Below are 43,977 nucleotides of genomic sequence, written 5' to 3'. Positions count from 1 at the left end.
ATATTTTTGAGCAACCTCAAGTATCAGACCCTACTCGACTCTATTCAAGGTCGTAGTCCAAACGTGGTGCTACTGCCGCTAGTGTCTATCCCTGAGCTTGAGACGTGGATTGAGACATGGTCGTTCTCTGAGACCATTCACTCACGCAGCTATACGCATATCATTCGTAATATCGTCAATGATCCAAATATTATCTTTGATGACATTATGCAAAACGAGCACATCTTGGGCCGTGCCTCTGATATCGCCCAGTATTATGATGAGCTGTATCGCAACTCACAGCTATATAGCCTGTATGGTCCAGGTACGCACAACATCAATGGCGAGCAAGTGACCGTTGATTTACGATCGCTGAAAAAGCAAATGTACTTGTGCATTATGGCGGTCAACGTTCTAGAAGCGATTCGTTTCTATGTGTCGTTTGCTTGCTCGTTTGCCTTTGCTGAGCGTAAATTGATGGAAGGCAATGCCAAAATCATCAAGCTAATCGCTCGTGATGAAGCGCTGCATCTGACGGGTACGCAGCATATGCTAAACCTCATGCGCAATGGTCGTGACGACCCTGAAATGGTCGAGATTGCCGCAGAGTGTTATGAAGAAAGCATCGAAATCTTCCGTAAGGCTGCCGAGCAAGAAAAAGAATGGGCAGGCTACCTGTTCAAAGATGGCTCGATGATTGGTTTAAACAAAGATATCCTTTGCCAATATATCGAATACATCACCAACTTACGTATGGAAACTGTCGGCTTGCCAGCGGCGTTCCCGAACTCAAAATCAAACCCAATCCCGTGGATTAACACGTGGCTATCGTCTGACAATGTGCAAGTAGCACCGCAAGAGACTGAGATTAGCTCGTACTTGGTTGGTCAGATTGACTCTGACTTATCGGATAGTGATTTTGATGATTTTGAATTATAAGAGCTGAGTTGTAAGAGCTTTGAGCTAGAAAGACTTTATATGATAAAGGCTTAAGCGGTAGAAATTTGAAGTTATAAAATTTCTATCGCGGTAATCGTCTTATGGGTTAATAGTAGGGATAGCAATAGCACAGACATATCCCAATAGGATTCACGATGACTTGGGTAATGACCAGTAAAAAGCAGTTCTATCTGCATGATGACGAGAGTCTGCTAGATGGACTGCTACGCACCGGACACGAGGTAAACTATCAATGCCGCGAAGGCTACTGTGGTAGTTGCCGAGTCAAACGTATTGCCAGCTCGCATACGGTCGATTATCCGTTTGACCCACTGGCAATGATTGAAGAAGATGAAATCCTGCCCTGCTGTTGCCGTGTGCAAGGTGTTATTTATATCAATCATGACCCAATTGAGAAGTTATAGCAGGGTTATATATAGATAAAGCTAGCGTTCTAGCTTCAAAAAATCAGCTCCAACAAAAAGCGCGCTCCTTTAGATAAGAAGCGCGCTTTCTTATGTTATCAGCCAAATAAAAATGCTGACTCATAATGTATATATGAGTCAGCACATAGTGGTAACAGTAACTACGACTTACTGCGATGCAGCATCTTGTTCAAACAGTTTCATCAGCTCTTCGCGCATACGATCACGCTCTGCCTTTGACATCATTGGCGTTTCTTCATCACCTTGAATGTTTGGCTGCTCCATTCCACCCATGCTCTCATTTTGCAGTACGACAGGACGCTCAAGCGGCTCTTGTGCTGGACGCTCTTCTAACGTGATTTTTACTTGGGCGTTTTTACCTTGACGCAATATTTGCGCATCCAGTTCAGTATTTGGTGGCTTACGAGCAACATACTGAATCAAGGTATTGGCATCTGTCATCTCGACATCGTCGATGGTTAGGACGATATCACCGACACGTAGGCCACTTTTTGCCGCCGGACTGTTATCAATGACGTTTAGTACTTCTACGCCTGTTGATGTCTCTAACTGTGTTGGGTCACGTAGCTGTGACTGAATCTCGATACCTAACCAGCCACGACTGACGCGCCCATCTTTGATCAAGGCATTCATCACTTGCTCAACCAATGCCGTCGGAATCGCAAAGCCAATACCCATCGAGCCACCAGAGCGCGAGAATATGACGGTGTTAATACCAACTAGCTCGCCATGAGCATCGACCAGTGCGCCGCCTGAGTTACCCGGATTAATCGCCGCATCCGTCTGGATAAAGTCTTCAAACTTATTGACGCCCAATCCAGTACGACCAGTCGCTGAGATAATCCCCTGCGTCACTGTCTGACCCACACCGAATGGATTACCGATCGCTAGTGCTAAATCACCCACACGAATCGGATCTTCGCGGAAGCCAAGTGGTGTCAGCCCTGTCATATCGACCTTGATCACAGCTAGGTCACTATCAGGATCTGTACCAATGATTCTGGCACGACTTTTACGACCATCATTGAATGCGACTGTGATCTCATCTGCTTTTTCGATCACATGGGCATTAGTCACGATATAGCCATCTTCTGATACGATCACACCAGAGCCTAAATTGGTATTGCCCTGCTCTTGTGATGGGCCACCATGATATTCAAAAAACCGGCGCAGTACGGGATCATCCATATAAGGATGCTCGGTCATCGTTTGCGTCGTATAGATGTTGACTACAGACTGCGACGCACGTGCCACCGCATTATGATAAGAAGAGATAGGCGCTGGCGTGTCTGACACTGGTTCTGCTGCTTGCTGCTCGGCAGGCGGGGTTCTCGGCGGCTCCCATGTAGCCTCCGACGTCGACTTCATACTCGTGAACAACCAGATAAACGCTGCTAACACTAGCAGCAATAAGACCCAAGGTAACCATTTTAATAAAGACGCCTTGTTATTGGTGTTCCGAGATGACGACATATAAAACCTCTATAAATTTATTGCAAACAAACGGTGAAAAACGATGTGAGATAATAGCGACCGCTTAGCTAATCTTGACTCATCAATTGAATGGTCAAATGCTATACAGCTAGGCAGACTCACGTGTATAAATTATAACCGCAATACCAGTAAATAGTAACGTATCGTGTACCATTTCAGTTATCCAGATTGTCTGCTTGCTTACAACGGCATGTTAAAATAACTTTTGCGATGCTCGACACTTCAGCATTTCGAGAATTGAACATAAAGCTAGAAGTCCAAAACCAAACACTCTCAAACATGACAGATAATACATAATTTTTGCTTAGTGAATCCATAGCACCTTACGACATACACTTTATTGATGACAGGAAAACATAATGACTGCAAATCATACGACAGCTGAATCCAATACTCAAAGCATCAGCGTTCAGGAATTGACACAGTTCTGTGACGACTACTTATCTACCAGCGCGTTTAAAGACTATGCGCCTAATGGTCTGCAGGTCGACGGTGGACGCCCGATTCAACGTATCGTTACTGGTGTCACGGCTTGTGAAGCCTTGATAGATGCTGCGATTGCTAACAATGCCGATGCGATTATGGTGCATCATGGATACTTCTGGAAAGGCGAACCTGCTACGCTCACTGGGATGAAGGGTCGACGCGTGCGCAAGCTGATGCAACACGGTATCTCTATGCTTGGCTATCATCTACCGCTTGATGCACACCCAATCTCTGGCAACAACGCAAAACTTGCTGATATGCTTGGCCTGACGATTATTGGTGCGCTTTATCCCTCCGAGTCACATCCTGTGGGCAATATCGCTACTTGCACACCGCAAACTGCTGACGATCTCATTGCCACCATTACTCAAGCTTTAGGTCGCGCGCCATTACATATCTCAGCTGAGTATCATACAGACGCTTCTGCTCAGACAAATGGTAGGCTGATCGAACGTGTAGGTATATGTACAGGCGGTGCGCAGGATATGATTGAGCAAGCAGCTACTATGGGCTGTGATGCGTTTATCTCTGGTGAGATATCTGAGCGTACCACGCATAGCGCGCGTGAGCTTGGGATTGACTATTTTGCTTGTGGTCATCATGCAACGGAGCGTGGCGGTATTCAGGCGTTAGGAGAGATAGTCGCTCAAAAATTTGGTCTGCCAGTTACTTTTATCGATATCGAAAATCCAGCATAAGGTAGCCACTTAAATTATCAGTTTAAACGGTGGTCATTTATAGAGAAAAGCTTGTAGAGAAAATGATAGTTCAAAAGCCAAACTAGACTTGCTAATGCTATAGTCAAACTATAAGCACAAAGTCTAGTTTTACTACTATTTGAACTTTGTTATTCTATTTTTGATTATTATGTACCAAATATCTGGGAAATTAACCGTTTATATCTTAATTGTTAAGTTTTATCGCTTTTTTCTTAACTCCACTTGAATAATGCAATTAGTAACCGCATATTACTACCCGTAAGAAAGAACGTTTTGTCATGAAACTTCCCATTATTACAGCTTCCGGTTATGGCACTAAAATAATGCTGGTAGTTGTTTAAGACTTTATCATGCTATATCAGCGATAAGATTTTAAGCCGCTACCCATTGAAATACTATGTTTGCACTATATATGTTAGCAGCATGGTATTTTTTTATTTTTGGTGTCGCGATGACGGTATGACATAGTCAGTTTGATAGACCGCTATAAACTATCAATCTTGGTTATTTTGCTTACCCTCATTGCTGGACAAACAACTTTAGTAGCCAGCTATTCTATTACTAGTAACTTAATATTAGTGATTCAAAGTATAGCCAGCCATCAAAGTTAGCATAGTTAAAACAGATGAATGTATTTGCCTCATTGGCAAAACCTTACATCAATGTTTCAAGCTATGTCTTTGTCTCAATAACTTAATCATGACCTTACCTATGTTTGACATATAGTTGTTTGGCCACTAGCCATATTTAGTTATCGATGAAGGAATCATCTGATTTATATCCTTCGCGTTGTTGTGCGTTCAGTATTTTACACCAGTACTTATAAACACTGCTTTAGAACGCTTTTATGACATATCGATAGCTGGCTGACGACAAACTATCCCACTAACTCTTAGAGAGAGTACGCTAGTGGCGCTATAGTCAAACAAGATAGAGCGGCATTTATCCTATTAAAAATGCCACTCTATTTAAGATACGATATCGATATATGTCAATATTATGCACATATATTTATACGTGTTTTTGCGGTAAGAAGGATGGCTAAAATCAGGAGACATCCATGCAGCGTATTACTTATCGTGTAAAAGTATCTGCGCAAGGGGCCAAACGCCGTATTTCATATTTACTGCGTCCATCTAAACGCCTACTGAACACCAAAAGTAACATCGTTTCATCCGTTACCCCTATTGCGTCTAATCGTTTTGCCAGAACCAAAAAGCTGGCACAAATCTCTAGTATCGCTTTACTCTCGTTGCCCGCTGAGAGTTTGACGACCATGAACACATCGGTACCAGCCTATGACAATGTCATGCTGGAAAACACCTTGACCATTGCTGCGGTACCAGGCGATAGCACTTACTTTGCTACCGATGGCTTCCAACATGGTTTTGGGTTTGATCTGGTGCGCACTTATGCCGACGAGCTCGGTGTCGATATCAATCTAAAAGCCTATGCCAGTGAAGAAGCAGCACTAAAAGCATTAAGAACCGGCAACGCTGACATGGCATTGACTACGGCTAGCACTAAGCTAAAAAGCCAGCTGAATCTATCGTCTATCAATGTCAGCTGTGGTTATGACTCTAGTCTGACTAAGAACGGACTACACCCTAAGGTAAGTTGGACGTTTAGCTCATCCAATGATCCACTATCAAGAAAGGCCAGTTACTTTTTGTGCGATAGCATCAAGCTACAAAACACACAAAAACTTGCCGCGTTCTACAATCAAAACTTGCTTAAAGATGCCTATAGTCAGGATCATTTCCAGAGAACGTTGACGGAAAAATTACCGGACTATCAGTCTTCGTTTGAAGAGCAAGCACGCAATTACAATCACGACTGGGAACTACTGGTCGCGATGGGTTATCAAGAGTCACATCTTGATGCCAATGCTGTGTCGCCGACTGGCGTACGCGGATTAATGATGCTGACCAATAATACTGCTAAAGCGATGGGCGTCTCAGACCGTGTCGATCCTTATCAAAGCATTGGTGGCGGTGCACGCTATCTAGAGCAAGTGAAAGCAGACTTCTCTGATGTGCCAAAAACTGACCGTATCTGGTTTGCCCTTGCAGGTTATAACATGGGTCCCAATGCGGTAAAAAGAATCCAACGCGAACTGCGAGCTCAAGGTATCGATGATAAGAGCTGGGCGAACGTCTATGCTTATTTAGCAGATAATAGAGCGTCGAATAGCCGTTATGGTCAAGCTATGCACTATGTCAGCAATATCAGAAGCTATCTTGAGACTATTAAAACTCAGACGGTCTAATTCGTAGCTATTACTAGACGGTTCGCAAGCTAACTTCTAACAGTAAGTCATTTTTATTAAATAAAAAAAGCTGCTCTTATAAAGAGCAGCTTTTTTGTGCGATACGATTAATGATTAATATTAATGACGCCTTATATAAAAGGCATCCATTAATATCTTACTCATTAGCGATTAGGTACAGTCAAACGCTGACCACGCTGCAACATAGTATCAGCGGCGATATTGTTCATATCAGCCAGCTCTTGTGTTGAGACACCATATTTGCGTGCTAGACCAATCAAACTATCGCCCGAGCCAACCGTGTAGCTTACTGTCGCTTTTGGTACTTTAAGCGTTTGGCCGCGTTGTAGCTGAGCATTGGTCGCTAGATCATTGGTCGCCGCCAAATCCTCTACTGAGATGCCAAACTGACGTGCTAGAGCAATTAGGCCATCGCCAGATTTTACTTTATAGCTTTCAGTGTTACCTAATTTCGTACCACTGCTTGCTGAGCTACTACTGTTACTACTAGCAGAGCTGCTGCTTTGACTGCTACTAGATGCGCTTGCCACACTGCCGCTAGCAGGGATGGTAATAGTACGGCCCAGTATCAGATTCGAGTTGGTATTTAAGTTATTTGCTGATGCCAAATCACTTAAGCCAATATTGTAACGTTTAGCGACACCCGTTAAGGTATCACCTGATTTTACTTTGTAGCTGACCGCTTTGTCATTTAACTGACGATCGACCAACTCTTTAGTAGCAGGAACTTTAATCGTTTGACCACGTTGCAAGCGAGCTTTTGCATCAAAATTGCTGTTTACTGCAGCAAGTTCCGTTGCACTCACTCCGATGCTATTCGCAATACCAATCAGCGTATCACCTGATTTTACTTTGTAATTGGTAGTCGCTACCGAGCTTGAGCTGTTACTACTGCTAGCACTTGTCGTACTTGCAGCATCGAAATCAACACTAGCTGGCACTTTAAGCGTCTGACCAACATACAGCGAACTTGTACTATTGATACCATTGAGACTGGCTAAAGTATCTGTCGACACATTGAATTGACGTGCCAATGCAATTAAGCCGTCCCCTGCTTTTACTTTATAGTTCTTGGTCGCAGTGCTTGATTTACTTGGCTTAGTAGAAGGCGCTGCAGGCGTCGTTGCAGGGGCAGTCACTTTACCCGGTATGAGCCATAATTTTTGACCTCTGAGCAGATCAGCACGGCTGCTCAAGTTGTTATAGCTGGCTAGCTGAGTGACCGATAAGCCAAAACGATTGGCCGTACCGATAAGCGTATCACCACCTTGTACAACATAACTGTCAGGCTGACTAGCGGCGGCGTTATTAGCAGTACTCAATGGCTCGATAGTCTTGGCATCATATAGATATAACGTACTGCCAGAGAGTAGATTGGCACTGGCATCTATCTGGTTCCATTCTGCAATATCACGCCAGCTGACCCCTGCTCGACTCGCAATGTTCGAAAGCGTATCGCCACGTTTTACCGTATAAGTGGTACGAGTGCCTTGTGGTTTTGGTTTACTTACCGAAGTTTTGGCAAAGCTAAGTTTCTTCTCTGCACCGCTCGCTTCTAAGATAGACTGCTGTGTTTGTACGGCTGATAGATTAATGTTGCCATCAGCATTGATAACATTGGTCTCAGAGGTATTTCTCCGGATTTGATTGGCGATGAAATCACGCTCTTCTTTGCTAAGAGGTGGCTCTTGGACAATCGTATTGTTCTGAGTAATCTGAGCTGAGGTAGTCGGTAGACTGTTACTGCTCTTAAGCTCAGCATTGATCTTGTTGGTCTCTGCTGTGGTCAATGGTGGCTCAGTGCGAGCTGAGAAATTGCCACTGTATACCGAGCTGCTAGTTGGTGTCGCAGACGGTGAGATATAGCTCGTGGTCTGCTGAGGTACACTTGCGCTAGCGGCATAATCAGCCAATGCACTACCAGTAGACGGTAGTGATGAGGCGGTATATGGTTTGTTATTATAGCTTGGCGTAGTCGCTGTCGTGCTCGAGCTACCTGCGTTGTTTGAGGCAAGCACATTACCTGTACCGTTACCTCTGAGCCCACTTAGTTTGGCATCAGCATTGAGACTGACGTCGTTAGGAATGATGACACGCTGCGGACCTGAAGAGTCAACGCGGCCTGATGTCAATGCAGTATTTAGACGCTCTAGCTCATCGTAGCTAACGCCAGTCAACTGCGATACTTCTGCCAAGCTCACACCATAGTTAACTGGTACACTACGGAAATGCTGGCGGTTAGCGATAGCTGGTAGATACACACCATACTGCTCAGGCTTAGCGACGATTTCGGCTACAGCTAAGAAGCGCGGCACATAGTTCATCGTTTCAGTCGGCAGTTGAAGTGACCAATAGTCTGTTGGCAGTCCGCGCGCTGCATTGGCATCGATTGCTTTTTGTACACGGCCAGGGCCAGCGTTATAAGCAGCCAATGCTAGCTCCCAACTACCAAACTGGTTGTGCAATGCTGTTAAAAAGTCATAGGCAGCACGTGTTGATTCGATAACATCGCGGCGACCATCATAAGTGCTGCTTTGGTTCAAGCCATAGATACGGCCTGTACTTGGGATAAACTGCCATAAGCCCGCAGCTGCTGCACTACTCGTACCACTTGGATCGTAAGAGCTCTCGATAACTGGTAACAAGGCAAGCTCTGTTGGAATATTGCGACGCTCTGCCTCTCGTACCGTATGATAGATATAACGACTGGCACGTGCAGTTAGGCGATTTAGATAATCCTGTCTACTGGTAAACCAGCTTTTTTGACCTTCAATGCGCTGATTATAGATTGGCTTACCACCATTCATGCGGTAGCCTGCGCGTAGACGATTCCACAAATCACCATATTGCTGAATAGCAAGTTGGTTACCTTCTACCATGGTCATGTCAGTGGCTTCTAACAAGTCAGCCAACTCATCCAAGCTCTCTGCATCCAAAAACGCAGTCGAGTAGTCTGCACTACCTGTATTAGCCCCTTGATTAGTAGGACTTTTGGTGATGACAGATGAGCTATTGGCCGCACCTTTGTTTTTTACCGCTGATGTATTGCTACACGCACTAATCAGTAAAGTGGATACCGCAAGCGTCAATGGCAACGCAATAAATGAGCGAGAGTGTGATAGCACAGTAGACATGATATTGGAGGTTTCCTAACGACAGAAATTAATAAGATAAAGTTGATGGATAGTATAGTATGCAATGTAAAGCAAAGACTAGCCTAATATAAAAGATAATCATAGACGCTCAAGTAGCCTATAAAACTAAGTAATGACTACTATTATCCAGCTAAGACTTTTTATAGGTCAAAATCGCAGCTAGCTCAATCTGCTATTGTTTATGTTACCTATTATATTTTAAGTCTTGCTTGGTCAATGGCGACTTAATTAATAGCTACCTGTGATACTGCGCGCAAGAGCACTGCATTGCCAGTGGATAAGGTCAAGGTCACACGAGATGTGGTAACAAATGATACTTGCTGACCATTTTTTACCCAGCTTTCATTGGTCGTCACATTGGCTTTGGCTTGTGAACCAGTAATTACCACATTGTCTACCGAAATATCATAGCGATAATTAGACGTATCATTCCAACTGTTTTGAAGCAGCTTTAAGTACGCGTCTTTGTCTAAACTGGTAGATTTACCTTTTCTAGATAAAGAAATAAGCGCGTCATCTGACACAAGGCGTGATACCTGATTGATACTTTGGCTATTCGCTGATGCTTTCATTGCGGCGGCATAGTTCTGTACCAAATCTTCGGTCATAGTTGCCGCTTGTGCATTGATACTGATGGTGCTGGCTACTGCTACGATTGCAGTAATGCTGGCGCTTTTCACCAATAGAGCTAATAGCCTATTTCCCAATAATTTTTTCATGATAATCCTTAGCGATATTTTTTTCGTTAGTGTCATATAGTGACGATTAACGCTCTTTTATCATTTATTTCGGCAGTGTATCTGTATAGATATATCTATATAAGTATACTCATATCATATGCCGAGCCTATCATCGAATTCTCACAGCCATGTGACACCCTGTGTAATTATTGCGAATAAAAACCCAAGCTATCAGATCAAATGTTCTTAACATTTTATGCTGTAAATCCTAGCCCAAACAGTTAGATGCTTTGTAGGTCTAGTTTGATAGTCAGCCCATAATGAGCTGACCATTTTTAAACCATCAATCTTTAGAACCGTCAACACTTATGGTTAAGCTATCAACGTTAGAGTTTGGCTTCATGAAGGCATAGTTAAGGCTTCATTGAGGCTTAGGTTCGCTGCTACTGTCTTCATATTGCTCATCATCGCTGAGCTTCATACCCAAACGCTCTACCCGTCTGTCCATCATCTGACGAGCCAAGGCTTGCATGTCTTCGACGCGGTCTATCTCATCAACAATCTCAAGACCTAACAATGTCTCAAACACATCTTCTAACGTGACAAGCCCTTTAACTTCACCATATTCACCGACTGTAATCGCAATATGAATACGGTTTTTTAGCATCAATTCTAACAAGTCAAACAGCTTCATTTTAGAGAAGACAAAAGTGATGTCGCGCTGAAATTGCGTCAACGGCTTATGCATAGCATGATTAACTTTAGCCAACAGCATGTCCGTTTTTAGGACAAACCCTGTAATGTTATCTAGGTCACCATCATAGATTGGCAGGCGAGAAAATGTCAGCTTTGGACGATCAACCAATAGCTCAGCGACGGTTTTATTCTCTTCAAATGCAAGCATCACCGAGCGTGGTGTCATGATATCTTCGACTTTAATCGCGCCAAACGCGAGCAAGTTACGAATGATACGCGACTCTAGTGGGTCGATTTGACCTGACTCTTCACCGATACTAGCAAGAGCAGCAAACTCACGGCGACTAAATGTTTGCGGCTCTTTACCGCGTACCAATAGTTTCGTCAGACGCTCTGAGAACCAGATTAACGGGTATAGCAGCATGATGATGCCACGAACGAAATAAGCAACCAAACCACTTAGCTGACGCCAGTAAACTGTACCCAGTGTTTTTGGAATAATCTCAGATAAGAATAAGATAGCAAGCGTCATGAGGGCCGAAAACAGACCAAACCACGCACTACCAAATACGATCGTGGCCTGTGCACCCGCACCGATAGAGCCAAGTGTATGAGCAACCGTATTTAACGTCAAAATAGCGGCTAGCGACTGATCAATATTGTCCACTTTAAGGCTTTTAAGCATTTCTGCTTTTTTAGGACTGGTCTCTTGTACATCCGCAATAAACGATGGCGTCATGCTCAGCAAAACAGACTCTGCTAATGAACAGACAAAGGAGACACCAATAGCGAGTAAGACAAAAAATATCAATAAAGAAACGCTAAGCGCGGTTGGTGCTGCCGCCTCGCTAGATGTTGATACAGCACCAGCTGCCCACACTGCATGCGGTAGCATAAGAATTGCTAATGCAGATAGTGCCGAAAAAGAAGTATAACCAAATCGAGAATTAGTAGTCATTCTCGGGGGAGGTTCTGCAGATGCGTCTTTACGATGAGCGCGCGGACGACATAAACGAGGTACAAACATAAAAGTGGTGAACAAGTTAGGTAACCTAAAAAGAGTAAAAGGAAGATAATGTCATGAGCAATTTATATTGATTTTCAGATTATCTTTAACAAAGTAATAAAAGATATCTGTCTATTGTATAAATAGTTACTCAAAGCTGATTTAATCGCTATTTCAAAGCCATACTATGCTTTAAAAATCCGTAATATGGTTCAATATATAGCATACTAAATACAGGCAATCATTGCCATTTGATAGTAGCATTGATGATACCATTTCACAATAAGTCACCATTTTTAAGTTTTTGTTTTTTGATGACTTTTATTGCCCTACTATTAACGGTTGTATGACGACATCTTTACTAGCCAATTCATGACAGCTATTTAGCCTGACGCTTTATATAGATTATCTAAATATAGTAAAAACATTGTTGTCCTATCCGTTGGCTGATAGTATGCCTTGCGCTAAGAAAAACACGCTCAGCCTATGATTAACAGTTACCAAGTCTGGGATTTTTTGTTACTATGCGTCTAATTTTATTATTGTCTATGACTTACTGAGAGATATTATGAGCTTATTTATTCAAGCTGCCCATGCTGCACCAGAGACTGCAGGTGCTGCAGGTCTATTTGGTCAGATTTTACTGCCTGTTGCGTTTTTTGCGATTTTTTACTTCTTGGTCATTCGCCCGCAGTCTAAGCGTACCAAAGAACACCGTGCCATGGTTAACGCATTGACCGTGGGTAGTGAAATCATTTTCGCTGGTGGTCTAATGGGTCGTATTAAAGCAATCGAAGGCGATTATGCCGTTGTGAGCCTAAACAACAATACTGATGTAAAAGTACAACGTGCTTCTGTTATTTCAGTATTGCCTGCTGGCACGATCGAAAGCGTCTAATTAGAATGTTCACTGGTTTTTATTAGTGAATACTCAATAGTCGTCACATTAATGAATGTAATGACTAAAAAATGACCGTATATGATTTACGGTCATTTTTCGCTATTAGCGCAGTAAGGTAAAATTGCTATATAAATTAGGCTTATTGTTTAGATGTCCTATCTTTATCCAAGTCAGCCATATGATTTTTGGTGACCGGATAAATAGACATCTGTATTATTTGCTTTACTGTTTTATGCGTTACTATCATCGCGGATGATCGCAATGGTGTATGATGACGGCTGCTGAACATAGCACTCGACCGTTGCTATCGCTAACTTCCCATCTGCTAACTTGTGGCCTACGTCGCCAGTCGTTTATCAACTTAAAGAAGTGATTATGCAATATCCCGCTTGGAAATACTTACTAATTGCCGTCGTGCTACTCGTTGCCGGTCTATATGCTGCCCCCAACCTTTACCCTGACGAACCTGCTGTGCAGATTACGAGCGCAGCCGCAGGAACTCAGCTATCTGAAGGCATCTTGACCGAGTCTCAAAGCTTACTTGAAGAGGCAGGTCTAGATAACCACGATGGTACGTTCGAGGGCAACAGCGCGCTGGTACGCCTCAACAACCCAGTCGATCAGCTAAAAGCGCAAGAAGTGCTACGTCAAAACTTGGGCGAAGACTATGTCGTTGCCCTTAACCTAGCACAGACTACCCCGCAGTGGCTACGTGATATCGGTGCAAGACCGATGAAGCTTGGTCTCGATTTGCGTGGTGGTGTACGCTTTGTACTCGAAGTCGATATGGACAAGGCGCTTGAACAGCGTTTGACCAGTGCCAGTCGTGATATGCGACGTGAGCTACGTGCTGAGCGAGTAGCAATCAAAGGTATCAAAACCGAAGATCGCGGCGTGGTATTGCATTTTGCTGATACTGATACCCGTAACCGTGCCCAGAATGTATTGCAAGGCTCAATGAGCAATACGTTTAACTTGCAGTCTTCTATTGATGATCAAGGTCCTGCATTGGTCCTATCGTATAACGATGCGACACTTGACGAAATCAATAGCTACGCGGTCAATCAGAACTTGACGACTCTACGTAATCGTATTGCTGAGCTGGGTGTTACCGAAGCTTTGGTACAGTCGCAAGGTGCTAGCCGTATCGTCGTTGAGCTACCTGGTGTACAAGATACTGCTGAAGCAAAACGTGTACTTGGTCGTACTGCAAACCTTGAGTTCCGTATGGTGGCAGAAGACGCCGATACCTATACTGGTGGCATACCTCCAGCGGGTACAGAAGCATTCCCATTCGAGACACTGGATGGTCCGCCTGTATTGTTAGATCGTCAAGCGATCGTCACTGGGGACAAAGTAACTAACGCACAAACTGGCTTGGATGAAAGTGGTCTACCTGAAGTAAGTATTACCTTGGATAGTGCTGGCGGCAAGCTCATGCAGAACGCCACACGTACAGCGGTTGGTCAACAGATGGCTGTATTGTTCATTGAAAACAAACAAAGAATCACTTACGAAGAAGATTCAGCGACCGGTGAGACAACTGAAGTACGCACACCTTACGCTGAAACCAAAGTCATTAACCGCGCCAACATTCAAGCAGTACTGGGTTCATCATTCCGTATTACTGGTCTAGATAGTAGTGCTGAAGCAGCTGAGCTTGCACTATTGCTACGTTCAGGCGCACTTGCTGCACCGATGTACTTCGTAGAAGAGCGCACTATTGGTCCATCACTCGGTCAAGAAAACATTGATAAAGGATTGTTCTCTACGCAAGTCGGCTATCTATTAGTCTTCGCGTTTATGATTATCTTCTATCGTCTGTTTGGGGTGATTGCCAATGTTGCGCTAGCCGTTAACGTTATTATTATCATTGCGATTATGTCAATTTTGGGTTCATCACTTACCCTTCCTGGTATCGCAGGTATCGTTTTGACCATCGGTATGGCAGTTGATGCCAACGTACTGATTTTTGAGCGAATAAGAGAAGAGATTGCCAATGGTGTCCGGCCAAAATCAGCCATCGTGGCAGGTTTCGATCGCGCATTTAGTAGTATTTTTGATGCCAACATTACAACCTTATTGGTCGCGTTTATCCTATTTGCGATTGGTACTGGTCCGATTAAAGGCTTTGCGATTACGCTAGCTATTGGTATTGTCAGCTCGCTATTCACCGCAATTTTGGTGACACGTGCACTGGTACAAATTGCTTATGGTAAGCGTAAATCCATCAAAAGTCTGAGCATCGGTTAGGAGAATATTATGGCGATCGATAATAACAACCCTTTAGAACAGCAGAATAATCCTGATCGAAATGGCTCAAACGGTGACACGACCAATGCAAGTACGCGTCGCCGTAACAAACCGCGTCGTGATGGCAAAGGTAGTAACACTAAAACCAATAACCCTACTACCGCAAAGTCAGGCAAAAGCTCTAGTCGTCGCGGTGGTAAAGGTCAAAATGCCAAAAACAGTCAAGTACTGTCTACCGCTGTTGATTCTGACGTAATATCAGGTGACGCCGCTGATGATGCCGCAGCTGTCGCTGAAGGTGGCATCAAAGCAGTGGGTAACCAGCGTATCATTCCATTTATGAAGATAGAAAAGCCAATGGCACTACTATCTTTATTTATGGTAATCGGTAGTATCATTGCTATCGCGGTAAATGGTCTGAACTTAGGATTAGACTTTACTGGTGGTGTCTCTGCTGATGTACGCTATGAGCAGCCTGTTGAGCAAGTTGCTGTTGTACAAGCACTAGCAGACAATGGCTTCGATGATGCGGTTGTACAGTATCTAGGTACTCGTGAAGAGCTATTGGTACGTCTACCCCCTCAGTCTGATAACGTCGATGGGCTAAGCGCAAATCTGACGCAAGCATTGGCACTACCTAGCAACACCGCTACGATTAGCAACGTCAATATCATTGGTAGCCAAGTTGGTAATGAGGTTTATCTAAACTCAGTCATGGCATTGGTATTGGCACTGGTATGTATGCTTGGCTATGTTGCCCTACGCTTTCAGTTCAAATTGTCTCTAGGTGCAGTACTGTCACTATTCCATGATGCTGTCGTAACCATCGGTGTATTTGCACTATTTGGCTTTCCGTTTGATTTGACAGTATTGGCTGCGGTATTGGCATTGATTGGTTATTCATTGAACGATACCATCGTTGTGTATGACCGTATTCGTGAAAACTTCCGCCGTGTTCGCGGAATTACGCCAGAACAGACGATTGATTTATCATTGACCGAAACGCTACGCCGTACGATTATGACCATTTCAACTGTTTTGTTGGTCGTACTAGCCATGCTCTTCTTGGGCGGTGATGGACTATACTGGTTCTCAGTAGCTCTGTTTATTGGTTTGCTTGCGGGTACTTACTCATCGACATATATCGCCAGCTCGATTCCGCTGCGCATGGGTCTGTCGCGTGATGACTTTATCGTAAAAGTAAAACCAGAGTTTGAAGAAGAAATCGTTACTTTCAACGATCCAAAAATGTTTGAGCAAGACAACGTCTAGTAAGGTATATTAGATGGATTAATACGCTGAAATAGCGTGTCATTAGTCTTTATAGACCTACTGATTGTACAGCTACAACGTTTAAATAAGAGCACCTGACTCATGAACAATGAGTCTAGGTGCTTTTGTCTTTATAGCTATTTTGTCTCTTATATTAAATGTACTACTTTACGAATTTATTATCATTTAACGAACACACCTCTTTATCGTTCACGTATAAACGAGTCACCCATGTCAGCTAATTCCGCAACTTCTCACGTGATGCCACCTATTGACACAAGCTATAAGCGTATTGTCGCGATTGCATTGCCTGTGCTACTGGCTAATTTGGCTATGCCATTGCAGAGCGTTATTGATACGGCCATTGTAGGCAATATGAATGACACGGCGAAACTTGCTGGCATGGGTTTGGCCATACAACTGCTGTCGCTATTGCTTGTTAGCTTTAATTTTTTGCAGTATGCATCATCTGGACTTGCTGCGCAGGCATTGGGACAGTTAGCCAATAATAGCAATACATCAACCGTATCAGCGCCTACGCCTTTGCTGTCCATCTTACAGCGTGCTTTATTATTGGCGTTTGTTATTGGAGCAATATTGCTACTGGCAAAGCCATGGCTGATTGATTTTGGCTTACAAGTACTATCAGCCAATCCTGAGAGTGGACGCGCGGCAAAAACCTACTTAGACGTACGTTTTTGGGGCGTGATCGCGGAGCTGATGAACTTTGCATTCATTGGTTGGTTTGCAGGACAAGGTAAGACCCGTTATATGCTGTATCAACAGGGCTTTATTGCTGTACTTAATATCGTACTGACTCTGTTTTTTGTATTTGCAATGCAGATGGGATTGGCTGGTGTCGCACTGGGAACGACTATTGCATTTTGGTTTGGAATACTGATGGCCCTGTGGTTGAGCCGCCAACATTTAAAAATATCGTGGTCTGTATTATTTAAAGCGGATCGACAGTATTTTACGAAAGAAAAAATGCTTAGGCTATTTTCTTTAAATAAAGATATCTTTGTACGTACTCTTATTTTAACGCTAAGCTTTGCTTGGATTACTCGACTTTCTGCTCAAAGCGGTGATGTCATACTGGCTGCTAACGCTATTTTATTGCAAGTATTAAGTATATCTGCCTTCGCTTTAGATGGCGTCGCTATCTCTGCTGAAACGCTAAGTGGACAAGCTGCAGGAAGGCGCGATTGGCCACGTTTTCGTATTATCATAAAGCGTACAGGCATAGTTAGTTATGGTCTTGCTGTTATGTTGAGCACCATTTGGTGGCTTGCAATGCCTACGTATTTGGGATTGATGACCAATATTGATTCGGTATTTGCCCTCGCCTATGACTACCATTTATATGCCGTATTATTGCCTCTTGTCGGTGTTGGTGCCTATTGGCTGGATGGAATATTTTTCGGTTTGACGGCTGGTAGCGTGATCCGCAATGCAGCGCTGATACTGGCTGCTATTTTCTTCCCATTGAGCTGGGTGCTCTATCAGCAATGGGATATGACTGGTATTTGGCTTAGCGTGTGGTGTCTATTACTATTAAGACTAGTCATTCTAGGTGGGTTTTTGTACCGTGCCAATCAGACTGGCAGTTATGAAAAACTACAACCTGAAGCTTAGTTAATTTTATATTATATTTTTTCTATCAATTTTTATTTTTTAATTTTGCAGCAATACCGTTTGAATCAATAATTTTTATATCAATAGATTTATAAAAATATCATAAGAAAAATTTAGGATATCGTGTGAATACTCATTCAAATGAACTAAGTCATCAACCTGAAAGTCACTATCAATGGACTGAGGGCTTCAAAAAAAGCTTGCCAGTTGCTATGGGCTATCTGCCTGCCGGTATTGCCTTTGGTGTACTCGCACAGGTAGCAGGTATCCCGATATGGGCAACGATTATGCTCAGTATCGTTCTCTATGCTGGTGCAGCTCAGTATGCTTGTCTGCCAATGCTGAGCGCAGGCCTGCCGATTGGCAATATCGCCACCAATATTGCCGCGATTAATCTACGTCATGTATTCTATGGTATGCCATTATTACAATATCTACCAAAAAACAAGCTGGCTAAAACGTATTGTCTGTTTGCTTTGACCGACGAGACTTTTTCGATCATGACCAGCTTGCCAAATGAGTCACGACGAGCGCTGATACTTCCTATCAGCCTATTTAACCAAAGCTGGTGGGTACTCGCGAGTACGGTTGGCGTAATGATTGGTAGTACGCTCAGTGACTTGGTACCAAATTTAGATTTTGCTTTGGTTTGTCTGTTTGCAATTCTCGCTTATGAGCAATTTCAAAGTATCAAACGCTATTTCCCGATTGGTATTGCCGTGCTTAGCTTAATTATTGCTTCGCTGTTTACCAGTGACTGGTTGCTACTAGTAGCCATCACTATCTGTATGTTTATGATTTTGGTACGTGGGTTTTGGATAGAGCGTCAAAAGACGGGAGACTCTTATGACCAGTAGTTATCTTATTTTTGCTACGCTTGCCATGGCAGCAGTGACCTTTATCACTCGTGCATTGCCAGCACTGATACCTAGAAAGCTACTCGATACACCTTGGCTACATCGATTAAATGAGAGCTTACCGTTGTCCGTGATGGTGCTGCTAATTTTGACTAGCCTTTCCTATCAAGACCTATCGACGACTGTTACTTTATATGACACCGAGTTGCATCTATTAATGGCACAAGTCGGTGCACTTATTTTGGTATTGTTTATTTATCATATCAGCCGTCAGCTTTTGGTCAGTATGGTTGTCGGTATCGCAGCAATCAATGGTCTGTTTTGGTTATTTAACAGTTTTTTAGGCTAAAACTGTTTCGGCCATTTATATAAACGTCAGTACCCTTAGCGATACTTTAAACATAAAAAAGCTAGATTCTATTTAGAATCTAGCTTTTTGTTATCTGAAAACAATGGCTTTAGTTTAGCTTAAAGCTCTTCTACGCCCATCATATCAACTGGGGTATCAGCCACTATTTGTACGCCTTTTTTACCGGTTTTAGCCGTATCATTACGCTGCTCTTGCAGATGATCAAGATACGCTTCATTGATCTGGCCAGTGATGTAGCAGCCGTTAAATACCGCACAATCAAAGCCTTCAACTCGGCTATGCTTGGTATCTTTTACTGCGTCGATCAAATCATCCAAATCTTGGAAGATCAAACGATCTGCGCCGATAATATCACGTACTTCTTCAACGCTATTACCCGAAGCAATAAGCTCGCTACGTACTGGCATATCAATGCCGTATACGTTTGGAAATTTCACTGGTGGCGCAGCACTGGCAAAAAACACCTTGTTAGCACCAGCATCTCGTGCCATTTGAATGATTTCATGACAGGTCGTACCACGAACGATAGAATCATCAACCAATAGGACGTTCTTGCCTTTGAACTCTAGCGGTACAGCGCTGAGTTTCTGGCGAACTGATTTTTTGCGCTGCTGCTGACCTGGCATAATAAATGTACGACCGATGTAGCGGTTTTTCATAAACCCTTCACGGTACTTGACGTTCATTTTTAGCGCCAGCTCCATCGCTGAAGTACGCGACGTGTCTGGAATTGGAATGACCACATCGATATCATGATCGTCACCCCATTCAGCAAGGATTTTATCTGCCAGTTTCTCACCCATACGTAGGCGAGATTTATAAACTGAGATATTGTCCATAATCGAATCTGGACGAGCAAAGTACACATATTCAAAGATACAAGGCGTGTATTCTTTTTGCTCGACGCACTGATGCGTATGCAGTTTATGGTTCAAATCAATAAAAATTGCTTCGCCTGGTTTTACATCACGAACGATAGTAAAGCCAGAACCTGTCAATGCAACTGATTCAGAGGCAACCATATACTCAGTGCCGCCATTCGGTGCCATACGCTTACCAAAGATAAGTGGACGGATACCGTTTGGATCGCGGAATGCAAGTAAACCATGACCCGTGATCAAAGCGACAACGCCATAAGCGCCTTCACAGCGTTTATAGACAGCTTTTACTGCTTCAAAGATATCATCAGCCGTTGGATGGGTTTTGCCTAGATTCTGCATCTCATGTGCCAGTACGTTTAACAGCACTTCAGAATCTGAGTCAGTATTAAGATGGCGACGATCTTCGATATACAAAGATTTGGCCAAACTCTCAGCATTGGTCAAGTTACCATTATGCGCAAGGGTAATACCATAAGGCGAGTTGACATAAAATGGCTGCGCTTCAGCGCTGCTAGAAGTACCCGCTGTCGGGTAACGAACGTGACCGATACCGAACTTACCAACCAGTTTCATCATATGACGATTCATAAATACGTCACGTACCATGCCATTTTCTTTACGTAGATAGAGTCGCCCATCTTGCAAAGTGACAATACCTGCTGCATCTTGCCCGCGATGCTGTAGCATCGTCAAACCGTCATAAAGAATCTGATTGACTGGTTCGTGAGCTGCAACTCCAATGACTCCACACATAATAGCTATATCCTATTTTGACTCATACATTAGTACGACAATAACGGCAAACTTAGCGACAGTATATTGCTAAAATCACTCACTGTCGCACGCCGCTAACCTGATGATATTGTAAGAAACTTAACGAGATTTTTCGATAATCTATGTTTGATTATCAGTGAAACGTGCAAAAACTTAGAAGTATAGAAAGAAGTAAAATAATGGACAGTTAGATAAAATAATAGGCAATTAAACAATTACGACTGATTGACCTGATCCCAAGCCATGCCCAATACGTCCGATACTAGAGCCTTGCCCATCGGTGCATATGGCATTAGCTCAGGCGCTAGTACTGAGGTTTGCCACTGCGGCATCTGCACTAGCAATGGCGCACTGACGCTCAATACAACCAAGACCATTAGTACGTTTTTGGCAGCACCCAGTACGCCGCCTGCCATTTTGTCCAAAACGCCCAAACGTAAGGTTTTAAGCACGCCTGAGAATACAAACGCCATCAGATGCATGACTGCCAATATGGCAATCACTACCAATAAAAAAGCCATGGCCATCTGTAATACAGGATTTTGTACGATACCCGTTAATTGGGGCGACACTACTCCTGCCAACCTAGTAGCAGCGATAAGAGCGATAAACCAACCTACCAAACCTATTGCTGTTTTAATCAGTCCTACTTGAAAGCCGCGCCATAAGCCAATCAAGACAACGATAGCAATCACAATATCTAAACCACTCATGCTTTACGCCTTATTACCTTATTTATTGGGTTAGCTTTCCATGGCATCGTAATAGCCACCGATTGCCTGAATGCAAGACTGCACCAGCCCAGGCCCACGGTAAATAAGCCCTGTGTAGAGCTGTACCATGTCTGCGCCTGCTTCGATTTTTTTGACGGCTTTGGCACCACTATCGATACCGCCTACGCCTATCAAAGCGACTTTACCATCTAACTGATCAGAGAACTGTTGCAAAATCTGAGTACTAATATGACTCACAGGACGACCGGATAGACCACCCATTTGATCACCATCACGCAAGTCTTCGACGCCTACGCGGCTTAGTGTTGTATTAGTCGCTATCAAACCATCAATCTCAAAGTCTATTAATTGCTGCGAGATATAATCAACTTGTAATGGCTCTAAATCTGGAGCAACTTTAAGCACTAATGGGACATAAAAACCATATTCAGTAGCCAACTGACTGTGACGGTTTTTAATCGTATCCATTAACTGAGTCAGCGCTTCACCACTTTGCAAATCACGTAAGTTTTTGGTGTTTGGCGATGAGATGTTGACCGTAATATATGAGGCATGCGGATACACACGCTCTAAGCAATACACATAATCATCGGCGGCTTGCTCTACCGGCGTGTCGGCATTTTTGCCAATATTGATACCGATATTGCCTTTGTATTTACAGCGTTTGACATTCTCGATCAGATAATCAACGCCTTCATTATTAAAACCCATGCGATTGATAATCGCGTCTGCTTGCTTGATTCTAAACAGTCTTGGCTTGTCGTTGCCTACTTGCGGTCTTGGCGTGACGGTTCCTACTTCTATAAAACCAAATCCCAACTCAGCCAACGCGTCAATATAATCGCCGTTTTTGTCCAAGCCTGCTGCCAGACCAACTGGGTTAGAGAACTGCAAACCCATACAGTCTGTTGGTTGCATTGACTGACCATACGCCAAGCCTAAAACACGCGCTTTATGCGCTTTATCCAATAAAGATAGCGTCATCTCATGGGCGTGTTCGGGATCCATATTAAACAAAAAAGGACGAAGTAAGGCATAAGACATAGTGATGGCAGACCCTGCTTGGAAAAAATAGTGAATAAAAAATGCGAATGAAATCGGGCGCAGCGATTATATCAGCTTAACAGAAATAAGAGCAAAGTTTCAGTCGCTAAATTTCTACATTTAAGCAGTAACCAATGCTGATGAGTCTCTGCTACATAACAATGAATTGTCGTTTTCTAAGCTAAAGACATAGCACAAAGGTACTCTTAAACATCTACGGTACTGGACGCCCATCAGTCAACGCAATCCAACCACGTATAATGCGATATAAATGCCAGATGAAGGTAAAGGTCATAATCAGTAAACCAAGCCCAGCCAGTAATATAGAGCCAATAGCGATATTGCCACTATCCGCCAATACGCTAACGCCAAAGCCGCCTAGCGCAAAGGTAATCAAAATGATGCCAATGACGAACCAAACGATACTGTACCAAAAGGTCTTGATTTGCCAATCGAAATGCGTGGCTAACCATGAACCATTAGCATCATGGCGCTTGGCATAATTCATGACAATCGGCACAATCCACAGTAAACCCGCAGTAAAGTAGCTGATCACATATAAGAAATAAGTGATGTGATTATAAGTAATTAACGAACGGCGCTTATCGTTGCTCATACTGTCCCGCATTATGTGAGGTTTTCCTTACTAGTAATATTTTTGTTCGATAGTCATATGATTAACTATTTAATGGAGCCGGATAAATGGCTTTTCAATGATACCAACGATAAAGCTGTATTCTGCTGTCTAATATCGAGTGTCGAGTACTAAGCATACAGTGATATAAGTATCTAAAATTTCTGACATAAGCATCTAAAATATTTATCACAAAATGATGCATTTTAAGAAGTGACCGTTGCTTGTACCTGAATAGATTTATTGGTCAGGTCTTGCTGCATAGATAACTGTGTAAATTGCCAGCCTTGCTGTTCAAGCTTACCCAGTGCAGTGCTGACGACCGCTTGACTAGGATGCGTAAAGCTCAATTGCACTGCATCGCCAGTCGAAACCACCTGAGCATCTGCTATACCTGAGTTATTGAGCAGCGCATTGATACGACTAGCAGGCGGCATATCAACCTCTCCAGTAGCGTTGTTACCAGAATTCAATGCACTACTATCAATATTACCTGCTTGAGCACGCAACCAAAAATAATCCGCCACTTGCTCCTGATAGTCGTTTTTACTATCACTCGCTGCTTGATGAACGCTATAGCCACCATAGCCGCCTATAAACAACAGTAAGAATATAGACAATATAGCTAATGCGAGTTGATCACGGGGAGGTAATGCTTGCCAGCGCGTCGTTAGTACATTCTGATAATTATTCATACGCTCTGACAATACATGAGCCTTAGTACTGGTTGCAGAAACAGCTGCATTACGTTTGGTACGGCGTTGTAATCGTTTCATGTTTTGACCTTTATTACCAATACCTTGATGAGTTACGACGCTGCCGCATTGCTTGCCATGTCGCTGTTTTCTGCAATATTATTTTCTATCACATTAACAGTGACTTGACCACTAAACTGACCTTGCTCATTACTATTCACTTGCGCAAGTTTGGCATTCAAGCCTTGCGCCACCAGTGTGCTTGTGAATTTATCAAGACTACTACGATCTGGGGCAATCAAGGTAAAGCTGAGCGCTGATGGCTGCATTACTAGCGACTGTGCATGCAATGAGGACTGTTTAATTAATGGTGATATGCGTGACAGTGCGGCCATATGCGATGCAGGCGCTTGGCTATCGCTACGCAGTTTTGGTTGCAGCTGTACTTGCAGTTTGGTGCGCGTACTCAGTGGCTCATCAGCAAACCAAGACTGATATTGTGCCGCAATTGCAGTCTTGGTTGCTGCGGTTGCTTCATTATACTTATACCACTGCACACCATCAGTTGCCATTTGCAGCACTAACGCTGATAGCGCAACCATCATTGCCACCCGTAGGTATGGTGATAGTTGTGAGTCAGTAGATTTAATAAAGAAATTAAGCGCGTGACGTTCGGGACTGTCAATTGGCTTAGGTACTGTAGGCAGGGTCGTCAGTAGCAGCTGATGATCAGCGATCAACGCTTTAGTTTGCGCCACTAAATCCATGGGCGATGAGGAATCTAGTGAGTCAAGCGATGCGTCAATAGATGCCTCAATAGAAGGCAGCACCATTACCTCACTCAAATGCGGGAAACGCTCAAACATTAGCGGTAAATAGCTGACGGCCATACCCTGACGCAATGATTGGCGCAGCAGCATGGTCTGCGAATCTTGATAAAGGATTACTTGTTGACCTGCGCCCTCTTCTGGCGGTGGTAACAATAAAAAATCTGGCAGTAACGCTACTATATTCATACCGGCTAGCTGCGCGCTTTGTTGCCATGACTCAATGTCGTTTTGTGCCAGTGCATACAATTGCGTCGTATCAGCATGGCTCAATTGACGGATGTTTAATTGCTCAATAGGCGTTAATGAGGTTTCTTCAAATAAGTATTGCTTGCCGCTATTACCAAGCTGTTTAAGCTGAGCAGCATTGAGCGCCGTGTCCACTTGCAATGCGTGACTCGAGGGAAAATATAGACAAAGCGCCTTTTGGCTACTGGACTTATAGTTACCATAAATTGTTTGCAGCTGTTGCCAACCGTCAACCATTTGCCATTGCTGTACATCTTCGTGCCAGACAGCTAGCGGGCTATGCTGCGCTCGTAACCAAACATGTAACACTGAACGTGTCCTCAATTATTGCTGCGGTTATCAAAATATCGTTAATAACTGATACGGTTTTTGAAATAGCTGGACGATTTTATATGATTGATAAAGGGCTGAACTTTGTACCAGTACCATTTCAAATCCGTCATATCTAATCAATTCTGCTCTAGTAAAGCGTTCCTAATCAAAATATTAGAATATCTAGTCTAATAAGGCTGGTCAGGAACAAAACGATCAACTTCCGTTGCCATGCCAGTCATCACAAATTCCATATCAAACACTCTGGCTTCCGCTAGAGAGAACGACTCTGGATAATCGCCTGTCAGCAATCCCGCGATATAGGCGACGATAGACATATGACAAACAACGACCAAACACTCGGCTTCAATATTGGCAATATCTATCAGAGCTTGGCGCGCATCATCCGAGGGCGTGATATTGTCCTGCACAGATGAGGCGACTTGCGGCGCTCGTGACTGGAACGCAGATAAAGTTTGCTGCGCTCTAATATAAGGGCTAACCACAAAACGATCTGGACGATAGTGAGTAGTCACATACTCTGCCGTTTGCGCTGCTTGCTGCTGACCAAAGTCCGTCAGCTGACGTGCACTATCTGGACGTGTCTCGTCTTCTGCTTGACCATGACGTACTAATATAATTTTCATAACCTTCCTTGGAGCGCTGAGTTCGACTTTCTTAATACTGATTGTCAACGGTGTGTCTTACTTATCAGCATCACTGTCTTTGCTTTTAGTATTGCTACCAGAGGTTTTCATATGAGCGGTAAGTGCTGCATTGCTATGATCATGCGCCATGACAAACTCAACATCGCTACGGAACCCAGCTTCCATTAGATGTAGCGCAACGCCTAGAGCGGCCTTGTCCTCATAAATAACTGCATAGAGCGCATGAGTAATTGGCATATAGATACCCGCTTTGGTCGCCTTTTCATGTACTTGCTGAATGGTATTTACCCCTTCAGCGGTCTGGCCAAGCTTTTTGACCGCGGCATCAATACTCATACCGCGACCGAGCATATTACCGATACGATAGTTACGACTCAGCTCTGAGCTACAAGTGGCGTACAAATCACCTACCCCTGATAAGCCCAAGAAAGTGAGCGGATTGGCGCCTTCCTCAACGCCAAAACGACTCATTTCTGCCAAAGCACGAGTAAGAATCATCGCTTTAGTATTCTCACCTACTTCATAAGCTGCCGCCATCCCCATAGCAATTGCATAGATGTTTTTTAGCGCGCCGCCAAGCTCGACGCCGCGTATATCATCACTAGCAAATACTCTAAAGAAGGCACTATGTAATGCTGCTTGTACGGCATGACGTAATGGCTCTGACTCACTTGCGATAACCGTGGCAGACGGCATATTTTTCATGATTTCGATAGCAAGGTTCGGCCCTGACATGACACCAAAGTTCACTTCTGGCAGCACTTCTTTGATGATATCGCTCATCATCGCAAAGGTGTCTTTTTCCATACCTTTGGTCAACGATACAATGGACTGACCACTGATAAAAGGTGCGATGTTTTTTAGCGTCTCGCGAAAGGCCAAACCTGGCACAGCGATAAAAATAATGTCTTTATCTTTGACGCTTGCCGCCAAATCATGGCTGTATTTCAGTCGATCATCAAGCTTATAGCCTGGTAGATACTTTTTATTGGTTTGTGTTTTTGCCATCGCTTTTACGGTACGCTTATTACGTACCCACAGCGTAGTATCACAGCCATTACGTGCGGCTAAATTTGCCATTGCCGTACCAAAGCTACCACCACCTAAAAACGCCAAACGCAGCTTGGTTGGATTGCTATGAATGTCGGCCATATCCTTTGCCACAGCCGATTCAACAGGGCTAGGATTTGACTTTTTACGGCCGAGACCTGACTTGGTTGCTCGCTCAAAAATACCTGCAAGCATACCGTTCTGTTTTTCAGACGACTCTTTGTCCGTTTCATTATTAGCACTGGTGTTGTTTTTATTACTATTGTTAGGGCTTGTCATGTTCTTTTATCCGTGTTGACTGACGTATTATCAATAGAATCTATCGTGCTCAGCTACTGGCCTCATTATCTTTAAATTACAACTTTGTGAAATTATAATCTTATTAATAGACAGTACTGAGCTACATTACGACTCGAAGCGAACTAACGATTCGATATCAATAGGTTTGCGTTTGGACTCATCCTTGGGACTTGTGCCAGTATAAACAAAAGCGGTCACATAATCATCTGCGCCTACGCCGAAATACGCTTTTACTGCAGGCTCATTGCATAGCAGCCCAGTGCGCCAAACCGTACTAAACCCTTGAGCTTTTAATGCCAAGATTAGATTTTGCACAGCAGCGCCCGCACTGAGCATCTGCTCAAAAGGTGGTACTTTTTTGTGTTCTTGCATTTGAGTCACAGCCGTTATGATCAGCGGCGCTCGCAATGGCATATTTTGAGTTTTAGTGATGGTTTTTTCAGACAACTCTTCGCCATCTTGTAGCGCTTTTGCTTGGGCAGCTTCGAGCAAGGCACGGCCTAATTCATGGCGCGCCTCACCTTGCGTCACGATAAACCGCCACGGACGCAATTTTTTATGATCTGGCGCAGTTGCCGCACATTCAATGGCAGATTCAATCTGCGCACGCGTCGGTGCTGGCTCATCTAGATTGCCCATACTGCGTCTTGAATTAATCCAACCTATCAGCTCGTCACTGGTAGATGAGATATCATTCGCTGCTACGTTCTTCACAGACAGTTTTTTGTCTTCTATTTTTTGGCTTTCATTATCAACATTGTCAGTTGTAGTCATTGTTTTGTCCTTAATTTATTATTATCTATCACTACTTATTATTTATAATATCATTTTCTTATTTTTTAACAGCTATAGAGCAGTTGAGAGCTACACATAGGCAGTCTCAACTCAGCGATAAACTACGCAACATCTTCGACTCGGTGGTCCATGCGTAGGTAGTCCTCTGACTGCATCTCAAGCAGACGTGAGCGAGTACGCTCAATCTCAAACGCCAACTTCTCTCCTTGATACAGTTCTAGAATCGGCTGCTCTGCCCGTACCAATAATTTTACACGGCGATCATAAAACTCATCGACAAGATAAATAAAGCGGCGCGTTGGATCACGCAAGTCGTCATCTAGTGCTGGCACAGAGTCGACTAAAACGGTGCTAAAGCGTTTGGCAAGCTCAATAAAATCAGCGGCTGATCGCGGCGCCATACAAAGATGACGGAAGTCACAGAATAAGATATCTTCGGTACAAGCGTTGATTTTTACTTCTCGTCCATTGATAATAATGGGCTCTTTACTGATTTTCTGATTATTTGACAAGCTCGCAAAACGGTTGGCTAACCAATGGTAGTTCGCCTTAGTAAGCGGCGCTTCGTATAATTCAGCTTGCTGCAATACGCGCAGACGATAATCAATTCCCGAGTCAATATTCATGACCGTCGTATGACGCTCAACTTCCGCAATGGCAGGCATAAAACGGTCACGATGTAAGCCATCTTTATACAATCCAGCTGGTTCAATGTTTGAAGTAGCAACCAAAGTAATACCGCGATTGAACAGCATAGTGAACAAATCGCCCAATATCATGGCATCAGAGACGTTAGAAACAAAAAACTCATCAAAACAGATGATAACCGCTTCTTTATAAATAATATCAGCGACTTTTTCGAGTGGATCGCTCTCACCTTGCAGTTTGTTAAGCTCTCTATGGACACGCTGCATAAAATGATGGAAATGCAGACGCATCTTGCGCTCGATGGTCAACGAGTCATAAAACATGTCCATCATCCACGTTTTACCGCGGCCAACACCGCCCCACATATAAAGGCCCGTTGGCGCGACTGGCTTAGATTTTAAAAAGCCAAAAAAACCTTTCTTTTGCGGTGCGCTATTGATGAGCTGATGGTATATCTCATCAAGATAGCTCATGGCCTGAAATTGCTGCTCATCCCGAGTAAACTCATCTGTACTGACGGCTTTCTCGTAACGTTGCAATGGAGATAAACTCATAATACGACTCATCGTTGGATTAAATAAATATCAAAATAGTAGGATAATTTAGCACAGTGCTGGTGCTACCAAGCAAGCCATGCTAAACCATATCAAAACGGAAACCATCAAGCTGAGCTAGCTATGAATAAACTTAGCTGTCCTGCCCAAAGCTATGCTTGTCTAATAAACCCTTGAGCTCTGATAAGCGACCATGGAAGAAATGACCCGCGCCATCAACCACGCTGACTTCAATGCCTAATCGGTCTGCAAATGCCTGCATATTGTCAGGTTCAATCACCTCATCCGCATTACCATAAATCTCAAAAGTTCTATCCGCAGGCAAATTAATATCAGTACTGTCGTTTTTTTCGACTGATGGTGCGATAAGGGCAATTTTCGTTACTTCAAAGTCATCCAGTCCCCATATATGTGCGGCTTCAAGCACTTGCTCAGCCACGCGTGCAGTAACATAGCCACCAAAAGAAAAGCCACCCAGCCATAGCTTTCGAGCATTGGTTTGTTCAGCAATCCATTGTAGCACGGTCATTGCATCGACCACTTCACCTTCCGCATAATCATGCTCGCCTGTCGATTGGCCAACGCCGCGAAAGTTAAAGCGCACCACGTGCATACCATTATCACGGGCAAAGCGATACATGGTGGTGACCACTTTGTTATTCATCGTACCATCAAACAAAGGATTGGGATGGCACAGCAGCGCCACCGTGTCTGTACTTGGGTCATTGGGATTGTCATTTTGCCACAGTGCGTCAACCTCGAGCACGCCAGCAGGAGCAGGAATCAATTGCATAGTATTACTTATTAATAAAAAATGAATGGCTCAATTATCCTAGATACAATTTATATTTCAAGTGATTTGCTGTGTACGGATGCGACTTGTTTTATTTTTGGTCAATAACGGTTGTCTGCCGTTTTGGAATATTGCTGTTCTTGAAGTTTTAAATTGATTTATATCTAGGGCATGGTTCATCGGCAATATACCGGTAATACAGCACACAATAACTGTCTAGACAGGTAATATCTAGATAAGCTACATTCATAAAGCTTTGCCTATAGCTAAGACGTTCTGCTTATATAAATCAGGAATTATTTATGAATACTTTTAATAAAACTGCCAGTTTGACGGCTACGTTAGTGGTTGCACTTGCTTTGAGCGCCTGTCAGAGTACGCCTTCTTCACCCGTGATTCAGCGTGCCAACTCTATCTATGAGACAACCGGTATCGCTGATACCAAGGTCAAAGCACAACAAAATGCGATCGATAGTGCTCAAAAAACTTGTCGAAGCAAGCAAGTGATTATCGTTGATGACAACGTAAAATATAACGGTATCTTAAACGAACGCACTGGCCGTATGGTTGGCCAAGTAGGTGCTGTCGTTGGCTCGATATTTGGCACGGGTACACCAGATTTGTCACGTAGCGATGATTATGAATACACCATTAACTTCCGTTGCCAATAAATATCGTCCATATCATATAAATCAGATACAGTGTCAGGCTCACTCAGCCTACTATTTGTAGCACTTTCACTTGCCCTCCTTGTATCTAAATTATCTCGAACCGACTATATCTAGCTAAAAATATATATCTACTTTTCTCTACACGACAATCTCTTTTAGACGCAAACAGGTTTACGATCTAACCGCTAACATGAAGTGACATACAATCGTCCTCTGATTAAACAGCCAACAAACTGCGATATAGATAATATATCAATCAAAGCTTGTTGGCTTCGCTTTTTGTACTCTCTTTTTTAAGTTAAACTATCCGCTACGTATTCAGCACATCCTCGTCAGTCTTTATATTTTCATTATCTTTGGTCTAATATTATGCGCAAACCCAATCTTTCAAATATTAAACAGGCCAAAGTATTAGCACCTGCCAAAGATTTGGCTACCTTGGAAGCGGAACTCGCTGAGCAGGAAGACCATCTAGAGGATACGGTCCTACGCCTAAGTGATTACTTGTCAGCGGTTGAAATGGTCATCAAACAAACTTTTGACCACCGTGTATGGGTAAAAGCTGAAATTCGTAATCTGTCGAGTAAAGGTGGTCATTACTACTTTGAACTGGCAGAAAAAGATGACGATGGCAAAGTGGTCGCCAGCTGCCGTGGCAATCTCTGGCGTTTCAAAGCTGCTCGTGTATTAGCTAAGTTTGAACGTGCGACTGGTATGCCGCTTGAGCGTGATTTGACCGTACTTCTTAAAGTATCGGCAGGGTTCCATGCTCAGTACGGCTTTTCAATCACCATTGAAGATATTGATCCTAGCTATACGCTAGGCGACTTGGCACGGCAGTATGCAGAAATGGTTGACCGCTTAACAGGTGAAGGGCTATTACATCTTAATCAGCAGCTACCTGCTCCTTTTGATATCGAGCATGTGCTGGTCATCGCTCCTGAAAAGGCGGCTGGACTAGGAGATTTTCAAGCAGATGCCGATCGCTTAGCCAGTACAGGTGCGTGTCAGTTCCACTACCATAATGCAACCTTTCAGGGCAATCATGCACCCGCTGAAATCCGTCAAGCCATCGTTAGCGCCCAGCAGCAGTTTTACGATACTTATCAACGCCTACCAGACTTACTAGTCATCATTCGCGGCGGCGGTGCGGTTGGTGATTTGGCTTATCTCAATGATTATGAGTTGGCAGCTTTGGTTGCTGAGCAGCCTGTCCCTGTCTGGGTGGGTATCGGTCATGAACGTGACAAAGTCATCTTAGATGAAGTCGCTCATACTAGCTTTGATACACCCTCAAAGGTGATTGCTGCTATCTATAGCCACTTGGCCCAGCTCGTCACTCAGACGCTACAATATCAGGCACAAATCAAGCAAGCGGCTCAGCGTCAATTGAATACTGCTGAGCAACAAACTGCGCGACAGTTAAGTCAAATACAATCGCAAACGATTGGGCAGCTCACCGCTCTACGAAAAGACAGTGACTATGCATGGCGCAGTATTCAACAAAGTGCCCAGCGCCAAGTAAAGCAAGCCGTCAGACTGACGGCTGAGCGATACACACAAACGCAAACCTTGGCGCATCAACAACTTGTAAAAGCCGCTACCAATAGCAAAAGTTATCAAGAGTCAATCATGCAAAACGCGCAACAGCAAATTGTGCAAGCACAGCGTGATAGCGAACATCTACGTGATATTGTGCTATTACATCGACCGTCTCGCGTGCTTAAGCAAGGCTATACCATGCTCACGGATGCTCAAAACAAGCAGACGCTCACTAGTAGTACCCAACTGTATCCTGAGCAAACCGTTAATATCATTTTAAAAGATGGCAACGCAAAAGCGCAGATTATAGATGTCAATATGGATAAAGAAGCGACGGAAACTTCAGGCACTCCAACTTGACCACATAATAATATCTAACGATTACTCATCTACTTACCTTTAAAAACTAGGAAATTTTATGACTACCCCTACTCGCCGACGCAAAAAAGCCGCCCCAAAAACCTTTAAGGCGGCTTACGATATCTTAAAAACCAATGCGGCTGAACTACAGCAACAGGACGAGCCTGATATTGATAATCTCATGACAACGGTCGAAGAATCTATTGCCGCTTATCGCGTTTGCGAGACTCGTATCAATGCTGTACAGCAAGCACTAGATGTGGCCTTTGCCGAAGAAAAATCTACCAGCAGTGTTGATAGTTAAAAAGACAGCCACTAAATAGCAGCTGATTAGTCAAACCAAGCGCATCAAGCTCATTTGGCAACGCAACAGTTTGATATTCTGTTTACTCTGGTTCGTCAACCTCAAAGACTTGGCGCAGATAGGCAAGATACGTGTCATTATTGATCATGGTCTTGCCTGGGCTATCAGACAGCTTGGCGACTGGCTGACCATTACACTCTACCAATTTGAGCACGATATTAATCGGCGTGATGCCCATATCATTGGTCAAATTGGTGCCAATACCAAAGCTAGTTCTAATGCGACCTTTAAAGTATTGATGCAGCTCCCACGCCTTCTCTAAATCCAACCCATCGCTAAAAGTTAGAATCTTGGTTTTTGGATCTATCTTTAGCTTCTCATAATGGGCAATCGCCTTATCGCCCCAAATATAAGGGTCGCCGCTATCATGACGTAACCCATCAAACAGCTTAGCAAAATACAAATCGAAATCACGTAAGAACGCATCCATGCCGACTACGTCTGTCAATGCAATACCCAAGTCGCCACGGTACTCATGTACCCATGCTTCAAGTGCGGCCTTTTGTGAATCACGCAGACGCACATCTAATGCCTGAAACGCTTGCATAAACTCGTGCGCCATTGTGCCTATTGGTGTCATCCCTAATTGCTTGGCCAAATACACGTTTGATGTACCACCGACTATCTTTGGCTCAGCTTTATGTAGCGTCTCTACAACATGTGCTTGCCAGCGTCGACTAAAACGTCTACGCGTGCCAAAATCAGCAACTATAAATGGCGGCATATCCTGACCGTACTGAGCTTGCTTTTCGGCGTACTGATGTAATAGCGCTACTTTTGCATCGAGGCGACGTTGTCCTTCTTCAATCACGCTGTCATTAGATAGCGCATCAAAATACAGCTCATTGACAATGGCTAGTACGAATACTTCAAAGAACATTGCTTGAATCATCGGCCCTTCGATATCGATAAACAAGCGACCTTTATCGTCTGTACTTACCGTAATAAAACGTCGTTTTAGCTTAAACAATTCTAGATAATCAACGAAATCTGAGCGAATAAAGCGTAAGCTACGCAAGTACTCGAGCTCATCTGGCAAAAATCGCAATTCGCATAAGCTGTCTAGTTGCTGCTCTAGATCTTTTTGGATATCAGCCAATGGATAGGCGGCATCTTTGTTATTACGGCAGCGAAAGCGATAAACACCATGGGTTTGCGGGAACTGATGCAGCATGGCTTGTAACATCGTAAATTTGTACAAATCATTATCAAGCAATGAAGTAATAATAGGTGCATAAGAAGCGGTCATGCTATGGCCTTAAAAGTGCAAAATAAGAAACAAACGTCATTTGATAGACAAAGCGACATCATATGTGGACGATAAACAATACACGCTCATTCATTATGAGCCATCGATAAACCGTTCAGTATAACGAAGTTTGGTATTTATTTCAGAATTCACTTTTGATTGCTGAAAAATGACGTCGAAATGCCAGTAAAATGATTGCAATTATTTAAACCATTTATAAAATAACGTATAAGTCTATCCAGACAACCTATTCATAGATGATTATCATAGCTTACGCTTTTGCACTCATAAACTGCTCGACGTAGTCATCAGCAGGATTGTGTCGCAACTCGCTTGGCGTCCCCGTTTGTATGAGTCGACCACCATTTAGCATACTGATACGCTGACCTACTTTGACAGCTTCATCGATATCATGGGTAATAAATACGATGGTCTTGTTCAATCGCTCTTGCAATTCGAGTAATTGGTCTTGCAACTGGGCGCGAATGAGCGGATCAAGTGCAGAGAACGCTTCATCCATTAGCAAAATTGGATTATCCGTCGCTAAGGCACGAGCCAGACCAACGCGCTGCTGCATACCGCCTGATAGCTCATCAGGGTAGCTGTTTTCCAAATTCGATAGACCAACTTCATTGAGCCAATGTCGCGCCGTTTCATGTCGCTCGTTTACACTCATTTTTCGAACACGCAGCCCATAAGCGACGTTTTGTATGACCGTCATGTGCGGCACTAAACCGAAATGCTGAAAAACCATACTGACGGTCTGCTGACGATAATGCTGCAACTGCTTATCGTTGAGCGCTAAAATATTAATAGCCGTAGCAGAACTCTCTTCTACTACCGTACTTGTATTAGCTGTCGCTGATTGCCTATCAGTCATTGTATGAGTCGCATGTTCTCTATTCAGAGCAGTATCTACCCATATCTCGCCACTGGTTGGATCTATCAAGCGGTTAATATGGCGTATCAGCGTTGACTTGCCAGAGCCTGATAGCCCCATAATACAATGCAACTCGCCTGCCTTGATATCTAGATTGATATCATAAAGACCAACTGAATAGCCCGTTTGCTCTTTTACTTTGATGCTATCCATACCCTCAGCCAGCAATGCCAATGCAGACTGTGCTTGCGTGCTACTGGCGTTATAAATCTTACTGATATTTTTTAGTTGAATATGATTCATCGGTGCTCTCACTATTTACGTGGTTTTATCATTATGGCTTCGGTCGATTACCATGGGTTCAATCGTATACCACTAGATAATTTTTTATCCAATCGGACGTCTGCCTGCTTCGATGGTTTTTTGACGGGTACGCTTACCTTGACCAAATGCTTGCGTAATACGGTCAATGATAATAGCAACAATAACGATGGCCGTACCTGCTTGTAGACCCTGACCGATATTGAGCGTTTGGATAGACTGCAATACATCTTCACCAAGCCCAGGAGCACCAATCATTGAGGCCAATACCACCATGGCAAGTGACATCATCACAGCCTGATTGATACCTGCCATAATACTGGGCAACGCTTGTGGCAATTTAATCCAGAGAAGTAGCTGTAAATGGGTACTACCAAAAGAGCGTCCTGCCTCGACCATTTCATGATTGACTTGTGTAATCCCTAATGTCGTTAAACGAATCAAGGGCGGCAGTGCATAAATCACAGTCGCGAATAACGCAGGCACTTTACCAATACCAAACAGCATCAGCACTGGTATAAGATATACAAAACTCGGCATAGTCTGCATGATATCTAGCACTGGCGTCACAATCTTGCGTAGCAGTTTGCTACCTGACATAGCAATACCAATAGGAATACCAATCACCACCGTGACCAGTACCGATACGATAAGCAGCGCTAAAGTATCAATCAGTGCGCCCCATAAGCCAAAAGCACCTATCAAAAACAGCCCTGCACCACATGCCAGCGCGAACCAAATCTTGCGAACACCAAACCAGCCAAGCACAGTCACAAATGCAATAATCAGCCAAGGTGGGATAACCGTTAATAATCGCTCAATAGGTAGTAGCAAATAAGTAAGCGCCATCGTGCTAATAGTACGGAATACATCGCCATAGTTTTGAACAACGTTTGCTAAAGTATTATTGAGTGGGGTCTCAAGCGACCATGAAGGAAAGCTTGAGGCGAGCGCTGACGCATTGATACTAGATGCAGTTGCTTTTGTAGAGATAGCATCCGTTGAGCTAAGGCCTAACTTAGTAGCAAGATTGGTAGCGGCTTCATCGGATAACCATGCTTGCCAAACCTCTGGGTTGTCACGCAAAAACACCATGGCTTGCTCATCGCCAGTGCGTTTACTTTCGCTCATTTCCAAGATAGCACCGTTGAGCTCATCAGAGGTAAATTGCACCTTTTCAAAGACAGCTGCTAGTTCAGGATTAGATTCGACAAACGGGGTAGAAATAGCAATACCTAACGGTGACACTGGGAATCCTGAAACGCAATCCATCTTACCATCAGCGAGCAGCAGATTTTGCCAGCAAGCATCCTCATAAGCTGGGAACTCTAACGCTGCAAGGTCATATTTTGCCATTAGCCCAGTGGGCTGCCAGTAGTAAAACAACAGTGGCTTATGCTGTTCAAAAGCGGAGGCAATTTCGGCATCGAGAGCAGCACCCGTACCAGGGTGTGCGTTGTTAAAAAGGCTGTCTAGACCGGTGGTTTTTAGCAAACGTGTGTTAAAAATCTCACACGTCCAACCAGAGGGACAGTTCATAAAGCGTGATCTACCAGGATCTTCAGGGTCTTTAAATAGCTCAGTATATTTAGGCAAATCTTGATAGCTGCGAAGTCCTGGGTTTTCTTCCAAGACGTATCGCGGGACATACCAGCCTTGAGTTGCACCACCTTTTAGCGTATCGCCGATGATGGCTACTTTATTTTGTTCAATGGCTTTTTCCATGATTGGCGAGCGACCAACCCACTGCTCCCCGATGACCTGAATATCGTTCTGTGATAGCGCTGTATCAAGTGCAGGCCCTGCTCCTGGTACTTCCTCTACCGTACAACCGTATCCATCTTCTAAGATATGTCTGAGTACGCCGGAGGTAAACTGCCCACTCTCCCAGGTTAGCGCTCCAAATTTAATCGGCGAGTTGCAGGCTGCAGACGCCGATACAGGCAGTAGTATCACGCTCATCCACAGCAAGCTTAATGCAATCCATTGGCGCATACTCTTTCCTATTATTATGTTGTATCGGCATGAAATCACTATCAAAACAATAGAACTAAAAAATAGCTGAACGTCGCTATATCAAGTTTACCAATACTGGCTCTAGACCATTCAGCTACTATCTACTGTTGTTTAGACTTACTACAAAGTGTAGCGATTTATAGAAGTGATGACAAACGCTTATTTGTCGATTAACGCATTAGATAAATTTACGATAATTTTGATAAAGCTCTTATGACAAGTCGCTCTTAATTTTAGAAATTTATATTTGAGAAGTCATATTTTAGACAAAAAAATAGCACCTATCTGGATAGGTGCTATTGGTTATGATATCGATTAAAAAGGTCACTATTACTTTCTATAGCTATTAGAAAACGTTTACTTCGAAAATAGTTACTTTAAAGACAATTATTTTAAGAGCTGTTATCTTAAAGACCTTTCTTTCAAGAACAGTTATTTTAAAAACAGCGCCATCGCCTTTTTAAACAGTCCACCGTAAGGCGGCAATAATAAATTCAGACCATTGAGCTTGGTTTGGACAAAAACCGGCTTCATATGGCTGAGACGTTCAAAACCAGCCTTACCATGATATGCGCCAGTACCAGAGTCACCCACACCACCAAACGGCAAGTCATGCTGAGCGACATGTATCAAAACTTCGTTGATACATAAGCCACCCGAGACCGTATTATTACGCACATTTTCGATACTGCTGTAGTTGTCACTAAACACATATAGTGCCAATGGCCGTGGACGCGAGTTCACAAAGTAAATGGCATCATCAAGCGTCTCATAATGCATCAGTGGCAAAATCGGGGCAAAAATCTCATTTTGCATAAGGTCGCTGTCAGGCGCAGGTTCGCTGACGATGACTGGTGGCATTAGACGGGTTTCGATATTAGGCTCAACGGTAGTTAATGCATGTACCTCGCCGCCTGTTAACGCATCTAGATAGCCTTTTACCCGTTTGAACTGCTCACCATTAATAATGCGAGAATAATCTGGGTTTTCTTCGATATCAGGATAATGCTTGGTCATCCACTCTTTTGCAAGTTGGATGAACTGGTCATGGTATTGGCGCTGAATCAAGACATAATCTGGCGCAATACATGTCTGTCCCGCATTTAGTGTCTTACCCATCATCACACGATTAACGACAGACTCTAGATTGACATCATCTAGTACGATCACTGGTGATTTACCACCAAGCTCAAGCGTCACTGGCGTTAGATTTGGCGCAGCAGCAGCCATGACCTTTTTGCCCACCGCAGTCGATCCGGTATATAGCAGATGGTCGAATGGTAGCTCACTAAAGGCGGCAGCAATCTCGACTTCACCGAGCACCACACAGATCATATCTGGCGAAAAATAACGAGCAATAGCGTCAGCAAACGTCTGAGCAAATTGCGGCGCAGCTTCACTCATCTTGACCATAATACGGTTGCCTGCGGTGATTGCATCAATCATCGGGCCAATTGCTAAAAATAATGGATAGTTCCAAGGCACCATAATACCGACCACACCCAATGGCTGAGGCTGAATTTCATTATGGGCTGGCATATACAGCGCTGAGATAGGCGCACGATGGGCTTTCATCCACTTTTTGCCGTGTTTCTTGGCGTGGCTGATACCAGTAAAACTAGGAAACAACTCAGCAAACTGAGTCTCTGATTGGCTACGATAGCCAAAATCTGCACTAATCGACTTTGCAAAACTCTCTTGGTTGTCACTCAGCATCACTTCTAGATTATCTAGCTGCGTCGTACGAGTGCCCCAATCATTGATTGGCTGGGTACGGCTTAACATTTGCAAGCGTGAAAATTGCGCTTTCATCTCATCGATAGTCGTCGCCGTACTTAGGGCTTCAGGCACACGCTGCAGCGCAAAACCTGTCTCGGTCACTGCCTGCTCATGGGCGCTTCGGTTGCTATCTGTCATTTGTCTTCCTTGTCATAATCATAGTAATAGTCATAAGGTTTGTAGTCACTACAGTATATTGGGTTAGAGGCTCTATCTTTCTAGTCAGGTGCACTCTTTGATAACCTACTCTGACTATAAATTTCATCAGATTCCATTCATCACACTTTAATGTAGCGCATCGACTGAGCAATGAACAGCACCTTTGGTTGACTACTGCGTCTGTACTAGCAGCACCGCTATGAACCACTTGCCACTGTTCTATACTTATTATTTCGTCATCAATTGCTAGCTGTTTGCTATCAGAATTTACGCCACTTGCAGACATTACGACAGTATATATCTTTGGGCGATAGTCGCCAAAACTGCTACACTACCGATGAGCATTATTTATTTTAAACTTGATAATAATAAGACAGATACTCTCATGCAAAATGACACACAACCACTCAATGATACGCTTGTCAGCAAATCTCTATCAGCGGCCGATTATGTCCCTACTCTCGATGCGATGCTAGCACGCACCCTCGAACGTATCGATCTAAAAAAACAACAAGGGCTGCGTACACCTGATGAATTGTGGATTGTCGATCATAACGACGTCTACACGCTTGGACAGGCAGGCAAAGAAGAACACATATTACAGCGTACTGACACGCCTATCATCAAGACCGATCGCGGTGGTCAAGTGACATGGCATGGTCATGGGCAGTTAGTGATCTATTGGTTGTTTGACTTGGACAGTCTCAAATGGAGTGTGCGCAATCTCGTCTCCCATGCTGAGCAAGCGATAGAAGACGTCATCAATGACTGTTTGCGTAGCTCACCATCTAGTAGCGACAATATCAGTGCTCATGCACGCCGCGATGCCCCAGGTGTCTACTTATATGCAGATACTGCTGCAACAGATGACCGCACCTCTACAGATGATAACTCTCTTGATAATCAGATCATGCTTGGCAAAATGGCCTCGCTAGGCTTTAAAATTAAGCATGGCTTCAGCTACCATGGTATTGCGATTAATCTAAATTGTGACCTGTCTTCATTTAACGCCATCAACCCTTGTGGCTATGCCGGCATGCAGATGTTGCGACTGTCTGATTTTGTAGCCATGCAGACAGATTCAGAGGCCCAGTCTAAACAGCAAATGAGCGATTCATTCAGCTATGAGACAGTCACTCAAAAACTTATTGATAACATCGCCAAGCGTCATGCTGGACTGATTGAGTTGCGAGCTATCGCGCCCAAGTAAATTTTGAGCCTATTTTTGCATAATCTTTTTTTGCATAATATCTTGCACGCTTAGACTTAAGCATTAAGAGAAAATTCAGTACAAACTTGCTATAATCGCATGCAGTACAAATCGGACGCAGCAACTATCCTTGCTGTCTCCCTAGCTCAACCCCTTATTCAAACATTTAAAACAAAAGCAAATTGGAGCATTTTATGGCAGATTTTAACAAAATTTTGGACGCAGGCGACGTAGACGGCGGCATCATCAACGTAGTAGTAGAGATCCCAGCTGGTAGCAGCCATAAAATTGAGTGGAATCGCGAATTAGCAGTATTTGAGCTTGACCGTATTGACCCACAGATTTTTGCTAAACCTTGTAACTATGGCTTCATCCCGCAAACACTTGACGAAGACGGCGATGAGCTTGACGTATTGCTATTGACTGAACAGCCATTACCGACTGGTATTTTCTTAAAAGCCAAAGTTATCGGCGTGATGAAGTTTGTTGATGATGGCGAAGTAGATGACAAAATCGTTGTTGTCCCTGCTGACGACCGTGACACAGGCAATGCTTACAACAGCTTAGAAGACCTACCAAAGCAGTTGATCAATCAATTAGAGTTCCATTTCAGTCATTATAAAGACCTGAAAAAAGCTGGTACGACGGTTGTTGAATCTTGGGGTGATGTTGCAGAAGCGAAAGAAGTTATCAAAGAGTCTATCCAACGCTGGAAAGATCTATAATTATCAAATATTGGCAAAAATGCCGATAACGATAAATAATAAAATACCGCAGTCACCATAGTGGCCGCGGTATTTTTTTGCTTGAACATTGCTTATCCAACATGGTTATAATGAGCATATAACTCATTTACACTTGTGCGCCGTAATAAGGACAGTCATGTTTAACCCCGACCCTAGCACGAAGCCGGTCAATACCAAGTTGCCAAAAGACGTCATTATGATGGTCGAAAAAAACAACCTAGTAATGGCTATCAAAACTTTGGCGGCAGACGAAAACATCAGTATGGATGAAGCCAAAAGTAGAATTGATGCTTATGAGACCCAGCTAAAGGTAAAGCAACAACAGAAGCTCAATACCATCGCTAGTAAACAAGGCATTCCAAATCAAGCCATTAGTTTTGATAGAGAGCAAGAGGAAGAAGAGCCTGGACCATTGGTAAAAAACCGTGTTAAAACGACTAAGCAGAGCCAAGGGTTTAAAGGGCTGCAAGATGGTGTCGATAGTCAGTTGAATGACTTAGGCTACAAGAAACCTCTACTACCTTATTGGCTAAAACGACTGCTCGTCATTGCTGTCTTGATGATAGGAATATTTTGGATATTATGGCGAGTATTTGGTTAAGTGATTTAGCTAAATAAGAAACTGGCTCGACATATTCCCCATACAGCTACATACCGATTAGCTATAATTTAAGAATGCAGCTAGTCGGTATGCTAATTGAAAACCTGCTTCTAAAATATCTCACAGCGTTCATTAATCTCAAATCACTTAGAGCAATCCTTTATATAAGAAGTAACAGCCTACGACGGTCAACAGTACTGCAAAGCATTTTTTCAGCAACTGCGGCGATAATGCATGAGCGACTTTTGCGCCTAGCTTGGCGGTGAAAAAGCTCATAATGCTAATGCCTAAAAAAGCATAGATATGAACAAAGCCAATCGTATTGGGCACGTCGACTTGAGCTTGCATGCCAAAGAACATAAACCCTAGCGCACCTGCAATGGCGATAGGCAATCCACATGCGGCTGAGGTTCCAACGGCTTTTTGCATAACCACACCGTAACGCGTGAGATAAGGTACGGTTAAGCTACCACCGCCAATCCCAAAAATAGCAGAAGCGATACCGATACCCGCCCCTGCTGCTAATTGCTTAGGTTTTGAGGGCAAAGCTATATGGACATTACCAGCATCGCTATCTGCTTTCTTTTTACCACCCATAAACATTTTATAAGCGACCCAAAGCAAAAACACACCAACAATCAACTGGAGATATAACCCAGATATCTGTCCTGCTATCCCTGCCCCTAAAAAACAGCCTATTACTAAACCTGGCGTCAGATTTTTAAAGACAGGCCACATGACTGCGCCTTTCTTGTTGTGCGCCATGAGCGAGCTTATGGACGTGACAATAATGGTCGCCAGTGAAGTACCCAAGGCCAAATGCATAATAGTGTCAGGACTGTAACCCATTTGCGTAAAGACGATAAATAGCAGTGGTACGATAATAGTGCCACCGCCTACTCCAAATAGCCCCGCAGCAAATCCTGCTAGCGCCCCTATTATTAAAAAAGTTATTAATTCCACAGGATAGTTACTTCTTATTTAGATTTAATGAGATGATAATTATAGTTAAACGACTGCTTAATGTTGAACGAGCAATAGCCCATAGGCTCAGGGGTTGGACTATAAATACTGGATTAAATAAGTTCCACTTGCCCTACTCTAGAGTAGGCACGATTGAAGTAAACCAACCCTTCATCAGTTCCGCCTTGTGGCTCAGCCTGATTGATGGCGACAACGCGGCACATAAAGACGCTATGTGTGCCGACTTCTTGAATTTGTTCAATCTCACAATCAAAGCTGACCAAGGCATCCTCCAACACAGGAGCGCCTGTTTGTAATTGTATCCAAGAACCATATGCAAACCGTTCTTCTGAACACAATTTAGAGGCAAAAGCACTGGACAGCTGCTCATGTTGCGCGCCTAACACATTGACACTTAAAATCTTGTTTTCCAGAAAGTAGCTATGTGACCGAGACGTTTGATTCATACAGACAAGCAAAGTCGGCGGTGTGTCTGTGACACTACATACTGCCGATGCTGTAAACCCATGCATGCCCGTCGCGCCTGATGTGGTTACCACATTGACCGCAGTCGTTAGCAAAGACATGGCATCTCTAAAGTCGGTCGCGTCAATCCTATCTTTAATCATTGCTTCCATCCTGAGAAACGTTAAAAAATAACGTTAAAAAATTGTGCTTCAATTTTAGTTTTGCAAGGGGAATTCTTTAAATAGAATTTCCTAAACGGCTAAACTCTAAGCAGTCAGTTCTTGACGAACGATTTGAGCACCAGCGCTTAAGGCTGCGAGCTTACCACGTGCGACTTGGCGAGACAAAGGTGCCATGCCGCAGTTGGTCGCAGGATACAGCTTATCAGCATCGACAAATTGTAGCGCTTTGCGTAGCGTATCTGCCACCTCTTCTGGTGTCTCGATAGTGTTGGTTGCCACATCAATGGCACCGACCATCACCTTTTTACCGCGAATCAATTCAATCAGATC

The 43,977-nt window shown here is 43.6% G+C and carries 37 protein-coding genes and 1 pseudogene; 16 read left to right on the top strand and 22 right to left on the bottom strand.

Going from position 1 to position 43,977, the window contains the following annotated elements; translation table 11 throughout:
- Positions 1-918, top strand: a 918-nt coding sequence (gene nrdB / locus B2863_RS12175) for a class Ia ribonucleoside-diphosphate reductase subunit beta (protein ID WP_296211036.1), incomplete at its 5' end; no start/stop codon positions are given.
- A gap of 155 nt (positions 919-1,073) precedes the next feature.
- Positions 1,074-1,343 (top strand): class I ribonucleotide reductase maintenance protein YfaE, encoded by a 270-nt coding sequence (yfaE, locus tag B2863_RS12170; protein ID WP_101205363.1) that lies wholly within the window; start codon positions 1,074-1,076, stop codon positions 1,341-1,343.
- 168 nt (positions 1,344-1,511) lie between these two features.
- Here the strand turns inward: yfaE and B2863_RS12165 are convergent, their stop codons facing one another.
- Positions 1,512-2,837 (bottom strand): S1C family serine protease, encoded by a 1,326-nt coding sequence (locus B2863_RS12165; protein WP_201566687.1) that lies wholly within the window; start codon positions 2,835-2,837, stop codon positions 1,512-1,514.
- A 380-nt stretch (positions 2,838-3,217) separates the two neighbouring features.
- Here B2863_RS12165 and B2863_RS12160 point away from each other — a divergent pair, with 380 nt between their 5' ends.
- Positions 3,218-4,042: a Nif3-like dinuclear metal center hexameric protein gene (locus tag B2863_RS12160; protein ID WP_296211032.1), complete on the top strand. Its 825-nt coding sequence runs from the start codon at positions 3,218-3,220 to the stop codon at positions 4,040-4,042.
- A gap of 1,081 nt (positions 4,043-5,123) precedes the next feature.
- Complete coding sequence (locus B2863_RS12155; RefSeq protein ID WP_102077942.1) at positions 5,124-6,332, top strand: transglycosylase SLT domain-containing protein; 1,209 nt, start codon at positions 5,124-5,126, stop codon at positions 6,330-6,332.
- A gap of 164 nt (positions 6,333-6,496) precedes the next feature.
- Here the strand turns inward: B2863_RS12155 and B2863_RS12150 are convergent, their stop codons facing one another.
- The 3 genes from B2863_RS12150 to B2863_RS12140 form a co-directional block, all read right to left on the bottom strand.
- A complete protein-coding gene (locus tag B2863_RS12150; RefSeq protein ID WP_296211029.1) occupies positions 6,497-9,487 on the bottom strand; it encodes a LysM peptidoglycan-binding domain-containing protein in 2,991 nt (996 codons plus the stop codon).
- A 245-nt stretch (positions 9,488-9,732) separates the two neighbouring features.
- Entirely contained in the window at positions 9,733-10,227 is a 495-nt protein-coding gene (locus tag B2863_RS12145) for a hypothetical protein (protein WP_101205368.1), read from the bottom strand.
- Positions 10,228-10,609: 382 nt separating this feature from the next.
- A complete protein-coding gene (locus tag B2863_RS12140; protein ID WP_296211057.1) occupies positions 10,610-11,911 on the bottom strand; it encodes a CNNM domain-containing protein in 1,302 nt (433 codons plus the stop codon).
- A gap of 547 nt (positions 11,912-12,458) precedes the next feature.
- On the opposite strand from B2863_RS12140, the gene yajC reads away from it, so the two are divergent.
- The 6 genes from yajC (at position 12,459) to B2863_RS12110 (ending at position 19,157) form a co-directional block, all read left to right on the top strand.
- Entirely contained in the window at positions 12,459-12,788 is a 330-nt protein-coding gene (yajC, locus tag B2863_RS12135) for a preprotein translocase subunit YajC (RefSeq protein WP_057759529.1), read from the top strand.
- Positions 12,789-13,166: 378 nt separating this feature from the next.
- Positions 13,167-15,044 carry a protein translocase subunit SecD gene (secD, locus tag B2863_RS12130; protein WP_296211026.1) on the top strand — a complete coding sequence of 626 codons (1,878 nt, stop codon included), beginning with the start codon at positions 13,167-13,169 and terminating at the stop codon, positions 15,042-15,044.
- Between the two features lie 9 nt (positions 15,045-15,053).
- Positions 15,054-16,316 carry a protein translocase subunit SecF gene (gene secF / locus B2863_RS12125; protein ID WP_296211023.1) on the top strand — a complete coding sequence of 421 codons (1,263 nt, stop codon included), beginning with the start codon at positions 15,054-15,056 and terminating at the stop codon, positions 16,314-16,316.
- A gap of 231 nt (positions 16,317-16,547) precedes the next feature.
- Positions 16,548-17,951 carry an MATE family efflux transporter gene (locus B2863_RS12120; protein ID WP_296211020.1) on the top strand — a complete coding sequence of 468 codons (1,404 nt, stop codon included), beginning with the start codon at positions 16,548-16,550 and terminating at the stop codon, positions 17,949-17,951.
- Positions 17,952-18,076: 125 nt separating this feature from the next.
- Positions 18,077-18,808, top strand: a complete 732-nt coding sequence (locus tag B2863_RS12115; RefSeq protein ID WP_296211017.1) for an AzlC family ABC transporter permease — start codon at positions 18,077-18,079, stop codon at positions 18,806-18,808.
- Complete coding sequence (locus B2863_RS12110; protein WP_296211016.1) at positions 18,798-19,157, top strand: AzlD domain-containing protein; 360 nt, start codon at positions 18,798-18,800, stop codon at positions 19,155-19,157. The genes B2863_RS12115 and B2863_RS12110 overlap by 11 nt, the downstream gene beginning before the upstream one ends.
- 119 nt (positions 19,158-19,276) lie before the next feature.
- Here the strand turns inward: B2863_RS12110 and purF are convergent, their stop codons facing one another.
- The 11 genes from purF to B2863_RS12055 all read right to left on the bottom strand — a co-directional run bounded on the left by purF (position 19,277) and on the right by B2863_RS12055 (position 30,136).
- Entirely contained in the window at positions 19,277-20,812 is a 1,536-nt protein-coding gene (purF, locus tag B2863_RS12105) for an amidophosphoribosyltransferase (protein ID WP_102094783.1), read from the bottom strand.
- 236 nt (positions 20,813-21,048) lie between these two features.
- Positions 21,049-21,546 (bottom strand): CvpA family protein, encoded by a 498-nt coding sequence (locus B2863_RS12100; RefSeq protein ID WP_102090972.1) that lies wholly within the window; start codon positions 21,544-21,546, stop codon positions 21,049-21,051.
- A gap of 30 nt (positions 21,547-21,576) precedes the next feature.
- Positions 21,577-22,611, bottom strand: a complete 1,035-nt coding sequence (locus tag B2863_RS12095; RefSeq protein WP_296211013.1) for a quinone-dependent dihydroorotate dehydrogenase — start codon at positions 22,609-22,611, stop codon at positions 21,577-21,579.
- A 214-nt stretch (positions 22,612-22,825) separates the two neighbouring features.
- On the bottom strand, positions 22,826-23,227 hold the full coding sequence (locus tag B2863_RS12090) for a DUF4870 family protein (RefSeq protein WP_227526596.1): 402 nt from the start codon (positions 23,225-23,227) through the stop codon (positions 22,826-22,828).
- A 224-nt stretch (positions 23,228-23,451) separates the two neighbouring features.
- Positions 23,452-24,021, bottom strand: a complete 570-nt coding sequence (gene gspM, locus B2863_RS12085; protein WP_296211010.1) for a type II secretion system protein GspM — start codon at positions 24,019-24,021, stop codon at positions 23,452-23,454.
- Between the two features lie 32 nt (positions 24,022-24,053).
- Entirely contained in the window at positions 24,054-25,325 is a 1,272-nt protein-coding gene (gspL, locus tag B2863_RS12080) for a type II secretion system protein GspL (protein WP_296211007.1), read from the bottom strand.
- Positions 25,326-25,516: 191 nt separating this feature from the next.
- The gene (gene sixA, locus B2863_RS12075; RefSeq protein WP_296211004.1) at positions 25,517-25,975 is read right to left on the bottom strand and encodes a phosphohistidine phosphatase SixA; all 459 of its coding nucleotides are present in this window, start codon (positions 25,973-25,975) and stop codon (positions 25,517-25,519) included.
- Positions 25,976-26,032: 57 nt separating this feature from the next.
- Positions 26,033-27,325: an NAD(P)H-dependent glycerol-3-phosphate dehydrogenase gene (locus B2863_RS12070; RefSeq protein ID WP_290177809.1), complete on the bottom strand. Its 1,293-nt coding sequence runs from the start codon at positions 27,323-27,325 to the stop codon at positions 26,033-26,035.
- 126 nt (positions 27,326-27,451) lie between these two features.
- On the bottom strand, positions 27,452-28,120 hold the full coding sequence (locus tag B2863_RS12065) for a nitroreductase family protein (protein ID WP_296211001.1): 669 nt from the start codon (positions 28,118-28,120) through the stop codon (positions 27,452-27,454).
- Positions 28,121-28,242: 122 nt separating this feature from the next.
- Positions 28,243-29,343, bottom strand: a complete 1,101-nt coding sequence (gene zapE, locus B2863_RS12060) for a cell division protein ZapE (RefSeq protein ID WP_296210998.1) — start codon at positions 29,341-29,343, stop codon at positions 28,243-28,245.
- Positions 29,344-29,476: 133 nt separating this feature from the next.
- A complete protein-coding gene (locus tag B2863_RS12055) occupies positions 29,477-30,136 on the bottom strand; it encodes an alpha/beta hydrolase (RefSeq protein WP_261868888.1) in 660 nt (219 codons plus the stop codon).
- A gap of 302 nt (positions 30,137-30,438) precedes the next feature.
- Between B2863_RS12055 and B2863_RS12050 the strand changes: the two genes are divergently transcribed.
- From B2863_RS12050 to xseB, 3 genes are all read left to right on the top strand, one after another.
- A complete protein-coding gene (locus tag B2863_RS12050) occupies positions 30,439-30,807 on the top strand; it encodes a hypothetical protein (protein ID WP_296210987.1) in 369 nt (122 codons plus the stop codon).
- Between the two features lie 369 nt (positions 30,808-31,176).
- The gene (xseA, locus tag B2863_RS12045; protein ID WP_296210985.1) at positions 31,177-32,709 is read left to right on the top strand and encodes an exodeoxyribonuclease VII large subunit; all 1,533 of its coding nucleotides are present in this window, start codon (positions 31,177-31,179) and stop codon (positions 32,707-32,709) included.
- A 58-nt stretch (positions 32,710-32,767) separates the two neighbouring features.
- Positions 32,768-33,013 carry an exodeoxyribonuclease VII small subunit gene (gene xseB, locus B2863_RS12040; protein WP_296210982.1) on the top strand — a complete coding sequence of 82 codons (246 nt, stop codon included), beginning with the start codon at positions 32,768-32,770 and terminating at the stop codon, positions 33,011-33,013.
- A gap of 82 nt (positions 33,014-33,095) precedes the next feature.
- On the opposite strand, the gene pncB is transcribed toward xseB, so the two are convergent.
- The 4 genes from pncB to B2863_RS12020 form a co-directional block, all read right to left on the bottom strand.
- A complete protein-coding gene (gene pncB / locus B2863_RS12035; RefSeq protein WP_296210980.1) occupies positions 33,096-34,322 on the bottom strand; it encodes a nicotinate phosphoribosyltransferase in 1,227 nt (408 codons plus the stop codon).
- A gap of 271 nt (positions 34,323-34,593) precedes the next feature.
- Positions 34,594-35,505, bottom strand: coding sequence for an ATP-binding cassette domain-containing protein (locus B2863_RS12030; RefSeq protein ID WP_296210978.1), 912 nt, complete (start codon positions 35,503-35,505; stop codon positions 34,594-34,596).
- An 84-nt stretch (positions 35,506-35,589) separates the two neighbouring features.
- Complete coding sequence (locus tag B2863_RS12025) at positions 35,590-37,518, bottom strand: glycine betaine ABC transporter substrate-binding protein (protein ID WP_296210976.1); 1,929 nt, start codon at positions 37,516-37,518, stop codon at positions 35,590-35,592.
- A 453-nt stretch (positions 37,519-37,971) separates the two neighbouring features.
- Positions 37,972-39,456, bottom strand: a complete 1,485-nt coding sequence (locus B2863_RS12020) for a coniferyl aldehyde dehydrogenase (protein WP_296210973.1) — start codon at positions 39,454-39,456, stop codon at positions 37,972-37,974.
- Between the two features lie 406 nt (positions 39,457-39,862).
- On the opposite strand from B2863_RS12020, the gene lipB reads away from it, so the two are divergent.
- The 3 genes from lipB (at position 39,863) to B2863_RS12005 (ending at position 42,034) form a co-directional block, all read left to right on the top strand.
- A complete protein-coding gene (lipB, locus tag B2863_RS12015) occupies positions 39,863-40,687 on the top strand; it encodes a lipoyl(octanoyl) transferase LipB (RefSeq protein ID WP_296210971.1) in 825 nt (274 codons plus the stop codon).
- A gap of 194 nt (positions 40,688-40,881) precedes the next feature.
- On the top strand, positions 40,882-41,412 hold the full coding sequence (locus B2863_RS12010; protein WP_057759479.1) for an inorganic diphosphatase: 531 nt from the start codon (positions 40,882-40,884) through the stop codon (positions 41,410-41,412).
- Between the two features lie 157 nt (positions 41,413-41,569).
- Positions 41,570-42,034: a hypothetical protein gene (locus B2863_RS12005; RefSeq protein ID WP_296210968.1), complete on the top strand. Its 465-nt coding sequence runs from the start codon at positions 41,570-41,572 to the stop codon at positions 42,032-42,034.
- Positions 42,035-42,181: 147 nt separating this feature from the next.
- Here the strand turns inward: B2863_RS12005 and B2863_RS12000 are convergent, their stop codons facing one another.
- The 3 genes and pseudogenes from B2863_RS12000 to B2863_RS11990 form a co-directional block, all read right to left on the bottom strand.
- Positions 42,182-42,997 (bottom strand): sulfite exporter TauE/SafE family protein, encoded by an 816-nt coding sequence (locus B2863_RS12000; protein WP_296210966.1) that lies wholly within the window; start codon positions 42,995-42,997, stop codon positions 42,182-42,184.
- A 113-nt stretch (positions 42,998-43,110) separates the two neighbouring features.
- Positions 43,111-43,626 carry a flavin reductase gene (locus B2863_RS11995; RefSeq protein ID WP_296210963.1) on the bottom strand — a complete coding sequence of 172 codons (516 nt, stop codon included), beginning with the start codon at positions 43,624-43,626 and terminating at the stop codon, positions 43,111-43,113.
- Positions 43,627-43,731: 105 nt separating this feature from the next.
- Positions 43,732-43,977: pseudogene (locus tag B2863_RS11990) on the bottom strand (methionine synthase); the annotation flags it as partial.

Source organism: Psychrobacter sp. UBA3480 (genome assembly GCF_002377945.1).
Lineage (GTDB): Bacteria > Pseudomonadota > Gammaproteobacteria > Pseudomonadales > Moraxellaceae > Psychrobacter.
This window is presented reverse-complemented; position numbering and strand designations above follow the sequence as displayed.

Coding starts and splice junctions, on each gene's coding strand:
- gspM (WP_296211010.1), bottom strand. CDS start 24,021: ATGAAACGATTACAACGCCGTACCAAACGTAATGCAGCTGTTTCTGCA.
- B2863_RS12005 (WP_296210968.1), top strand. CDS start 41,570: ATGTTTAACCCCGACCCTAGCACGAAGCCGGTCAATACCAAGTTGCCA.
- B2863_RS12150 (WP_296211029.1), bottom strand. CDS start 9,487: ATGTCTACTGTGCTATCACACTCTCGCTCATTTATTGCGTTGCCATTG.
- B2863_RS12020 (WP_296210973.1), bottom strand. CDS start 39,456: ATGACAGATAGCAACCGAAGCGCCCATGAGCAGGCAGTGACCGAGACA.
- yajC (WP_057759529.1), top strand. CDS start 12,459: ATGAGCTTATTTATTCAAGCTGCCCATGCTGCACCAGAGACTGCAGGT.
- B2863_RS12165 (WP_201566687.1), bottom strand. CDS start 2,837: ATGTCGTCATCTCGGAACACCAATAACAAGGCGTCTTTATTAAAATGG.
- B2863_RS12120 (WP_296211020.1), top strand. CDS start 16,548: ATGTCAGCTAATTCCGCAACTTCTCACGTGATGCCACCTATTGACACA.
- B2863_RS12160 (WP_296211032.1), top strand. CDS start 3,218: ATGACTGCAAATCATACGACAGCTGAATCCAATACTCAAAGCATCAGC.
- purF (WP_102094783.1), bottom strand. CDS start 20,812: ATGTGTGGAGTCATTGGAGTTGCAGCTCACGAACCAGTCAATCAGATT.
- B2863_RS11995 (WP_296210963.1), bottom strand. CDS start 43,626: ATGATTAAAGATAGGATTGACGCGACCGACTTTAGAGATGCCATGTCT.
- B2863_RS12155 (WP_102077942.1), top strand. CDS start 5,124: ATGCAGCGTATTACTTATCGTGTAAAAGTATCTGCGCAAGGGGCCAAA.
- zapE (WP_296210998.1), bottom strand. CDS start 29,343: ATGAGTTTATCTCCATTGCAACGTTACGAGAAAGCCGTCAGTACAGAT.
- B2863_RS12100 (WP_102090972.1), bottom strand. CDS start 21,546: ATGAGTGGTTTAGATATTGTGATTGCTATCGTTGTCTTGATTGGCTTA.
- xseA (WP_296210985.1), top strand. CDS start 31,177: ATGCGCAAACCCAATCTTTCAAATATTAAACAGGCCAAAGTATTAGCA.
- pncB (WP_296210980.1), bottom strand. CDS start 34,322: ATGACCGCTTCTTATGCACCTATTATTACTTCATTGCTTGATAATGAT.
- B2863_RS12140 (WP_296211057.1), bottom strand. CDS start 11,911: ATGTTTGTACCTCGTTTATGTCGTCCGCGCGCTCATCGTAAAGACGCA.
- B2863_RS12025 (WP_296210976.1), bottom strand. CDS start 37,518: ATGCGCCAATGGATTGCATTAAGCTTGCTGTGGATGAGCGTGATACTA.
- yfaE (WP_101205363.1), top strand. CDS start 1,074: ATGACTTGGGTAATGACCAGTAAAAAGCAGTTCTATCTGCATGATGAC.
- B2863_RS12065 (WP_296211001.1), bottom strand. CDS start 28,120: ATGACTACAACTGACAATGTTGATAATGAAAGCCAAAAAATAGAAGAC.
- B2863_RS12030 (WP_296210978.1), bottom strand. CDS start 35,505: ATGAATCATATTCAACTAAAAAATATCAGTAAGATTTATAACGCCAGT.
- sixA (WP_296211004.1), bottom strand. CDS start 25,975: ATGAAAATTATATTAGTACGTCATGGTCAAGCAGAAGACGAGACACGT.
- lipB (WP_296210971.1), top strand. CDS start 39,863: ATGCAAAATGACACACAACCACTCAATGATACGCTTGTCAGCAAATCT.
- secD (WP_296211026.1), top strand. CDS start 13,167: ATGCAATATCCCGCTTGGAAATACTTACTAATTGCCGTCGTGCTACTC.
- B2863_RS12055 (WP_261868888.1), bottom strand. CDS start 30,136: ATGCAATTGATTCCTGCTCCTGCTGGCGTGCTCGAGGTTGACGCACTG.
- secF (WP_296211023.1), top strand. CDS start 15,054: ATGGCGATCGATAATAACAACCCTTTAGAACAGCAGAATAATCCTGAT.
- B2863_RS12090 (WP_227526596.1), bottom strand. CDS start 23,227: ATGAGCAACGATAAGCGCCGTTCGTTAATTACTTATAATCACATCACT.
- B2863_RS12110 (WP_296211016.1), top strand. CDS start 18,798: ATGACCAGTAGTTATCTTATTTTTGCTACGCTTGCCATGGCAGCAGTG.
- B2863_RS12070 (WP_290177809.1), bottom strand. CDS start 27,325: ATGACAAGCCCTAACAATAGTAATAAAAACAACACCAGTGCTAATAAT.
- B2863_RS12050 (WP_296210987.1), top strand. CDS start 30,439: ATGAATACTTTTAATAAAACTGCCAGTTTGACGGCTACGTTAGTGGTT.
- B2863_RS12010 (WP_057759479.1), top strand. CDS start 40,882: ATGGCAGATTTTAACAAAATTTTGGACGCAGGCGACGTAGACGGCGGC.
- B2863_RS12145 (WP_101205368.1), bottom strand. CDS start 10,227: ATGAAAAAATTATTGGGAAATAGGCTATTAGCTCTATTGGTGAAAAGC.
- B2863_RS12095 (WP_296211013.1), bottom strand. CDS start 22,611: ATGTCTTATGCCTTACTTCGTCCTTTTTTGTTTAATATGGATCCCGAA.
- xseB (WP_296210982.1), top strand. CDS start 32,768: ATGACTACCCCTACTCGCCGACGCAAAAAAGCCGCCCCAAAAACCTTT.